Annotated in this window: 55 protein-coding genes, 3 tRNA genes and 1 pseudogene (1 of these 59 cut by a window edge); 28 read left to right on the top strand and 31 right to left on the bottom strand. The window is 70.4% G+C overall.

Features of this window, described 5'->3' with window-relative positions; genetic code table 11:
* A protein-coding gene (locus JAV51_RS04765; RefSeq protein ID WP_197319748.1) for a cytidylyltransferase domain-containing protein crosses the window boundary here: on the top strand, window positions 1–719 show its 3' portion. It extends 40 nt beyond the left edge of the window; the window shows 719 of its 759 coding nt (coding positions 41–759); the start codon falls outside the window, past its left edge; its stop codon occupies window positions 717–719.
* Window positions 716–1,735: a glycosyltransferase gene (locus JAV51_RS04760; protein ID WP_197319402.1), complete on the top strand. Its 1,020-nt coding sequence runs from the start codon at window positions 716–718 to the stop codon at window positions 1,733–1,735. Before JAV51_RS04765 ends, JAV51_RS04760 begins: the two co-directional genes overlap by 4 nt.
* Before the next feature lie 57 nt (window positions 1,736–1,792).
* Here JAV51_RS04760 and JAV51_RS04755 read toward each other — a convergent pair whose 3' ends face one another.
* Window positions 1,793–2,347: a bacterial proteasome activator family protein gene (locus JAV51_RS04755; RefSeq protein ID WP_197319401.1), complete on the bottom strand. Its 555-nt coding sequence runs from the start codon at window positions 2,345–2,347 to the stop codon at window positions 1,793–1,795.
* Between the two features lie 130 nt (window positions 2,348–2,477).
* Between JAV51_RS04755 and JAV51_RS04750 the strand changes: the two genes are divergently transcribed.
* Entirely contained in the window at window positions 2,478–3,680 is a 1,203-nt protein-coding gene (locus JAV51_RS04750) for a cysteine desulfurase-like protein (RefSeq protein WP_197319400.1), read from the top strand.
* Between the two features lie 12 nt (window positions 3,681–3,692).
* Here JAV51_RS04750 and JAV51_RS04745 read toward each other — a convergent pair whose 3' ends face one another.
* Complete coding sequence (locus JAV51_RS04745; RefSeq protein ID WP_197319399.1) at window positions 3,693–4,667, bottom strand: NAD(P)H-quinone oxidoreductase; 975 nt, start codon at window positions 4,665–4,667, stop codon at window positions 3,693–3,695.
* Between the two features lie 117 nt (window positions 4,668–4,784).
* On the opposite strand from JAV51_RS04745, the gene JAV51_RS04740 reads away from it, so the two are divergent.
* From JAV51_RS04740 to JAV51_RS04730, 3 genes are all read left to right on the top strand, one after another.
* Window positions 4,785–6,323, top strand: a complete 1,539-nt coding sequence (locus tag JAV51_RS04740; RefSeq protein WP_197319398.1) for a M28 family metallopeptidase — start codon at window positions 4,785–4,787, stop codon at window positions 6,321–6,323.
* Between the two features lie 509 nt (window positions 6,324–6,832).
* Window positions 6,833–7,309, top strand: coding sequence for a MarR family winged helix-turn-helix transcriptional regulator (locus JAV51_RS04735; RefSeq protein WP_197319397.1), 477 nt, complete (start codon window positions 6,833–6,835; stop codon window positions 7,307–7,309).
* A gap of 22 nt (window positions 7,310–7,331) precedes the next feature.
* Window positions 7,332–7,416: transfer RNA gene (locus JAV51_RS04730), tRNA-Ser, on the top strand.
* A 220-nt stretch (window positions 7,417–7,636) separates the two neighbouring features.
* On the opposite strand, the gene JAV51_RS04725 is transcribed toward JAV51_RS04730, so the two are convergent.
* The gene (locus JAV51_RS04725; protein ID WP_307845734.1) at window positions 7,637–10,387 is read right to left on the bottom strand and encodes a LuxR C-terminal-related transcriptional regulator; all 2,751 of its coding nucleotides are present in this window, start codon (window positions 10,385–10,387) and stop codon (window positions 7,637–7,639) included.
* A 135-nt stretch (window positions 10,388–10,522) separates the two neighbouring features.
* Here JAV51_RS04725 and JAV51_RS04720 point away from each other — a divergent pair, with 135 nt between their 5' ends.
* On the top strand, window positions 10,523–11,050 hold the full coding sequence (locus tag JAV51_RS04720) for a hypothetical protein (protein WP_197319395.1): 528 nt from the start codon (window positions 10,523–10,525) through the stop codon (window positions 11,048–11,050).
* A gap of 67 nt (window positions 11,051–11,117) precedes the next feature.
* Here JAV51_RS04720 and JAV51_RS04715 read toward each other — a convergent pair whose 3' ends face one another.
* Window positions 11,118–11,708, bottom strand: a complete 591-nt coding sequence (locus JAV51_RS04715; protein WP_197319394.1) for an ImmA/IrrE family metallo-endopeptidase — start codon at window positions 11,706–11,708, stop codon at window positions 11,118–11,120.
* 1 nt (window position 11,709) lies between these two features.
* Window positions 11,710–12,081, bottom strand: coding sequence for a helix-turn-helix domain-containing protein (locus JAV51_RS04710; protein ID WP_197319747.1), 372 nt, complete (start codon window positions 12,079–12,081; stop codon window positions 11,710–11,712).
* A gap of 134 nt (window positions 12,082–12,215) precedes the next feature.
* On the opposite strand from JAV51_RS04710, the gene JAV51_RS04705 reads away from it, so the two are divergent.
* Both JAV51_RS04705 and JAV51_RS04700 read left to right on the top strand, forming a co-directional pair.
* Window positions 12,216–12,482: a DUF2188 domain-containing protein gene (locus JAV51_RS04705; protein ID WP_197319393.1), complete on the top strand. Its 267-nt coding sequence runs from the start codon at window positions 12,216–12,218 to the stop codon at window positions 12,480–12,482.
* A complete protein-coding gene (locus JAV51_RS04700) occupies window positions 12,482–13,636 on the top strand; it encodes a glycoside hydrolase family 3 protein (RefSeq protein WP_197319746.1) in 1,155 nt (384 codons plus the stop codon). The genes JAV51_RS04705 and JAV51_RS04700 overlap by 1 nt, the downstream gene beginning before the upstream one ends.
* Before the next feature lie 10 nt (window positions 13,637–13,646).
* Here the strand turns inward: JAV51_RS04700 and JAV51_RS04695 are convergent, their stop codons facing one another.
* On the bottom strand, window positions 13,647–14,060 hold the full coding sequence (locus tag JAV51_RS04695) for an SsgA family sporulation/cell division regulator (protein WP_197319392.1): 414 nt from the start codon (window positions 14,058–14,060) through the stop codon (window positions 13,647–13,649).
* A 337-nt stretch (window positions 14,061–14,397) separates the two neighbouring features.
* On the opposite strand from JAV51_RS04695, the gene JAV51_RS04690 reads away from it, so the two are divergent.
* Both JAV51_RS04690 and JAV51_RS04685 read left to right on the top strand, forming a co-directional pair.
* Window positions 14,398–15,018 (top strand): hypothetical protein, encoded by a 621-nt coding sequence (locus JAV51_RS04690; RefSeq protein WP_197319391.1) that lies wholly within the window; start codon window positions 14,398–14,400, stop codon window positions 15,016–15,018.
* Between the two features lie 264 nt (window positions 15,019–15,282).
* The gene (locus tag JAV51_RS04685) at window positions 15,283–16,311 is read left to right on the top strand and encodes a beta-ketoacyl-ACP synthase III (protein ID WP_197319390.1); all 1,029 of its coding nucleotides are present in this window, start codon (window positions 15,283–15,285) and stop codon (window positions 16,309–16,311) included.
* A gap of 3 nt (window positions 16,312–16,314) precedes the next feature.
* On the opposite strand, the gene JAV51_RS04680 is transcribed toward JAV51_RS04685, so the two are convergent.
* The 6 genes from JAV51_RS04680 to JAV51_RS04655 form a co-directional block, all read right to left on the bottom strand.
* Window positions 16,315–17,796 (bottom strand): adenylate/guanylate cyclase domain-containing protein, encoded by a 1,482-nt coding sequence (locus tag JAV51_RS04680; RefSeq protein WP_197319389.1) that lies wholly within the window; start codon window positions 17,794–17,796, stop codon window positions 16,315–16,317.
* Window positions 17,797–17,869: 73 nt separating this feature from the next.
* A complete protein-coding gene (locus tag JAV51_RS04675; RefSeq protein ID WP_197319388.1) occupies window positions 17,870–18,907 on the bottom strand; it encodes a Ku protein in 1,038 nt (345 codons plus the stop codon).
* Between the two features lie 96 nt (window positions 18,908–19,003).
* Entirely contained in the window at window positions 19,004–19,486 is a 483-nt protein-coding gene (locus JAV51_RS04670) for a DNA polymerase ligase N-terminal domain-containing protein (protein WP_231641343.1), read from the bottom strand.
* A 224-nt stretch (window positions 19,487–19,710) separates the two neighbouring features.
* Complete coding sequence (locus JAV51_RS04665; protein ID WP_197319386.1) at window positions 19,711–20,514, bottom strand: SigB/SigF/SigG family RNA polymerase sigma factor; 804 nt, start codon at window positions 20,512–20,514, stop codon at window positions 19,711–19,713.
* Window positions 20,511–20,942, bottom strand: a complete 432-nt coding sequence (locus JAV51_RS04660; RefSeq protein WP_197319385.1) for an ATP-binding protein — start codon at window positions 20,940–20,942, stop codon at window positions 20,511–20,513. Before JAV51_RS04660 ends, JAV51_RS04665 begins: the two co-directional genes overlap by 4 nt.
* Before the next feature lie 79 nt (window positions 20,943–21,021).
* The gene (locus JAV51_RS04655) at window positions 21,022–22,110 is read right to left on the bottom strand and encodes a Vms1/Ankzf1 family peptidyl-tRNA hydrolase (RefSeq protein WP_197319384.1); all 1,089 of its coding nucleotides are present in this window, start codon (window positions 22,108–22,110) and stop codon (window positions 21,022–21,024) included.
* A 208-nt stretch (window positions 22,111–22,318) separates the two neighbouring features.
* Here JAV51_RS04655 and JAV51_RS04650 point away from each other — a divergent pair, with 208 nt between their 5' ends.
* Window positions 22,319–23,104, top strand: coding sequence for a sulfite exporter TauE/SafE family protein (locus tag JAV51_RS04650; RefSeq protein WP_197319383.1), 786 nt, complete (start codon window positions 22,319–22,321; stop codon window positions 23,102–23,104).
* A gap of 48 nt (window positions 23,105–23,152) precedes the next feature.
* Here JAV51_RS04650 and hisC read toward each other — a convergent pair whose 3' ends face one another.
* Together hisC and JAV51_RS04640 are read right to left on the bottom strand one after the other, a co-directional pair.
* Window positions 23,153–24,208, bottom strand: coding sequence for a histidinol-phosphate transaminase (gene hisC, locus JAV51_RS04645; protein ID WP_197319382.1), 1,056 nt, complete (start codon window positions 24,206–24,208; stop codon window positions 23,153–23,155).
* A 101-nt stretch (window positions 24,209–24,309) separates the two neighbouring features.
* On the bottom strand, window positions 24,310–25,059 hold the full coding sequence (locus tag JAV51_RS04640) for a hypothetical protein (RefSeq protein ID WP_197319381.1): 750 nt from the start codon (window positions 25,057–25,059) through the stop codon (window positions 24,310–24,312).
* A 136-nt stretch (window positions 25,060–25,195) separates the two neighbouring features.
* Between JAV51_RS04640 and JAV51_RS04635 the strand changes: the two genes are divergently transcribed.
* From JAV51_RS04635 to JAV51_RS04620, 4 genes are all read left to right on the top strand, one after another.
* Entirely contained in the window at window positions 25,196–25,849 is a 654-nt protein-coding gene (locus JAV51_RS04635; RefSeq protein WP_197319380.1) for a dienelactone hydrolase family protein, read from the top strand.
* Window positions 25,850–25,954: 105 nt separating this feature from the next.
* A complete protein-coding gene (locus JAV51_RS04630; protein ID WP_197319379.1) occupies window positions 25,955–27,952 on the top strand; it encodes an acetoacetate--CoA ligase in 1,998 nt (665 codons plus the stop codon).
* Between the two features lie 81 nt (window positions 27,953–28,033).
* Window positions 28,034–28,123 (top strand) — tRNA-Ser (locus tag JAV51_RS04625).
* Between the two features lie 59 nt (window positions 28,124–28,182).
* Window positions 28,183–28,258: transfer RNA gene (locus tag JAV51_RS04620), tRNA-Arg, on the top strand.
* A gap of 125 nt (window positions 28,259–28,383) precedes the next feature.
* Here the strand turns inward: JAV51_RS04620 and JAV51_RS04615 are convergent.
* On the bottom strand, window positions 28,384–29,109 hold the full coding sequence (locus JAV51_RS04615; protein ID WP_197319378.1) for a 5-formyltetrahydrofolate cyclo-ligase: 726 nt from the start codon (window positions 29,107–29,109) through the stop codon (window positions 28,384–28,386).
* Window positions 29,110–29,311: 202 nt separating this feature from the next.
* Between JAV51_RS04615 and JAV51_RS04610 the strand changes: the two genes are divergently transcribed.
* Window positions 29,312–30,310 (top strand): helix-turn-helix transcriptional regulator, encoded by a 999-nt coding sequence (locus tag JAV51_RS04610; RefSeq protein WP_197319377.1) that lies wholly within the window; start codon window positions 29,312–29,314, stop codon window positions 30,308–30,310.
* 11 nt (window positions 30,311–30,321) lie between these two features.
* Here the strand turns inward: JAV51_RS04610 and JAV51_RS04605 are convergent, their stop codons facing one another.
* Entirely contained in the window at window positions 30,322–30,747 is a 426-nt protein-coding gene (locus tag JAV51_RS04605) for a hypothetical protein (protein WP_197319376.1), read from the bottom strand.
* A 272-nt stretch (window positions 30,748–31,019) separates the two neighbouring features.
* Here JAV51_RS04605 and JAV51_RS04600 point away from each other — a divergent pair, with 272 nt between their 5' ends.
* Window positions 31,020–31,436, top strand: coding sequence for a hypothetical protein (locus tag JAV51_RS04600; protein ID WP_197319375.1), 417 nt, complete (start codon window positions 31,020–31,022; stop codon window positions 31,434–31,436).
* Window positions 31,437–31,442: 6 nt separating this feature from the next.
* On the opposite strand, the gene asnB is transcribed toward JAV51_RS04600, so the two are convergent.
* Together asnB and JAV51_RS04590 are read right to left on the bottom strand one after the other, a co-directional pair.
* The gene (gene asnB, locus JAV51_RS04595) at window positions 31,443–32,975 is read right to left on the bottom strand and encodes an asparagine synthase (glutamine-hydrolyzing) (protein WP_197319374.1); all 1,533 of its coding nucleotides are present in this window, start codon (window positions 32,973–32,975) and stop codon (window positions 31,443–31,445) included.
* Between the two features lie 65 nt (window positions 32,976–33,040).
* On the bottom strand, window positions 33,041–33,625 hold the full coding sequence (locus JAV51_RS04590) for a TetR/AcrR family transcriptional regulator (RefSeq protein ID WP_197319373.1): 585 nt from the start codon (window positions 33,623–33,625) through the stop codon (window positions 33,041–33,043).
* Window positions 33,626–33,721: 96 nt separating this feature from the next.
* Between JAV51_RS04590 and JAV51_RS04585 the strand changes: the two genes are divergently transcribed.
* Together JAV51_RS04585 and JAV51_RS04580 are read left to right on the top strand one after the other, a co-directional pair.
* The gene (locus tag JAV51_RS04585) at window positions 33,722–34,708 is read left to right on the top strand and encodes an LLM class flavin-dependent oxidoreductase (protein WP_197319372.1); all 987 of its coding nucleotides are present in this window, start codon (window positions 33,722–33,724) and stop codon (window positions 34,706–34,708) included.
* Between the two features lie 96 nt (window positions 34,709–34,804).
* Window positions 34,805–35,071 (top strand): hypothetical protein, encoded by a 267-nt coding sequence (locus JAV51_RS04580; protein WP_197319371.1) that lies wholly within the window; start codon window positions 34,805–34,807, stop codon window positions 35,069–35,071.
* A 55-nt stretch (window positions 35,072–35,126) separates the two neighbouring features.
* Here JAV51_RS04580 and JAV51_RS04575 read toward each other — a convergent pair whose 3' ends face one another.
* Both JAV51_RS04575 and JAV51_RS04570 read right to left on the bottom strand, forming a co-directional pair.
* Complete coding sequence (locus tag JAV51_RS04575) at window positions 35,127–35,795, bottom strand: YdcF family protein (RefSeq protein WP_197319370.1); 669 nt, start codon at window positions 35,793–35,795, stop codon at window positions 35,127–35,129.
* Between the two features lie 22 nt (window positions 35,796–35,817).
* A complete protein-coding gene (locus JAV51_RS04570) occupies window positions 35,818–36,192 on the bottom strand; it encodes a hypothetical protein (protein WP_197319369.1) in 375 nt (124 codons plus the stop codon).
* 152 nt (window positions 36,193–36,344) lie between these two features.
* Here JAV51_RS04570 and JAV51_RS04565 point away from each other — a divergent pair, with 152 nt between their 5' ends.
* Window positions 36,345–36,749: a MerR family transcriptional regulator gene (locus tag JAV51_RS04565; RefSeq protein WP_197319368.1), complete on the top strand. Its 405-nt coding sequence runs from the start codon at window positions 36,345–36,347 to the stop codon at window positions 36,747–36,749.
* A gap of 291 nt (window positions 36,750–37,040) precedes the next feature.
* Here the strand turns inward: JAV51_RS04565 and JAV51_RS04560 are convergent, their stop codons facing one another.
* Window positions 37,041–37,979, bottom strand: coding sequence for an ADP-ribosylglycohydrolase family protein (locus tag JAV51_RS04560; RefSeq protein WP_197319367.1), 939 nt, complete (start codon window positions 37,977–37,979; stop codon window positions 37,041–37,043).
* 91 nt (window positions 37,980–38,070) lie between these two features.
* Between JAV51_RS04560 and JAV51_RS04555 the strand changes: the two genes are divergently transcribed.
* Entirely contained in the window at window positions 38,071–39,687 is a 1,617-nt protein-coding gene (locus JAV51_RS04555) for a peptide chain release factor 3 (protein ID WP_197319366.1), read from the top strand.
* Between the two features lie 37 nt (window positions 39,688–39,724).
* Here the strand turns inward: JAV51_RS04555 and JAV51_RS04550 are convergent, their stop codons facing one another.
* A complete protein-coding gene (locus JAV51_RS04550) occupies window positions 39,725–39,916 on the bottom strand; it encodes a hypothetical protein (RefSeq protein ID WP_197319365.1) in 192 nt (63 codons plus the stop codon).
* A gap of 635 nt (window positions 39,917–40,551) precedes the next feature.
* On the opposite strand from JAV51_RS04550, the gene JAV51_RS04545 reads away from it, so the two are divergent.
* From JAV51_RS04545 to JAV51_RS04530, 4 genes are read left to right on the top strand one after another with little or no spacing between them, the layout of a single operon-like run.
* On the top strand, window positions 40,552–43,347 hold the full coding sequence (locus JAV51_RS04545) for a sensor histidine kinase (RefSeq protein WP_197319364.1): 2,796 nt from the start codon (window positions 40,552–40,554) through the stop codon (window positions 43,345–43,347).
* A 5-nt stretch (window positions 43,348–43,352) separates the two neighbouring features.
* Window positions 43,353–43,763, top strand: coding sequence for a roadblock/LC7 domain-containing protein (locus JAV51_RS04540; protein ID WP_197319363.1), 411 nt, complete (start codon window positions 43,353–43,355; stop codon window positions 43,761–43,763).
* Window positions 43,760–44,128: a DUF742 domain-containing protein gene (locus tag JAV51_RS04535; RefSeq protein WP_197319362.1), complete on the top strand. Its 369-nt coding sequence runs from the start codon at window positions 43,760–43,762 to the stop codon at window positions 44,126–44,128. The genes JAV51_RS04540 and JAV51_RS04535 overlap by 4 nt, the downstream gene beginning before the upstream one ends.
* A complete protein-coding gene (locus tag JAV51_RS04530; RefSeq protein ID WP_197319361.1) occupies window positions 44,109–44,702 on the top strand; it encodes an ATP/GTP-binding protein in 594 nt (197 codons plus the stop codon). Before JAV51_RS04535 ends, JAV51_RS04530 begins: the two co-directional genes overlap by 20 nt.
* A 150-nt stretch (window positions 44,703–44,852) precedes the next feature.
* On the opposite strand, the gene JAV51_RS04525 is transcribed toward JAV51_RS04530, so the two are convergent.
* From JAV51_RS04525 to JAV51_RS04510, 4 genes are all read right to left on the bottom strand, one after another.
* Complete coding sequence (locus JAV51_RS04525) at window positions 44,853–45,473, bottom strand: class I SAM-dependent methyltransferase (protein WP_197319360.1); 621 nt, start codon at window positions 45,471–45,473, stop codon at window positions 44,853–44,855.
* A 283-nt stretch (window positions 45,474–45,756) separates the two neighbouring features.
* A complete protein-coding gene (gene glcF, locus JAV51_RS04520; protein WP_197319359.1) occupies window positions 45,757–47,043 on the bottom strand; it encodes a glycolate oxidase subunit GlcF in 1,287 nt (428 codons plus the stop codon).
* The gene (locus JAV51_RS04515; protein WP_197319358.1) at window positions 47,040–48,173 is read right to left on the bottom strand and encodes an FAD-binding oxidoreductase; all 1,134 of its coding nucleotides are present in this window, start codon (window positions 48,171–48,173) and stop codon (window positions 47,040–47,042) included. The genes glcF and JAV51_RS04515 overlap by 4 nt, the downstream gene beginning before the upstream one ends.
* Window positions 48,170–49,621 (bottom strand): FAD-linked oxidase C-terminal domain-containing protein, encoded by a 1,452-nt coding sequence (locus JAV51_RS04510; protein ID WP_197319357.1) that lies wholly within the window; start codon window positions 49,619–49,621, stop codon window positions 48,170–48,172. Before JAV51_RS04510 ends, JAV51_RS04515 begins: the two co-directional genes overlap by 4 nt.
* 172 nt (window positions 49,622–49,793) lie before the next feature.
* Between JAV51_RS04510 and JAV51_RS04505 the strand changes: the two genes are divergently transcribed.
* Window positions 49,794–49,997 (top strand): hypothetical protein, encoded by a 204-nt coding sequence (locus JAV51_RS04505; protein ID WP_197319356.1) that lies wholly within the window; start codon window positions 49,794–49,796, stop codon window positions 49,995–49,997.
* A gap of 155 nt (window positions 49,998–50,152) precedes the next feature.
* Here the strand turns inward: JAV51_RS04505 and JAV51_RS04500 are convergent, their stop codons facing one another.
* Window positions 50,153–50,362 (bottom strand): hypothetical protein, encoded by a 210-nt coding sequence (locus JAV51_RS04500; RefSeq protein ID WP_197319355.1) that lies wholly within the window; start codon window positions 50,360–50,362, stop codon window positions 50,153–50,155.
* Between the two features lie 196 nt (window positions 50,363–50,558).
* Here JAV51_RS04500 and JAV51_RS04495 point away from each other — a divergent pair, with 196 nt between their 5' ends.
* Complete coding sequence (locus tag JAV51_RS04495) at window positions 50,559–51,038, top strand: hypothetical protein (protein WP_197319354.1); 480 nt, start codon at window positions 50,559–50,561, stop codon at window positions 51,036–51,038.
* Window positions 51,039–51,203: 165 nt separating this feature from the next.
* Here JAV51_RS04495 and JAV51_RS04490 read toward each other — a convergent pair whose 3' ends face one another.
* The 4 genes and pseudogenes from JAV51_RS04490 to JAV51_RS04475 form a co-directional block, all read right to left on the bottom strand.
* Window positions 51,204–51,920, bottom strand: a complete 717-nt coding sequence (locus tag JAV51_RS04490; RefSeq protein ID WP_197319353.1) for a DUF998 domain-containing protein — start codon at window positions 51,918–51,920, stop codon at window positions 51,204–51,206.
* A gap of 53 nt (window positions 51,921–51,973) precedes the next feature.
* Window positions 51,974–52,759 (bottom strand): protein phosphatase 2C domain-containing protein, encoded by a 786-nt coding sequence (locus JAV51_RS04485; RefSeq protein ID WP_197319352.1) that lies wholly within the window; start codon window positions 52,757–52,759, stop codon window positions 51,974–51,976.
* Between the two features lie 21 nt (window positions 52,760–52,780).
* Window positions 52,781–53,413 carry a YitT family protein gene (locus JAV51_RS04480; RefSeq protein WP_197319351.1) on the bottom strand — a complete coding sequence of 211 codons (633 nt, stop codon included), beginning with the start codon at window positions 53,411–53,413 and terminating at the stop codon, window positions 52,781–52,783.
* 507 nt (window positions 53,414–53,920) lie between these two features.
* Window positions 53,921–54,721, bottom strand: a pseudogene (locus JAV51_RS04475) (hypothetical protein); the annotation flags it as partial.

The raw sequence follows: 54,721 nt of genomic DNA, 5'->3' as shown, positions 1-54,721 counted from the left end.
TCCAGGCGCGGGCCTCGTCGAGCCGTCTGCCGGGCAAGGTGCTCCGCACGCTGGGCGAACTTTCCGTGCTGGGGTGGGTGATCCGCGCCGCTCGCGCGACGCGCGGGGTGGACGGTGTGGTGGTCGCCACCTCCGAGCAGGCCGACGACGACGCCGTCGACGAGGAGGCCCGTCGTCACGGGGTGGACGTGGTGCGCGGTCCGCTCGACGACGTGCTCGCGCGGTTCCTGGTGGCGTGCGAGCGACACCCGGCCGACGCGGTGGTGCGGCTGACCGCCGACTGCCCCCTGCACGATCCCGCGGTGTTGGCGCAGGTCGTCGGGATGTGGCGGGCGCAGCCGGAACTCGACTACGTGAGCACGACGCTGCTGCGCACGTTGCCACGCGGTTTCGACGCCGAACTCGTGCGCACGCCGGTGCTCGTGGACCAGGCGCGGCAGCCGGAGGGCCCGCACCGCGAGCACGTCACCTACGGCGTGGCACACGACGTCGAGACCTACGCCTGTGCCGGTGTGGTGGTGGCCCCGAGGGCCGACGACCTGCGCGTCACCCTCGACACCGAGGACGACTGGGCGTTGCTCGACGCGCTCGTGCGCGAGCTGTCCCGACGACACGGCGACGGTCCGTTCGCGTGGCGGGACGTGGTGGCGCTGCTGCGTGCCCGCCCGGATCTCGTGGCGTTGAACGCGCACGTCGAGCAGAAGGAGGTCGTGGCATGACACATCTGCTGTTGCGGGCCGACGCCTCGCCGACGATCGGCGTCGGGCACGTGTCGCGGATGGTGGCCTTCGCCGAGGAGGCGAGCGCCCGAGGCTGGCGCGTGACGTTCTCGGGCAGTCTGACGGGGGCCGACTGGTTTGCCGAACAGTTCGCCGCGCTCGGGGTCGTGGTGGTGCCTCCCACCGACCCGGGTGACGACGGCGCGCTCCCGGCGCTCGCGCGGACCGTCGGGGCCGACGTCGTGCTGGTGGACCACTACGGGATCGCTGAGCAGCGGGCCGCACTCGCCGCCGACGGCGTGGTGCTGGTGTCGCTGGAGAGCCGCACGTTCGGTCGCAGGCAGGCCGACGTCGTCGTGGAGTCGGAGCTCCACGACCTGCCCCGCCCGGACGACGGGTCCCCCGTGGTGCTGCGCGGCGCGCGCCACGCCCCGTTGCGCGAGCAGGTACGGCAGGCCAGGCGGCGTCGGGCCGAGTCGCACGAGGACGCCGACGTGCCTCGTGTCGTGGTGGTGCTCGGTGGCGCGGCGGTGTGGCGGGAGGAGGTCACGCGAGTGCTGCGGGTGTTGCGGGACACCGGTCGGCCGTTCGAGGCCGAGGTCGTGGCGCACGGTGACCCCGAGGTTCCCGAACCCGGCGAGGGACAGCGCTTCTCGGTGTCCACACCGGACACCCGGCTTCCGGAGCGGCTGGCTGGGGCAGACCTCGTGGTGAGCGCGGCGGGAGTCACGCTGTTGGAGGCGTGTTGCATCGGGGTTCCGACGGCGCTCGTGTTGCTCGTGGACAACCAGGAGGCCGGCTACCACGCCGCCGTGGAACAGGGGCTCGCCGTGGGACTCGGCCGGGCGCAGGAGCTCGACGCCTCCGACACGGCGTCGGCCGTGCTGGCGGACCTGCTCAGCGACGCTCGACGGCGTCGGGCGATGGCTTCGGCCGCCGCCGCAGCCGTGGACGGCCTCGGCGCGGCGCGCGTGCTCGACGAGGCCGCGAGGCTGGTGAGCAGCAGGGCCGGGTGACGTCGGCGCACACGAGAAGAGGGCCGCCCCTTCGGGACGACCCTCGTGTTCTCGGCGTCAGAGGTACTGGCCGGTGCTGCCCAGGCTCGGACTGTGGGAGTCGCCGTGGCTGTGGCCGTGACCGCCCTGCGGCAGACCCCGCCGCATCTGCTCCAACTGCACCCGGGCCGCCATCTGCTGCGCGAACAGGGCGGTCTGGATGCCGTGGAACAGGCCTTCGAGCCAGCCGACCAACTGTGCCTGCGCGATGCGCAACTCGGCGTCGGACGGCGTGCTGTCGTCGGTGAAGGGCGCGACGAGGCGTTCCAGCTCCTCCTGCAACTCGGGCGCCAGTGCCTGCTCCAGCTCCTTGATCGAGGTCGCGTGGATCTCGCGGAGCCGGTTGCGGCTGGCGTCGTCGAGCGGTGCGGCGCGCACCTCCTCCAGCAACTGCTTGATCATGGTGCCGATCCGCATGACCTTGGCGGGTTCCTCCACCATGTCGCCGACCGACTCGGTCCGCTCCTGATCGGCGTCGATCCGGGCCGCACCCACCGGCGATCCGTCGGGTCCGACCACCACGACGTGCTGCGCGTTGTCCGGCTGGCTGTTGTGTGCGTTCGGCTCCGTCATGGGCTCCATCCTGAGGTTGTTCGCGACGCCCTCGCTGCCCCTCCCAGGATAGTGGCGTCGCCAGGGGGCCCGACCTGCTCGACGCCAACCCCGAACGCGCTGCGAAATTACTGGTCCGTACGGTGTCGGCATGGCGTTCGACGTCGCTCGGATACGTGGGTTGTTTCCCGCTTTGGGTGACGGCTGGATTCATTTCGACGGTTCGGCCGGAATGTTGGTGCCCGAACAGGTCGCGTCGGCGGTGTCGACGGCGATGCGGGCACCCGTCTCCGGGCCCGGTGGCGTCTTCCCGGCCTCCGAGCGCGCGGAGAGCATCGTGGCGGCTGCGCGACGCGCGATCGCCGACCTCGTCGGGGCGGACCCCGACACCGTGGTGCTCGGCTCCAGCGCCACCGTGCTGCTCGACCGGCTGGTGGACGCATTGTCGGACACCTGGACGCTCGGCGACGAGGTGGTGCTGTCGCGACTCGACGAGCAGGCCAACATCGCGCCGTGGGAACGGGCGATGAAGCGGGTCGGCGGCAAGGTGCAGTGGGGCGAGATCGACATCGAGACCTGCGAGCTTCCCGCCTGGCAGTACGAGGACCTCGTGGGGCCGCGCACGAAGGCGGTGTCGCTGACGTGCGCCTCCGGGTCCGTCGGCACCCGCCCGGACGTGGCGACGGTCGTGGAGATCGCGAAGAAGGCGGGCGCGATCGTGGTCGTGGACGCGACCTACGCGGCTCCGTTCGTGCCGCTCGATCTCGACGCGCTCGGTGCGGACGTCGTGGTGTTGTCCGCGCAGGCGTGGGGTGGCCCGGCCGTGGGAGCCCTCGTCTTCCGTGACCGCGATCTGCTGGAGCAGATCCCGCGCCGCGCGCTCGACCCGCTGGCCACGGGTGCCGAACGACTGGAACTCGGGCCGCACGCGTACCCGCTGCTGGCGGGCGTCGTGGCGTCGGTGGACTATCTCGCCGGGCTCGACGACGCCGCCTCGGGTGCCCGCCGGGAACGCCTGCTCACGTCGTTGGGCTCCGCGAAGTCGTACCACGCGGGACTGCTCGCGCAGCTCTCGACGGAACTCCACGGCCTGCCGCACGTGATGGTCATCGGCAGCGCCACGCGCCGCATTCCTTCGCTCGCGTTCACGGTCGCCGAACGCAAGGCTGCCGACGTGGTGCGACATCTGGCGTCGCGCAACGTGTGCGCGTTCGCCGACGAGGGCACCACCGGGGTCTTCGCCGCGCTCGGAGTGGGCGAGGTCGGTGGTGCCGTACGCATCGGGCTCGCGCACTACTCGAACGTCTTCGAGGTCAATCAGCTCGTGCGTGCGTTGGAGGAGCTGCGCGACTGACCGGGGAACGGCTCAGCGCACGGTCAGCAGGATCTTGCCGAGGACGCCACCCGCTTCGAGCGCCCGGTGCGCGTCGTTCGCGCGGGACAGCGGGAAGACCTCGCCGATCACCGGCTGCACGACACCGGACTCGACCAGCGGCCACAGGTGCTCCCGCACGTCGGCGACGATCTCCGCCTTCTGCTCCCGCGACCGGGAGCGCAGGGCGGTGGCGGTGACGCTGGCACGCTTGCCGAGCAGCTTGGCGAGGTTCAGCTCGCCCTTGCGGCCGCCCTGCATGCCGATGACGACGAGCCTGCCGCCCTCGGTCAGCGTGTCGACGTTGCGGTCCAGGTAGGCGGCACCCATGTTGTCGAGGATGACGTCGGCGCCGCCGAACTCGGCCTTCACGACCTCCACGAAGTCCTGCTCGCGGTAGTTGACGGCGAGATCGGCACCGAGCTGACGGCATCGTTCGGCGCGGTCGTCGGAGCCCACGGTGACGGCCACCGTCGCGCCGAGGGCCTTGCCGACCTGGATGGCGTGAGTGCCGATACCCCCGGCACCGCCGTGCACGAGCAGCGTCTCGCCCTCGGCCAGCCGGGCCGTCATGACGAGGTTCGACCACACCGTGCACGCCACCTCGGGCAGCGCCGCGGCGGCCACGAGCTCCACCTCACCGGGAACGGGCAGCAACTGGCCCGCGGGGACGGCCACCTTCTCCGCGTAGCCACCTCCGGCCAGCAACGCGCACACGTGGTCGCCGACCTGCCAGTCGGTGACGCCTTCGCCGACCTCGGCGATCGTGCCCGAGCACTCCAGACCGAGGATGTCGCTCGCGCCGGGAGGCGGCGGATAGTGGCCCTGCCGCTGCAGAATGTCGGCCCGATTCAATGCGGTCGCCGCGACATCGATCACGACCTCGCCCGGGCCCGCGCTCGGATCGTCGACCTCGGCCAAGGAAAGAACGTCAGGGTCACCCGATTCGTGGATCATGATCGCGCGCATGGGTCGACTCTATGTCACCGTACGGACGCTGGCCGACCACGTTCCTACCAACGGTCCTTGATTTTCCGCCCGGAAGGAATAAAAGTGACCATTCTCTGTGACGAAGGGGAATTGCATATGTCATCTGTGCGTGCGAGGTTGAGACCCGCCGTCGCCATGGCCGCGTGCGTCAGCCTGGCGCTGGTCGGTGCCGCCGGCACGGCCGCCGCTGCGCCGAAGGCCGACACCAAGCTTCCCGAACGGCTGACCAAGCAGGTCAGCCTCGAGAAGATGAACCGGCACCTCATCGCCTTGCAGCGGATCGCCGACGCCAACGACGGCACCCGCGCGGCGAGCACCCCGGGCTACGACGCCTCGGCCGAGTACGTCGCCACGAAGCTGGAGCAGGCCGGGTTCGAGGTGACGCGCCAGGAGTTCCCGTTCTACTACTCCGAGACCCTGGCTGAGAAGCTCGTCGCCGACGGTGCCGAGATTCCCGTGACGATCATGAGCTACAGCCCGTCCACCGAGGAGGGTGGGCTCACCGCGCCGATCGCCGCGATCGAGCCGGACGACACCCCGGGCTGCGAGGTCTCCGACTACGGCGACGTGACCGGTGCGATCGCGCTCGTGCAGCGTGGCTCGTGCACCTTCGCCGAGAAGAACCTGGCCGCCGCCGAGGCGGGAGCCGCGGCTGTGCTCGTCTACAACAACGAGGACGGCCCGGTCAACGGCACCCTCGGCGAGGTCGACGACAACTACGTGCCCGCCGGCGGCATCACGCAGGCCGATGGTGAGGCGCTGGCCGCGCTCGACGGTCAGGAGATCACCCTGGAGCTGCGCGCCCTCATGGAGGAGCGCACCACCTACAACGTGATCGCCGAGACCCAGACCGGCCGCAAGGACAACGTCGTCATGGCGGGCGCGCACCTCGACAGCGACCCGGCGGGCCCCGGCATCAACGACAACGGCACCGGTTCGGTGGCGCTGTTGGAGACCGCGCTCTCGATGGGGTCGAAGCCGAAGGTCAACAACGCGGTGCGGTTCGCGTGGTGGAGCGCCGAGGAGTTCGGTCTCGTCGGCTCGACCTACTACGTCAACTCGCTGACCTTCGAGCAGCAGCTCGACATCGCGCTGTACCTGAACTTCGACATGATCGGCTCGCCGAACGCGGGCTACTTCGTGTACGACGGTGACGACTCCGCGCAGGAGGGTTCGGGCCCCGGCCCGTACGGCTCGGCCCAGATCGAGCAGGCGTTCGTCGACTACCTCGAGAACGAGGTCGGCGTCGCGACCGGCGAGAAGGACTTCGACGGCCGTTCCGACTACGGCGAGTTCATCGCCGTGGGCATCCCGGCCGGTGGTCTGTTCACGGGTGCCGAGGGCATCAAGACCGAGGAGGAGGCCGAGCTGTGGGGCGGCACCGCCGGTGAAGCCTACGACTCGTGCTACCACCAGGCGTGCGACGACCTCGGCAACGTCGACCGGGTCGCGCTCGACCGCAACGCCGACGCCATGGCGTACGTGATCGGCACGTACGCGCTCAGCACCGAGGACGTCAACGGCATCGCGCCGGAGACGACCAAGAACCGCGCCAAGATCGCCCAGCAGCGGTCGGCCCAGAGCGTCATGGCCACCACTGCCGCGGACGACCACCACGCGGTGGTGACCGCCTGATCAGCTGATCGAGGCACACAGCACGAAGCCCGGGTGCGGGGAGGCAGGGAGCTGCCACCCGCACCCGGGTTGCTTACCGAGGTTTTCGTGCGAAATGCGGTTGCACCGGAGGGATCGGTGTTCGTCCGGACGCCAGCGGCGCATCCGGAATTCCCACCGTTCGCGCCGACGAGAACGTCGCACGCATCCCGGACTGCCCTTCTTCACGGTCGGCCGGATCGAGCCACCTCGACCGTGGGGCTACAGCTCCCGCTGTCCGTGCAACGGGACGGTCAACCGCGTGGAATCGTTCGTCACCACACCACCTGACCTTTCCCGGTGACCGATCTCGCCGGGGGCCTCGGGTGAGGTCCCTCGCCCGATTCGGCCAATCCGTTGCCATTCGGCTGCCCACTCAGGAGTACTTTCACACCCACTCGGGCCAACGTTTCGGCCACGATTTTCCGTGGTTTCCTGCATCCCGGACGCCGTGCCGACGCGGTGGGGCCGACTGTCTACTCTGCGTGGTCATGAGTGAGGAGACGTGCGGGACGCAGTGGTTGAGCGATACCGAGATGACGGTCTGGCGCTCCTACATCGTCTCGACGCTGATGCTCCGGCAACGACTGCACCGCGAGCTCGCCGACCGGCAGGACGTCTCCCTCATCGACTACGAGGTCCTCGTGTGTCTGTCCGGTGCCGAGGACGGCGCGATGCGCATGACGGAGCTGGCCACGATGCTCGGCTCCACGAAGAGCCGCCTGTCCCACCAGATCGGACGCATGGAGGCGGCAGGTCTGGTGCGACGGGTGCGCCAGGTCGGTGATCGTCGCGGGGTCGCGGCGCAACTCACCGAGGAGGGCACGCAACTGCTGCAGCGCGCGGCCCCGACCCACGTGCAGGGCGTCCGGGCGCATTTCGTGGATCTGCTGACCGACGAGGAGCAAAAGGTGATGGGCAGTGCCTTCTCCCGGGTCCTCACACACCTGTCGGAGCTGGCGGACTGAGACGTTAGGCTAGGGCGCGCAGGGAAGCGTGGCAGAGCGGCCGAATGCACTCGCCTTGAAAGCGAGCGACGGGCAACCGTCCGGGGGTTCAAATCCCTCCGCTTCCGCGCTGCTGACCAGTGACGACGCCGGGTGACCCGAGACGGGCGCCCGGCGTCGTCGTTCGGTGCCGCTCCCGTGTCGACACCGACTCGCCGAACAGGGTGACGAAAGCGTTTTCGTCCGCCGACTCGTACGGTTCGAGGACGAGCCGTCCGGTCCGCAGCACAGGACTCACGGGCGGCGACGCTGGCCAGGGCCGGGTTCGGCCGTCGACTCGTTTGCCGCTCACTCGTCGAGCAGACCGAGTTCCCTGGCCCGACGCACGGCGGCGTAGCGGCGGTTGACGCCGAGTTTGCGCAGGATGCCTCGCACGTGCGTGCGGACGGTGTTGACGGACACCACCATCAGCTCGGCGATCTCCTCGGTGGTGAGCAGGTCGGCGAGGTGGCGCAGCACCTCACGTTCGCGGGCGGTGAGCGGCTCGACGGGCGGCGCGGCGGGGGATTCGGAGAGGCCACGCAACCAGTGCTGGGCGCCGCGCGGGTCACTGGCCAGCAGGTGTCGTACCTCCGGTCCCGCCTGGCGGAACGGCAGCCGGAGCCGTTCGGGAGCGGCGAGGCGCAGAGCCGTGTCGAGCACGGGCGCTCCCCGCAGCGCGGAGCCGTGGCGAAGGCGGCGTTCGGCCTCCACCACCAGGGCCTCCACGCGCGGGCGCAGGGCGGGGAAGCCGCCGGTCGCCGCCGTGAGGACCTGGTGTGCGCGACCGTCCTCGTCACGTCGTAGGTGCGCCGCTGCGCGCACGACGGCCGCGGCGGGGTGTGTGGTCGACCGCGCACCCGACGTCGTGGTGTCACCTGCCCGGCCGAGCGAGCCCAGCTCGTGCAGCGCCAGGTCGGGATGTCCCTCCAGGAGGGCGAGCCGGGCCGACTCGACCCGCAGGAGCGCTGTGGTCCACGGGTCGGTGGGTGCGGCCTCGGCGATCGTGGCGTGCAGGCGGCTCGCGGCTGCCGCCGGGTGTCCTTCGGCTGCTTCCACACCGGCGACGACGCGGTGCGCGAGATGCCGGGTGAGCGATTCCGGCACCGGACCGGCTGCCATGGCGTGCCGCCAGGCGAGGTCCGGGTCGCAGCGGTCGAGTGCCACGAGCCCGAGGGCGACGTGGGCTGCCGCGTGACCCGGGAACGGCGACGTGTCCGGTGGGATCACGGAGGACCGGGATTCCCTCGACACCGATGACACCGACGACACGGACGACACGGCCGAGCGCGCCGCCGTCTCGTCGGTGTCGAGGGCGTCCAACGCGTCGACGGCCGTGCGTTCGGCTCGCGTCAGGTGGCCCTCCACGGCGTCGGCGAGGGCGAGGTGGGCCAGACAGTCGGCGTACGTCTCGGGTAGTTCCCGACCGGGGCGGCTTGCGGCCGTGTCCCCGAGTTCCGCGCGGGCGAGGTCGACGTCGCCGTGTCGGAGCAGTGCGACCCCGCGGGCCACCCGCACCGAGGCGGACAAGGCACCCGCGGGCGGGACGGTCCCGGGGTCCCCGAGCTCGTGTTGCGCGGTGTCGGTCGCGGCGAGCGCGGCGTCGGCGTCGTCTTCCAGGCGCGCTCGGAGAGCGTCGAGCGCGGCCACGCACGCCGCAGTGTCGGCCCCGCGCGCCGACGCAAGCGCTTGCGCACACCCGACCGTGTCACCGTCGGAGAGGGCGAGGGCCGCCCGCACCAGCGGTGCGGCCCGCGTGTCGGTCTCGGCGAGCGGTCGACAGGCCCGGTGCAGCGGGCCGTCCGGCCGTTCGGTCACGAGCCTGCCCACGAGTTGTTCCTCGATCAGAAGGTCGCTCACCGTGTCCCACGCGCGTGCGGCGGCGTACTGGCGGACGGCGTCGGTGATGGCACCGCGTCGGCGCAACCACTCCGCGCACGTCGTGTGGACGACGGCGGCCTGTTGCGGGTCGGTGCGGGCGAGTGCACGACGCAGCGCGTCTCGCACCACACCGGGATAGCAGCGATCACCGTCAGGTGTGGTCGTGGCGAACGCGCACGTCTCGGCGAGCCGGAGCAGGCGGTCGGTCGCCGGGCCCGCGACGTCGCGAGCCAGATCGTCGTCGAACACGTCCACCGCGCACGTCGTCAGCAGCAAGCGGCGCAGTTCCGTGGGAAGCGGCTCGAACACCTCGTGACGGAAGTACTCGTCCACCGCAGGGGTCGTTCGGCTGTCGTCCCGGGAGTGGCGACTCAACGCGAGGCCCGCGACCCACCCGCCGTGGTAGGCGTTCCAGTCGCGCACCGACGTCCTCGACGGTGGTGGTTCGCCCGACGGCGCCGCCAGCGCCGCGGCCTCGTCGTCGTCGAAGGCCAACTCGTCCGGCCCGATCTCCACGACCGACCCGGCCAGCCGGTACCGGTGCAGCGGCAGACGGGGAGCGCGGCGGCCCGCGAAGACGAGCCGGAGCCGACCGGAGGTGAGGCGCAGCAGCAGATCCACGTCGTCGGCCACGTCGGCCGTGACGCGGTGGTGGTCGTCGAGCACCACGGACATCCGGCGTCCTGCCGCGACGACCGCCGAGGCCACCGAGGGGACCCAGCTCGCCGACGGTCCGTCGTGGACGGCCGAGGTGTCCACCCCCAGCCCGGTCAGGCTGCGCACCACGGCGGACGTGAACACGCGCGGGTCGGCGAGGTCGGTGGGCGGGCCGTCGAAGGTGACCCATGCCGTGTCGCCCGACCGTCCTTCCGACTTCACCCACTCCGTGAGCAGCGCGGTCTTGCCGGTGCCCGCGGGTGCCGTGACCACCACCAGGGCGGCCTCGTCTGCCTGCGACAACGTCTCCAGCGGCTGTCGCCGGTGCACGTGTCGGCGAGGCAGCTCGGGGACGTCGAACCGGCAGGCCCAGGCCGCCGGGTGGGACGTCGGGCGCGGGGCTGCGGTCGGCGCCGTCGGCGGTGTCGCTGTGGAGTCGAGCCGTCGTGTCGTGGCCTTCAACGCGGGAATGCCTCCCGAGGCGGGGTTCTCGGCTGGTCTCGGCCCGACCGTAATCACCACCCGATCGGGGCACCACGGACCAAAGACCCCGTCGGTGGAGGTTCTCGGCCGGAAGTTCATCCGCTGTGCATGATGTGCGTTCGCCGCGCCCGTTCCACGGTGGGAGTACATCCGTGGTCGTAGGCGGGAGGAAGCATGAGCGAGACGTCACAGGCCCGGTCCCGGGCCCAGGATGCGACCGGCACGGAACACGTACCGCCGCAGACGCGCGGTCGGATGGAGGAGGACTACCGGCCATCCGCGCGGGAGGAGTCCCTGAGCCCGTACGCACGGGAGGACCGAGGCGGCGGCATGGGTGGCATCGCCTTCGCCTCCACGCTGTTGTTCCTGGCCGGGGCGTACCAGGTGATCGTGGGCCTCACCGCACTGCTGAACAACGACTTCTACGTCGTCACGTCGAGCGGACTCGTGGTCGACGTCAACTACACGGCGTGGGGCTGGGTGCACCTCGCCCTCGGTGTCGTCGCGGTGGCCGCGGCACTCGGCCTGATGACCGGACAGACCTGGGCCCGTGTCACGGGTATCGCGATGGCGGCGGTCAGCGCGATCATCAACCTGGCGTTCATCCCGGCCTACCCGCTGTGGGCGCTGGTGGTGATCGCACTGGACATCGTGGTGATCTACGCGATCGCAGTGCACGGCAGCAGCCGCGCGGCGACCTGACAACCGCACGCCAGGGCCGCCCTGGCCCACGCCCAGGGCGGCCCTGGCGTGCGTCGGCTCGGTGCCGTCACGGCCGGGTGGCCGGCTCCGGCAGTCGTTTCCGGGTCCGCCGGGCGATCCGGCGGGCACCGGTCACGTTCATGCGCCACCGGGCCAGGCGTCGGCTGACGCGGAAGTAGCGGGCCACGCTCGCGTCGGTCCACCCTCGGAACGCGGCCGTCCTGGCCGCGGCGCAGGGCAGCAGGAGTTCCCCTGCGAGTTCCGTGGCCTCCTGCTCCTGGACTGTTCGCGTCGGGTCGGAGCGACACGACCCGCCCACGGTGAGCAGCACGCCGAAGTCGTGTTCGAGCAGCACGTGGGCCATCTCGTGCGCCACCGTGGAGCGGCGGCGGGTGCGGTCGTGCGTGTGGTTCTCGACGATGACGCATCCGGTGTCGACCGGCACCAGCGCGCCGGAGAACGCGTCGACGGCGGGTCCGGTGAAGTGTGCGACGGCCGATGAGGGCAACCACGGCTCGTCGAGGGTGAACACCTCGATGCCGTAGAGCGCGGCGAGTGCGTACGGGTCGAGCGGTGCGAACGTGTCGACCCCCAGCTCCGAGCGCACGTCGACGGCGAGCCGCCGGGCCGTGGCCTTGAAGCCGCGCCGCAGCGCCATGTCAGCGCTCCCGTCTGTCCGCCTTGATGCGTCGCATCGTGGCGCCGACGATGTCGAGCAGGTACTCGCGATCGGCGTCGGTCAGGTCGTTCCTGGCGCGCAGGAGCAGGGCGAGCTGGGTCTCCAGCGCGGGCTGTTCCGCGGTGTCGGGGGCGGCCCCGGGACGCACCATGAACTCCTCGGCGGGGGCGCCGAGCCACTGCACCAGTGCGATGAACCCGTCGAGGTCGGGGCGCTGGCCGTTGCCCATCCGGCTGAGCAGGGACGGGCTGACCCCGGCCTGCTCGGCGAGCTGTCTCCACGAGAGTCCGCGTGCCTTGCGTCCGGCGTCGAGCGCGTCGTAGAGCCGCCGCGCGTCCATGCGGCCTTCCATGTCGTCGTCCTCACTCACCGATGCCGTGTGCCCGTCCTTTTTCACTATCACAGGGGTGTGTCACCCGCGCCACACGTGTTGCTTCCCCACTAACGTGTTTCACCAACGCAACAGCTCGCCCGAGGGGGTCGTGGATGCGCACGCCGTACACCGTCGTCTTCCGGTTCTCGCCCGACTCGCTGACCTGGCTCGTGAGCAGGCGCAGGACCGTCCTGTCCCGCCACTGCCGCAAGCGGGACGCCGTCCGGGAGGCCGCTCGCCTCGCCCGCGCCTGCGGGCACGCGGAACTCACCGTCGAACGCATGGATGGCACGGTTGAGTGGATTCGTCGTTACGGCCCGCAGGAACCGCCGAAGGGCGATGGGCGAGCCCCTGGAGACGGCGATAGCGTGACGTTGTGATGAAGCGAACGGTGCTTGCGGCGGCGTGTGTCGCTGCACTAGCGACGACGGCATGCGGTGGCGACGACGGGTCCGGTGAGGACACTGCCGCGCCGAGTCCCCAGCCGTCGGGAACGCAGCAGAACTCGTCGCAACCCTCTCCGGATGGTCAAGAGGGACGATGCGCGAGTGTCATCGACAGTCTGTCACCGCGTGAGCGGGCGGCGCAGTTGCTGGTCGTCGGGGTCGACGAGAACGATCCGGACGCCGCGGTCGCCCTCGTCCGCGACAACAAGGTCGGCGGAATCTTCATCGGGGGCAACGCCACGACGCTGTTCACAGGCGACGCCCTGGAGCGGGTGCAGCAGGCCGCTGGTGACATCCCGGTGTCGGTCGCGGTCGACGACGAGGGTGGACGCGTCCAGCGCATCGACGAACTCGTCGGCCCGATGCCCAGCGCGCGGGAGATGGCGGCCACGATGACTCCCGAGGAGGTGCGGGAACTCGCGGCGGAGCGCGGACGCCAGATGCGGCAGTACGGGATCACCGTGGACTACGCGCCCGTGGTCGACCTGACCGACGGACCCGCCAACGGCGTGATCGGCGACCGCTCGTTCAGCGCCGACCCGCAGACGGCCACCGAGTACGCCGCGGCGTTCGCGCAGGGACTGGCCGATGCGGACGTTCGCCCGGTCATCAAGCACTTCCCAGGTCACGGCCGGGCGAGTGGTGACTCCCACCAGGGCCTGGTCACCACGCCCCCGCTCGATGAACTTCGGCAGTCCGACCTGGTGCCGTACGACGACCTCGGCGTCTATCCGGAAGGGACTGAGGTCATGGTCGGTCACCTGAACGTGCCGGGACTCACCGACGGCAAGCCCACGTCGCTCTCGCCGGAGGCGTACCGGCTGTTGCGTGAGGACTACGGCTACGACGGTCCGGTGCTCACCGACGACCTGGGTGCGATGAGGGCGATCTCCGACACCTACACGCTCGACGAGGCCGTGTTGCTCGCGCTGCAGGCGGGCGCCGACCAGCCGTTGTGGTCGGACGGAGGCGACGTCGGCCCGGTGCTCGACCGGATCGAAGCCGCCATGTCGAGCGGTGACCTGCCGGAGGGGCGCGTCAACGAGGCGCTCACGCGGGTGCTGGACGCCAAGGGTGTGTGCGGCTGAGCCGCGACGTTCAGGGCCTCGCGGTGGTCAGGTTCGCGATCACCGCGTCGAGGTCGAGCCGGTCGGACTCGTAGCCCAGAGGCACTCGCGCCAGCGTGGCGTCCACGAACGCCTGGATGCCACTCCGATCGGCTTCCACGGCCGCGTAGCCGTCCGGCGACTCCAGCTCGATCACGAGCAGGTCGTCGTCGGACGGCGACAGGTCCGGCCGAATGCGAACGTCACCGATGCCGGCGGGCGCGTGCAGTCCGGTGATGAGCAGGTCACGGGCGAACTCCCACTCCACCCACTCGTCCGGCTCCACTTGGAAGGCGAGGGAGACCGTGAACGGTGCGGTCGGGGTGTAGGTCAGCCTGGACAACACGGGTGTCTCGCATCCGCTGAGGTACACGAACTGGTCCTGGTGCACGACGTTGTCGTCCACGGCACGCTCCCGTCCATCCGTGGCGCCGAAAGTGGCGCGCGTGCGGCCTTCCCTTGATGAAGACGTCCATCTGCCATCAAAGTGATGCGCCGTTCGGGCGAAAGTTGATGATCGAGACGGACAGTAGAGCAAACACCGGTTCGGCCGAAGGGTCGGGTCCCTTTGTGGACCGTTCGGCCGCTGCCGCGCTCCTGAGTGTCACACGATCGAGTCTTCTTGGGTGTGAAACGGTCTCCAACGGGTGACAAGTGGTCCTGCTCCGGGTAGACAGCACGTGACGTGATCTTCGCCGTGAGTGACACGTGCCCGAGGGGCGGCTGATGAAGGGACGACGCTGATGGCCCCCGACGTCTGGCGCCGGACGCCGCACGACGGCGGGGTTCTCGACCGCACGGGCATTGTCGCCGCGAGCGCACCGTCCGACGAGGACGAGAAGGAACTCCCGTCCGACGGCTATCGCCCCCGTTCGCATCGCTTCCAGTTCACCGCGCTCGCCACCGTGATCCTGATGTTCGCGGTGGTGATCACGGGCGTGCGGCAGGGGACCGGTGGGCCGTCGGGTGTCGCTCCGACCACGGCGGGCGGTCCGGCGATCACCGAAGCCGTACCGGTGGTCTCGACTCCACGGCCGTCCCGGCCGACTCGTGGTGACGAACCGGAGTCGTCCGTGCGTGAGGTGCCGTTGCCGCCGTCGAGCACGTCGCCCGAGTCGTCGACCGAGCCGATTCCCGAGCCCTCGATCGTGCTCCCCACGCAGCGTCCTGGTGAGCCTGACGTGCTCGACGTCGACGACGAGAGGCCGGTGTCGGTGCAGATCCCGAGCGCCGAGGTCGTTCCGGACCTGGGCGAGCTGCCGTGGGCGGTGGTGCTCGACCCGAACGGCGCGGATCGGGATCGCCTGCGGGCGCGGGAGGACAGCCCGTCCGAGACGCCCGAAGCCGTCCCGGTACCGGAGTGATGCGGCGCGGGACGCGGTGACGTCCCGGCCTTCCCTGTGCAGCCTTGTCGAGTGAGCTGTGCGCGTCCGGCTTGTGTCGAGCTGTCGGAATGATCCTGCGGCAACACGCTGGGCGTTAGGTAAAACCCTTTCGTTTTGCAATCACCCAGGCGTAGACAGTTACTGAGACAAGCGTCACATGGCCGACTCTTACCAACTGGTAGGCCATAGAAGTTGAGCGGGCCGTTTTCGCCAGCGTTGTTTCCGTCGTCGGCCCGTGGAGGAATGCAGGTGCCCACGCAGCAGTCGCGTGGTGGGGCAGTGTTGGCCGGTCTCGGCGGCTGGCTGCCGCCTCGCGTGGTCGACAACGACGAACTCAGTCGGCGCATCGACACGTCGGACGAGTGGATCCGCACCAGAACGGGGATCGCCCGCCGCCACGTCGTCGACAACGGACTGTCCACTGTTGACATGGCGGTGCAGGCGGGGCGGCGGGCGCTGCGCTCGGCCGGGTCGTACGGCGAGGGCATCGATGCCGTCGTGCTCGCCACCAGCACGCCCGATCACCTGTGTCCCGCCAGCGCCCCGCAGGTCGCCGCCGAACTCGGGTTGAGCGGCGCCGCGGCGTTCGATGTCAACGCGGTGTGCAGCGGGTTCGTGTACGCACTTGCGACGGCGGCAGGACTCATCGCCGCGGAGATAGCGACGCGGGTGTTGCTCGTGGGCGCGGACGCCTTCACCACACTGCTCGACCCGGACGACCGCACGACCGTGCCGATCTTCGGTGACGGCGCCGGTGCCGTGGTGCTGCGGCAGGGCTCGCCCGACGAGCCGGGCGCCGTCGGACCCTTCGATCTGGGCAGCGAGGGCGAGCTCACCGACCTGCTGTACGTGCCCGCCGGAGGTGCGCGGCTGAAGCGCTCCGACGATCCGAGCGACCACTACCTTCGGATGCAGGGGCAGGCCGTCTTCCGGCACGCGACGGCCCGCATGGCGTCGTCGTCGCGGGCGGTGCTGGAGAAGGCGGGCTGGCACACGTCCGACGTGGACCGGTTCGTGGGCCACCAGGCGAACGTCCGCATCCTCACGGCCACGGCCAAGAACCTCGGCCTGCCCGCCGACAGCCTCGTGGTCAACATCGGACACACCGGCAACACGAGCGCGGCCTCCATCCCGCTCGCGATGCTCGACGGCGTCGTGGACGGCACGCTGCGCGCCGGTGACCGGGTGCTCGTCTCCGCCTTCGGCGCGGGGCTCACCTGGGGCTCGACGGTGCTGCGCTGGCCCGGGCTGGAGTGCGAACCGCCGGCCTGACCGTCACCGCGGCACAGTGAAGGTGGTGGTCGGCGTCCGGCGGCCACGAAGCTGGATCTCGTCGTGACTCACCCACAGGTCGCGCTCCGACCGCCCCGCCGCCGACAGCGTCGGCCCGCTCGCCAGCACCCGGCCGGGAACCTGCTTCGCGTGCTCGGTCAGTCGCGCCGCCTCGTTCACTGCGTCGCCGATGACGGTGTACTCCAACCTGCGCCGCGATCCGAGCTGACCGGCGAACACCTGGCCCGTGGCGACGCCGATGCCGAGGTCCAGCTCGCCCCGTTCGAGCACGGCGTCGCGGATCGCGCGCGCGGTGCGCAACGCCGAGGTGGCCGGGTCCGCGTGCTTGGCGGGCGCGCCGAAGACACACAGCGCGGCGTCGCCCTGGAACTTGTTGACGAGCCCGCCGTGGTTGCTGGTGGCCGCGACCACGACCTCGAACAAGCGGTTGAGGCGGCGGACGACCTCGTCGGGCGGAAGCTCGGTGGCGAGCGTGGTCGAGTCGGCGACGTCCACGAACAACGCGCACACCTCCCGCACGTCGCCCGAGAGGGAGATGCCGTGTTCGAGAGCGTGCTGGACGACGTCGTCGCCGACATGGCGGCCGAACAGGTCCCGGAGGCGCTCCTGCTCGCGCAGGCCGACGGCGAGGTCGCGCACCGACGCCTGGAGCATGCCGATCTCACCCGCGTCGTCGACCCGGACGGCGATGTCCCGCCGTCCCGCACGGATGTCGTCCAGCACACCGCGAAGGTGGTGCAACGGAGCCGCCACGGCCCGCGCGAACAACGCCGTCGCCAGCGCACCGAGCACCAGGCCGGTGGCCGACAGCAACACCAGGCTCGCCGTCGGGTCCTCGTCACCGATGCGGGGAGGCAGCAGGAGGAACAGCGCGCCGACGAGGGGCACTCCGCTGGACAGTCCCCAGAGGACGACCAGTCGCGTGAGCACGGACGTCGGTCCGCGCGGTCCCACCACGTCGAGCGAGATCAACAGCAGCGGACGGGCCACGCGCTCGGCGGCCAGATAGGTCAGACCGGCAGTGCAGAGACCACCCAGCACGATCGTCAACACCACGCCGACCGCGTTGTACCAGGTGCCGAACACCGCGGCCAGCACGCCGAACCCGATGGCACCCCCGCCCCAGAGGGTGCCGACGACCACGGCGAGTTCCACGGGGATGCGCAGTGCTCGCGTGGCCTCCTGGAGCGTGGGGCTGCGGTCGGCGAGGAACCACAGCACCGTCCGACGTTGCAGATAACCCGCCCACAGGGTGCCGACCGCGAACGCGAACAGCACGTAGGCCAACGCGCAGATCAGGATGACGTCGCGACCGGAACCGAACTCGTCGGGCAGGCCTTGCAGCCACAGCAGGAGCAGCACGAGCCCCGCACCGCAGAGACTGGTGCCGAAGCCGATGGTCGCGAAACCCACGCTGGTGCGAAGGACGGTACCGATCCGCTGGGGAAGCTGCCCGCTGGCCACCCCAGGATCGTAGGGGCCCGAGCGCCTGTTGGGTACGTATGGACGCCGTCGTCGCCGATCGATGGGCTCGACGTCACGACGCGCGACGCCGCTCCTGCCGCCGGTTCGCGTCCCGGACCGCCTTCTCCAGCTCGGCGCGGTTCATCTTCGACCGCCCCTTCACCCCGAGGTCGCGGGCCATCTTGTCGAGGTCGCTCTTGGTGAGGGTGGACAGGTCGGGCTGCTTCTCGCGCGACTTCGTCGTCCGGCCCTTGCTGTCCTTGCCTCGCGTCCGGGACTTCTCGCCGGCCCGTGATGGCTTCTCTCGCTCGTCGGACTTGCGGTCGTCGCCGCGTTTGCGCCCCTCGATGCTGCGTGACAACGCCTCGAACAGGTCGACGACCTTGGTGGCCTCGCGCGGCTCCTCGGCCGGGGTGATGGTGCGGCCCGCCCGCTTGTCCTCGACGAGCTGCATGACGCGCTCGGTGTAGGTGTCGTGGTACTCCTCGGGGTTCCACTCCTCCGCCATCGACTCGATCAGGCTCACGGCCATGTCGACTTCCTTGTCGCGGACCTGCCCGACCTCGGGGAGCTTGCTGATCTCCTTGCGTGGCTCGCGGATGTCCTCGGGAAAGAGCAGCGTGTTGAGCACCAGGACTCCGTCGCCCGCACGCACGGCGGCGATGTACTCCTTGCCGCGCATCACGAACCGCGCGAGCCCGGCCCGGTTGGTCCTGGCCATGGCCTCGATGAGCAGGGAGTAGGCGCGCCCGAACTCCTCCTTGGCCGGGGCGAGCCAGTAGGTCTTCTGGAAGTAGATCGGGTCGATCTCCTCCAGGTCCACGAAGGCGTCGATGTCGATGGTGCGTGACCGTCCCGGAGCGATCTCGTCGAGCTCGTGCGGCTCGATGATCACGTACTCGTCGCCGCCCAGGTCGTAGCCCTTGACGATCTCGTCGTACGGCACTTCCTCGCCCGTGCGCTCGTTCACCCGCCGGTACCGGATGCGGTCGGACGTGCCGCGCTGGAACTGTCGGAAGTGGATGGTGTGGTCCTGGGTGGCGCTGTAGAGCTCGACGGGCACCGTCACCAGGCCGAAGTTCAGAGCTCCGTTCCAGATCGCTCGTGCCACGGCTCCTCCTGGACTGACGTCCCTGTCATCCGAGCATGACGCAGGCCGACGGGGCCGGCCACTCGGACGAGCGACACCGCCACGACGGGCGGTCGGTCACCACGGCTCCTCGCCCGGAGCGCCGACGGCGGCCACGTGGTCCGTGGAGTCGGTCTCCTTCGTGATCAGCAGCCACTGCTCCTGCTCCGAACTGCGGTAGGCGCGGACCAGTACGAACGCGCCGTGGAGTCGGTCGCCGTCGAGGCGGAATGTCAGTCGGCCCTCGTCGAGCGCGCGCGTCGGGCTCAGGGTGCCGAGTCCTGCCACGACACCGGTGTCCCACACGGCGCCGAGCGTGGACTCGGTGGTGCGGATCGCGAGCAGCTTGTCGCCCGGGGTGTGGGACGGACGCTGGGGAATGGCCCAGCACACCGACAGTTCGCCGAAGTCGAGGCGCAAGTCGTAGTGGAGGCCGTGCTCGGGGCGAGTGATCACGTACAGTGACGGATTTCGGGGCGCGACGGGACGCCCGCCGTGGTCCTCCGCTCGGCGCGGGTAAGGAGTGGGCGGCGTGGTGCCGCGCGTGTCCCGGTCCGCCATGCCAGCGAACATACCCGGTTCTGAGCTGCGGAAACAGACCGAATCGCCGAGTGGTGGTCATCCGGGGCCGACAACCCCCGACCGGGGTACGCGGTACCGCCCGTCGAGGGACACCGGCCGGTCGGGGACGCCCGCCGTTCAGTGCATCAAGGTCGCTCGGTGATGACCATGAGTGACACGATCGCGAGGTCGCCGACCGGCCGGTCGCCCGAACTCCGGGCCGCTCACCCGAACGGGTCCTCCTCGACGAGACCGTCGCGGAGTTTCTTCAACGTGCGGGCGAGCAGGCGCGAGACGTGCATCTGCGAGATGCCGACCCGTTCGGCGATCTGCGTCTGCGTCATGTTGTGGACGAAGCGCAGCGCCAGGATCGTGCGTTCCCGCTCGGGCAGTTGCCGCACCAGCGGCTGGAGCGTCTCGTGGTTCTCCACTCCCGCGAGGGCGGCGTCCTCCTCGCCGAGGGTGTCGCCGAGCGCGAGGTTCTCGGTGTCCGCCGAGAGCACCTCGTCCAGCGACATGGAGTGGTACGCGTTGCCCGCCTCCAGACCTTCGTAGACCTCCTCGGGGGTGAGCCCGAGGTGCTCCGCGATCTCACTGGGGGTCGGGGCCCTGCCGAGCCGCTGGGAGAGCTGTGTGCTCGCGTTGTTGATGGAGAGATGCAGCTCCTTGAGCCGCCGGGGCACGCGGATGACCCAGCCGGTGTCGCGGAAGTGCCTGCGCACCTCGCCCATCACCGTGGGCACGGCGAACGAGAGGAAGTCCGACCCGCGTGCCGGGTCGAAACGGTCCACCGCGTTGATCAGGCCCACGCGTGCCACCTGCACGAGGTCTTCCTTGGCGACGCCCCGGCCCGAGAACCGTTGCGCGATGTGCTCCGCCAGCGGCAGGTGGCCCGTGACGAGCCGGTCCCGCAGTTCGCTTCGGCGGGGATCGTCCTCGTCGAGCGAGGCGAACTCCTGAAAGAGCGGCGTCAGGTGCTGGTAGTCGTCCGACGCCGTGCGTGATCCCTGTGTGGTCGATTCGGTCACGTAAAAGCCGGCTTCCGTTTCGCGAGCTCGATGTGGACCCAGGTGCCCTGCCCGTCCTCGGCGTTCTCCTCTGCCCAGGCCGTCGCCGAGTCCGCGAGCGTGGTGAGCACCTTCCAGCCGAAGGACGTCGTGCTGGGCGCCTCGGCGTCGGTGGAGGAGACGGCGCCGTGGAACAGCAACTGGTCCTCGTCGCGGGTGAAACGGCAGACCATCGTGCTGCCCGGCACGGCTCGGGTGATGAGCGTCGAGCACGCCTCGTCGACCGCGAGCCGGAGATCGGCGATGGAGTCGAGGTCGAAGTCCACTCGCATCGCGATGCTCGCCGCGACCGATCGGATGATGGGTAGGTGCACCAGGCTCGCGCCGAGCCGGAGTTCGATGTCGTCCTGCGCGCCGATGCTGTTCGTCGGCGGCTTGGTCTCGGTCACTGTTACCTCGGTGTTCTGCCGACCGTTCAAAGTTCCCCGCTCACAGTAGCGATCGTTCTGGCCAACCTTCTCCTCTTTCTCAATCGTGGCGCAACACGGCGCCGAAACCCTCGCTGAGCTGCGCTTGATCACCCACACCGACCACGTCGGCGTTCACCGCGGCGGCGGCCATCGGCAGCGCCTCGTCGGCCCGGACGCGGGTGGCCTCGCCGTCGCCGAGCAACTCCTTCTGCAACGCCACCAGCGAGGGGTCGCTCCCCACGAGAACCTCCGCGTCGCCGGGCTCCCCCACGAGCAGGGTCGACACGTTGCCTTCGCGCAGCGCCGTCGTCACGGCCTCCAAACCCTGGACGGCGAGCCCGGTCGGCTGGGCGAACGCGGCCGAGAAGCGCCGCACGACGTCCTCGGTGCGCCGTCGGACGGCCTCGGCGAGCAGGTCGTCCACGAGCGCGTCCAGCTCGTCGTTGCCCGAGCCCTGTTTCCGGCCGCCGGGTTCGACCTCCTCGACGGTCTCGCGTACCTGCTGCGGCAGCGCCTCGATCAACGTCCTGCGCGCCTGCGCGTCACCGGCGACGACCACCAGCGCGGCGCCCACCCGGCGAGCGATCGACGCCACGTGCTCGGCGGCCTGCTCGATGTTCTGCCTGGCGAGTTCCTCGGCGCGAGCCTGGAGGTTGCGATGCGACCACGCCCCTCCGCGCACCTTGTGGACCTGGCTGTTCGGGCCTTCGACCGTGCGGGAGTCGACCACGGTGCCGTGTTCGTCGACGGCCGTGACGTCCGCTCCCACGCGATCCACGACGGCGACGACGTGGGCGGGTGGGAGTTCGCCGTGTTGCACGAGCGGGACCACGTAGGGCAATCGGGACACCCGCGCCACCGGTCGCGGTGGCGGTTCGGTCAGGCGCTGGTCCAGCAGGACCTGTTCGGCGGCGGCCACGACGGCGCGGCCCGCGCGGCCGACGGGAGGCTCGCGGTCGAGCACGACCTCGTCCAGCGCGGTCAGCGTGCCTTCGTCGGCACCCTGGTCGGCGAGCTCCTCGCGCAACTCACGCCAGGTGAGTTCGCGCTGCTTGGCGGCGTCCTCGGTGTTGTGGGTGTCGTCGAAGTACACCGACGCGAAGGGCCCGTGCGTTCTCGCCAGATCGCGCAACGTCGTCGTGTCCAATCCGCCTCCTCGTCCGTGTCACCGTCGGTCGCCGCTGGAGCTGTTCTCGGTCCGGTCCACCTGTGCTTGGACTACCCGATAGGGGGTGAGTGGAAACGCGAACGAAGATCGAGAAGTCCGGTTCCGGTGGTGACTCCGCCCACGGTTTTCGGGCTCGGGAGGGTCGATCCGCCGAAGTGTGCCTAATGTCAGCCCGCGTGAGTGCAGCATGATCTGGTGGCATGCGGTCCTGATCGCCGTGGCGGGCGTCTGGGCCGGGATGATCAACACGGTCGTCGGGTCGGGGACGCTCGTGACGTTCCCCGTGCTCGTGGCGCTCGGCTACCCGCCGGTGACGGCGACGACGTCGAACGCGATCGGGCTCGCCCCCGGCAGTATCAGCGGCGCGATCGGCTACCGGGAGGAGCTGCGGGGCCAACGTGCCCGGCTGCTGCGGTTCACGCCCGCCTCGCTGCTGGGAGCCATCTGCGGCGCGGTGTTGCTGCTGTCGTTGCCGCCCGACGCCTTCGAGACCGTGGTTCCCGTGCTCGTCGGTCTCGCCGTCGTGCTCGTCATCGTGCAACCGAAGGTGTCGAGCTGGGTGCTGCGACGCCGGGAGGAGCGCGCGGCGGCGGCCACGCAGTCCTCCGAGCTCGGCGGCGCGGTTCTCGTGGTCGGGCTCATCTTCCTGATCGGCATCTACGGCGGGTACTTCACGGCGGCCCAGGGCGTGATGCTCATGGCCGTCATGGGAATGCTGATCAACGAGAGCCTGCAACGCCTCAACGCCGTGAAGAACGTGCTGTCGGCGGTGGTCAACGTCGTGGCAGGCACGGTCTACGCGTTCGTGGCACCCGTGCACTGGGGTGTGGTGGCTCTGCTCGCCGTGGGATCGGTGGTGGGCGGCCAGCTCGGCGCCAAGGTCGGGCGCAAGCTCTCACCCACCGCTCTGCGGGCCACGATCGTGATCGTCGGCGTGGCGGCGATGGTGCAGCTCGTGCTGCGGCAGTTCTGACGTCGCAGGCCGGGGCGTCGGAAGTCGCCCGCCCCGGCCCGACGCGCCTCAGCGCGGGAAGGTGCGTGCCGCTTCGAGGAAGACGTCGTTCTCCTCGGGGGTGCCGATGGTCACGCGCACGCCGTCGCCCGCGAAGGGGCGCACCACGACCTTGTGCTCCAGTGCGTGCTCGGCGAAGGCGACCGTGCGGTCACCGAGAGGCAGCCACACGAAGTTCGCCGACGTCTCCGGTACCTCGTAGCCCGCGTCGAGCAGCGCGTCGCGCACCCGGGTGCGTTCGCGCACGATCCCGGTGCAGCGCGCCAGCAACTCGTCCTTCGCGTCGAGCGACGCCAACGCCGCCGTCTGGGCGAGCGCGTTCACGCTGAACGCCACGTACACCTTGCGCAGGGCCTCGATGACCTCCTCCGCGGCGATCGCGTACCCGACCCGCAGCCCGGCGAGCCCGTACGCCTTCGAGAAGGTGCGCAGCACGGCGACGTTGCGTCGGGTGCGCGCGAACTCCAGGCCGTCCGGGACGTCGGGGTCGGTGACGAATTCGCGGTAGGCCTCGTCGAGCACCACCACGACGTCCGAGGGCACGCTGTCGAGGAACCGCGTCAGCTCCTCGCGCCGCACGGCCGTTCCCGTCGGGTTGTTCGGGTTGCACACGAAGATCAGCCGCGTCTTCGGCGTGATCGCCGCCAGCATCGCGTCCAGGTCGTGTGTGTGCGAGGGCGTCAGCGGCACGCGCACGGGCGTGGCGTTGGCGACCTGCGTGACGATCGGGTACGCCTCGAAGGAACGCCACGCGAAGAGCACCTCCTCGCCCGGGGCGCACAGCGCCTGCACGAACTGCTGGCAGAGCGACACCGAGCCGCACCCGACGGCCACCTGGGACGTCGAGACGTCGTACTCCTTGGCCAGCCGGTCGACGAGTGTCCACGCACCGAGATCGGGATAGCGGTTGATCTCGTGGCTCGCGCGCGCGATGGCGTCGGCGACACTCGGCAACGGTCCCTCGGGAACCTCGTTGCTGGCGAGTTTGACGGCCCCCGGGACGGTCCGTCCCGGAACGTAGGCGGGCAGGGCGGCGAGGTCGGCACGTGTCGGGATCTCGGACATGGCGGCTCCTCGTCGTTGAGAACGGGTCGCGACCCAACCTATCTCGCTCGTTCGGCCGCCAGAAGTGATGTTCGCCGGGGAGCGAGGTGATCGCGTCGCCGTCAGGCGGGCTCGTGCGAGACCCACACGTTCGGCTCGACGTACACGGCGAGGTTGTGCGCGGTCGAGGTCAGCGCGGGTGCCAGGCCACCTTCGACGACGACGGGACCGTCCGAGTCGAACGGCAGCCCGGTCCACCGGCGCCACCGGTCGAGCGGCGCCTGGATGGTCATCGAGCAGTCGGCGACGTGCTCGATCCGGCCACCCGCGCGCACGTGGGTGCGCAGCCAGCGGTCCTCGGGCAGTCCGTCCGGGCGCCTGCGCTCGACGTACTCGCGCATCGGCATCGTCGGGACGGCCGCCTTGTCGGGTGGGCGCACCGGGCACACGAGCGCGTCGAGGCGGGCCGCGCCCACCGCCTCCCGCATCGCCTCCAGCACCCGACGGGAGTCGCCTCGGCCCTGGCGGTCCGGATGCACGGCGATCTCCAACGCACACGCCGTGTCGGGGGTGAGGCCGTCCAGCGCGTCCTCCGCCGCCCACGCGGCCACCTGGTCCCAGCCGAGGTCGGGGAACGCGGGCCGGTCGTCGCGGTCGGCGAGGTAGGCGACCATCACGCCGCGTGCCACCGGACGACCGTCGTCGTCGAGCAGCGCGACCACGAGGTGGGGCCAGAGCCGGAACACGCGTCGACACCGCACGAGCAGGCCCGCGAGGTTGCCCGCCATGAACCGAGGGGTGTTCGCGGGGTAGGGAATCGCGAAGGTCGCCTCCGCGAGTTCGGGTCGCTTCGCCAACGTCACGATCTCCACGTCGCCGAGTCCACCACAGCGATGATCATGGTGGGGTGTGATCCGCCGGAGTCGCCCGAACGTGGGGGGCCAGGACCTGCGGGTATCTGCGATCTCACGTTGACCAGGGGTACACCGCCGGTGGTTGAGTAGACACATGACGCAGACGCACACGCAGGACTACGAGCGAGCAGACGGCCGTCGACTCGGGCTGACGTACGCCGAACCGGACGGTGCGGTGCGTGGCGGACTCGTGGTTCTTCACGAGGTGGGCGCCGTGACCGACGCCGCGCGGCTGCTGGTGGCGTCGCTCGCCGCCGAGGGATGGTTCGCGGTCGCGCCGGAGATCGACGGCGCCGAGGGCGGTGACGGCGTCGGAGGCGCGGTGCTCGCCGCCCTCGACACGACGCTCGCGTGGCTCGTCGACCAGGGCGTACGCGGCGACCAGCTCGGTGTCGTGGGCTTCGACCTCGGTGGCACCGCGGCGTTGGTCGTGGCCGCGAACCGGAAACTCGGGGCTGCCGTGAGCGTCGGAGGGCGGGGCATCGAGGCGCCCGCCGCGGCCGGACTGCCCGCACTGATCGACATCGCCAGCGACCTCGCGAGCCCGTGGCTCGGGCTGTACGGCGACAACGGCGACGAGGCGGGGCAGGCCGAGATCGACAAGCTCAAGGAGGCGGCGGGCCGGTCGAAGGTCGCCACCAACGTCGTGCGGTACGCGGGGGCGAGCCACCGCTTCGACGCCGATCCCGACGCCGCGGCCGAGGCGTGGCAGCGCACCCTGTCCTGGTTCGACGCCCACCTGCGCTGACGTCCACGCGGCGCGCGGTCACGGGGTTCGAGCACACCTCCGGCGTGCCGATTGTGTGCCGATTCACCGGCGCGGGGGACGCCTTTCGTGCCTTACGCTCCGACCATGAGTGCTGACAGTGCTGACAGTGCTGACGTCGGTCAGGTCGTTCCCGAGGTCCTGTGGCGGCCCGACCCGGATCGTGTCGAGGCAAGCCGTATCGCCGACTTCCGCCGGTGGCTGCGCGCCGAGCGTGGCGTGAACCTCGCGGACTACGACGAGCTGTGGGCGTACTCGGTGCAGCAGCTTCCGGAGTTCTGGGCGGCGTTGACCGACTACTTCGGCGTCCGCTGGCACGAGCGACCCACCGAGCCGCTCGCCGAGGCCCGCATGCCGGGTGCCCGGTGGTTCCCCGGCGGCACGTTGAACTACGCCGAGCACGCGCTGCGGCCGATCGCGGGAGCCGAGAAGGCCGATGACGAGCTCGCGGTCGTCTTCCAGCGGGAGGACGGCGTCGAACGACGTCTCACCTACGGCACGCTCCGCGCGGAGGTGGCGGCGGCGCGCGCCGCGCTGCGGGAGCTGGGCGTCGGCAAGGGCGACCGGGTCGTCGCGCTCGCCCCGAACTGCCCGCAGACGTTGGTGGCGTTCCTCGCCGCGGCGTCCCTCGGGGCGACGTGGTCGTCGTGCTCGCCGGACTTCGGTGTGCGCGCCGTGTCCGACCGCTTCGCCCAGATCGAGCCCAAGGTGCTGATCGCCGTCAACGGCTACGTCTACAACGGGCGGTCGTTCGACGTGCGGCCCACGATCGAACAGCTCCGCGGCGAACTCCCCGGGCTGAAGGCGACGATCGTCGTCGACTACGAGGGCGGTCGGGTGCCCGATTCGCTCGACTGGGACACCCTGCTCGCCCGGTACGCGGGGGCGGAGCTGGCGTTCGAGCCAGTGGACTTCGACCACCCGCTGTGGGTCCTGTACTCGTCGGGCACCACGGGGCTGCCGAAGGGCATCGTGCAGGGCCACGGCGGCATCACCGTCGAGCATCTGAAGGCACTCACGCTGCAATGCGACCTCGGCCCGGGGGAGCGGTTCTTCTGGTTCACCACGACGGGGTGGATGATGTGGAACTTCCTCATCTCCGGCCTGCTCGTGGGCACCACCCTCGTGCTGTACGACGGCAGCCCCGGCCACCCGGACCTGCGGACGCTGTGGCGGCTGGCGGAGCAGCACCGCGTGACCTACTTCGGCACGTCCGCGCCGTTCGTGCAGAGCTGCCTCAAGCAGAAGTTGCGCCCGGCGGCGGAGTTCGACCTGTCGTCGCTGCGGGCACTCGGGTCGACCGGCGCGCCGCTGACGGTGGAAGGCTTCCGCTGGATCGCCGACGAGATCGGCTCGCGGGTGCAGATCTGCTCTGTGTCGGGCGGCACCGACCTGTGCACGGCGTTCGTCGGCTCCGCCCCCGACGTGCCGGTGTGGCTGGGCGAGCTGTCGTGCCGGGCGCTGGGCGCGGCGGTGGAGGCGTTCGACGACGAGGGCCGTCCCGTGACCGACCAGGTGGGCGAGCTGGTGGTCACCAAGCCCATGCCGTCGATGCCGGTGTTCTTCTGGAACGACCCCGACGGCAGCAGGCTGCGGGAGGCGTACTTCGAGGACTTCCCGGGCCTGTGGCGACACGGCGACTGGATCAAGATCACCGACCGGGGTTCGGCGGTGATCTACGGACGCAGCGACTCCACGTTGAACCGGGGCGGCGTTCGCATGGGAACGTCCGAGTTCTACCGCGTCGTCGAGGGCTTCGACGAGGTGCTCGACTCACTCGTCATCGACACCTCCGCGAACGAGGAGGGCGAGCTGCTGTGCTTCGTGGTGCTCGCCGAGGGCACCACGCTCGACGACGTGGAGCCACGCCTCCGCACGGAACTGCGCAAGGCCCTGTCGCCGAGGCACGTGCCCGACCGGTTCATTCCCGTGGCCGCGGTGCCGAGGACGCTCAACGGCAAGAAGTGCGAGGTGCCGGTGAAGAAGATCCTCAAGGGCGTCGACCCGGACCGCGCGGTGAGCCGAGACGCGTTGGCCAACCCGGAGGCCCTGCAACCCTTCCTGGCCTACGCGAGCGGCAAATGACCTGGTCACCCCTTTAGAGGGGGGTGGGTGAAACGGTCGCGGCGCACGTGTGTAACCTATGTACGCAGTGGTCGCGACCTGGGAGGCTTCGCCTAGTCTGGTCTATGGCGCCGCACTGCTAATGCGGTTGGGGGTAACCCCCCCTCCCGGGTTCAAATCCCGGAGCCTCCGCGGAGCTCGGAACCCCCCGAGCACCACCCCGATCTCGATCGGGTACAATTGAACATGATGCGCCCGTAGCTCAACGGATAGAGCATCTGACTACGGATCAGAAGGTTTGGGGTTCGAATCCCTACGGGCGCGCCACCAACCCCAGGTCGAAGGACCTGGGGTTTTTGGTTGTGTGGGCAGGCTTTTGCTCCCTCTGGTGTGGACGGTCGTCGGAATCGGTCGGGTGGGAATGCCGTCCCGTGAGCGGGATCGTGATGTGCTCAGGCGTCGCTTCGGTGTCGCAGGCGTGCCGCGAGTGCGGGAATCGCGGCGATCTTCTCCGCCGGGAGGTCGTCCCAGAGCAGCCCGCTCGGCCGCCGTGGTTCATCGCACCTGATCACGGTGGTGGGGGTCACGATGATGTCCACGCTGAAGTCGTGCCGGGTCTCGGGTAGGTCATCGTCGATGACTTGCAGGTCGTGCACGGTGGTCGCGATCGTCGTTTCGGGGCCGATCAGCCCGGCTTCCTGGAGGAATGCGACCTCGATGTCGGAGTATCCGGCTCCTTTGCCGAGGCGCACGCCGTGGCGGTTCACGGCGACGCTTCCGCACACGATGAGGTCAGGCGGCCGCATGCTGTCCACGTCGACGGCCTGACCGACTTTGGCTGCGGCTCCCTTGTCGGCGGCCTCGGCGGGAGTCACAGGCAAGGTGTCCGGATCGAGCAGGTAGAAGGGCTTTGTCTTGGCGAGCTTCGGCACCGCCATGTAGACCAGCTTGCCTTCGCCGAGAGCGCGGGCGCGCACCGGCTGTTGAGCTGTGTCAGGCACCGCTTTGACGATCGTGGCGGACTGCCATTCCGGCAGCTCCGCGAGCCTGTCGGCGGCTTCGTCCGCGCCGAAGAAGGCGGGAATCCGGCCGTGCACACCAGCCGGTGCGGCATGGTGTTCCTCCAGCAGCGCCCACACGTGCTCGCGGACAGCTCGTTTCCTCTCATCCACGGTCATCGCCGCTGCTCCTCACGCCGTCAGCAGGGTCATCACCCGGTCGTACACGTCCTGGTCCACGTTCCGCCATGGTCGGAGTTCTCGGCAAGCACCGAAAGACCATGTCCAGCCCACTTCCGCCGCGCGATTTCCTCGATACGCTTCGTGTCTGATCGTGTGCACATGGTGCGGGCACGCCTGGCCACGGGAACGGGGTGGGTGCATGGACACGTTCGGTCGACGGTTGCGCGAGCTGCGCGAACAGGCTGGGCTTTCTCAGCCTGCGCTCGCCCGGATGGTGCCGATCTCGCAGTCGAGCCTGTCCCGCTACGAGAGCGGCCGTCAGGCGGTCGCCCGTGACATCGCCGAACGGCTCGACGAGCTGCTCGGCGCCGGAGGCAGCTTGACCGCGACGCTGGCGCCGACCGCGCTGCACGGGGCGGACGTCGACCGTGAGCGACTGGCCCACCTTGCCGCCAGACCACGGTCGATCGACACCGCCGCTCTCGATGCCCTTGCCGACGTTCTCGCCGCGACCCGTCGACTCGAGGACGCGGTCGGCGCCGCCTCCGTGCTCCTGCCCGAACGGGCTCACGTCGACTTCCTGACCGAACTCGCCGTCGACGCCCACGGACCGCTTCGTCGGCGTGTGGTCAACCTCGCCGGGCAGTGGGCACAGCACCACGGCTGGCTCCACACCGCTCTCGAACGTTACGACGAGGCCGACGTATGGTTCGGGCGCGCGTTGTTATGGGCGATCGAGTCCGAGGACGACGACCTCGCCGCGACCGTGTGGAGTTTCAAGGGGCACGTCGCGTGGCTGCGGGGCAACCTCGGCGCCACGCTCGGGTTCACCGAGGTGGCCCGTCGATACCGCGACGTCTACGCCGGACAGGCCGCCTACGACGCGTTGCAGGCTGCGCGCGCGTACGCCGCTACCGGCGACGCCTACGCGGTCGATCGGCTCACCGACGAAGCGGTCGAGCTGTCCGCGCGTGCACTCGACGAGCTACCCGGCGCACCTCCCTGGCACTACTACCGTTCACCGGCCTTCTGGGATCTCGAGCGCGGCCGCGCCCTCCACCTGTTGCCAGGTCGCGCCCAGCGGGCGGCCGACCTGCTCGCCGCCGGCCTCGATGCCCTACCGGCCGACCAGCGGGCCGCGGACTGGGCCGAGGCCTACCGGCGCGACCTCCTCGCCGCGCAGGCGCGATGCGGGTAGCCGGATCGCCGTCACGACATCAGCAGCAGCACGCCCGTGGTGATCAGGCCGAGCGTCTTGATCGCTTCCAGTCCGATGTAGACGTAGTGGCTGCGCGACCGGGGCACGTCCTCGCCGGCGAGGACTCGGTTCGAACGGCGGGTCAGGCGAGGGCGGACCAGCGTGAGCTGGACGGCCAGGGTCAGCAGCACGGCGCCGCCGGACACCAGCACCGCGCCGCCGGGCGGGTCGACGGCCAGGGCGATCGCCGCGGTGATCGCCAGCACCACCTCGGCCGTGTTGAGCGCGCGGAAGACGAGTCGGCCGATGCCCAGGCCGATCGGGATAGTCACCGACGGTGCGCGGAACTTGAGCGGTGCTTCCAGGAACGAGATCGCCAGCACCATGCCCAACCACACGAACACCGTGGCAGTGGCCACCGCAAGTCCCGGAGTCATGGGTCTCCCTTCGCTGGAGGGTCCGGGCGAATGCTACCGAGATGTCGGGATGTGGGGCTCGGACGAGACTGTCGACCTTCTGAATGTCGGGGTGGCCCACTCGGGCGGTGTTGGGGGACTCCGTCGCCCCGGGCCACGCTGCCGCGACGGCCGATGTGGGCGACTCCGCGGGGGTGACGCCGGATCCGGTAACCGATCGGCGCTCGGCGGCACGCCTCGCTAGCTTCCGAAATCGCAGGTCAAGAACGTTTTACCGCGATCAAGGAGGAATCATGACCCGTACCCGGCGTGTGGTGGCGAGTGCCGTTCTCACCGCGGCGGCGTTGACGATGGGCGCGGGCGCGGCGTTGGCAGCGCCCCCGGAGACCGAGGCGACGCCGAGCGAGGCGACGCAGACCGAGCAGGCTCCCCAGCAGACCGAGACCACTGAGGACACCGAGGGCACCGGCGCTCAGGACGAGGCGACCGACGCCGAGGACGGGACTGACGAGACCGCCACCGACGTCACCGAGCAGAAGCCGGCCGAGGAGGCCGAGCAGAAGCCCGCCGAGGACGCCGAGAACAAGCCCGGCACCACGCAGTTCACCTTCTCGTCCGACCTGACGCCGGCGGAGTTCTTCAGCCTGCTCCTCGGCTCGGGCTTCGAAGGCACCGTGACGTTCGACGGCACCGCGGACACGGAGGCCTGACGGCCGTCACCACCCGGCGAACCGTCCGATGAGGTGTTCGGGGTCGACGCCGGTGAGCTCGCGCTGGAACAGCCGGTAGTAGGCGACTTCCTCGCGCGTGCGCAGCGGGGGGTCGAGCGCCCCCCGTTCGGCCTCGAACTCCTCCTCGGACACGGTGGACGCGTAGTAGCTGCCGAGGACATCGCCCGCGCCCGTGCCCTGGCCGAACTGCTCCTTCGGCCGCCACAACAGCCGGTCCGGTAGCCAGCCCTCGAACGCCTTGCGGAGCAACCACTTCTCCGGCCGATCCCCGCTGAGTTTCCACTGGGCGGGCAGGCTCAGCCCGAGTTCCACGACGTCGAGGTCGAGGAACGGGGTGCGTGCTTCCAACCCGGTGGCGCCCGCGACGCGGTCGACGCGTTGCAGGCCGCCGATGTGCAGGCCCTCGATGGTCGACAGCAGCTCCTGGTGCAGCTCGGCACCGCTGTCGATCTCGCCGTAGTAGCCGTAGCCCGCGAACAATTCGTCGGCGCCCTCACCGATGAGCACGACCTTGACCGAGCGGGCCGCCAGTTTCGAGACCAGCAGGTTCGGCACGGAGCTGTGCACCAGCGACGGGTCGAACGACTCGATCACCCTGATCACCTCGGGCACCCAGTCGATGAGCTCGTCGTCGGTGTAGACGCGCTCGTGGTGGTCGGTGCCGAGGGCTTCGGCCACCTGTCGGGCGGCGACCAGGTCGGCGCTGTCCTGCCGTCCCACCGCGAACGTCGGGAAGCGCTTGCCCGCGCGGTGGGCGTGTCGGGCGGCGATGGCGGTGACGAGGCTGGAGTCCAGCCCGCCCGAGAGCAGCGCTCCCACGGGGACGTCGGCCTCCAGCAGCCGCTCCACGGCGCCGATCAGCGACTCCCGGATGGCGGAGAGGACGGCCTCGGTCGGCTCCTCGTCCGACGGCGTGTCCGGCAGGGTCGCGGGGGTCGTGTCGGCGAGGACCCGGAACGGGGCGAGTCCACCCTCCGGGGTCCAGACGTGTCCCGGCGGGAACGGCTCGACGTCGGCGCGGCGCTGCGGGTCGAACGCCTTCAGTTCGCTCGCGAACACCGTGGTGTCGTCGTGGCGCACCCAGTAGAGCGGTGCGATGCCCATCGTGTCGCGCGCCGCGAAGAAGTGGCCATCGGTGTCGGCACCGGCGAAGGCGAACATGCCCCACAGCCGGGAGAGCGCGGCGAGGCCGTCGGCCTCGATCAGGTGCAGGGCACTCTCCTGGTCGGCGCGCGACCGGAAGACGTGGCCGCGTTGTTCGAGCTGCCGGCGCAGCCGTGCGTGGTTGTAGATCTCGCCGTCCCCGACCAGCCAGTACGTGCCCGTCGAGTCGCGCAGCGGCTGGGCGCCGCCCGCAAGGTCCACGACGGCGAGTCTGGTGTGGCCGAGCCAGGCGTGGTCGAGCGCGTGGCTGCCCTGCCCGTCGGGGCCGCGATGGGCCAGCCGGTCGAGCATGCGCTCGCCCTCGCGTGGATCGAAGGGGCCGTGTGCGGCGACGATGCCGGACATGGTCCTCACCTGCCCTCGCTGCTGGTGGTGCAGTCGAGTCTAGGAGCAGCCGTGGCGGTGTGCCGGATGTCTGATCACGGGTCCAGGGGCGGGCCGTGGCGCAGCCCGGCGAGGGTGATGTCGAGACACCGTGACACCGCGTCGGCGGGCAAGTCGAGTTCCACCAGCTTGCCGAGCGCGGCGAGCAGCCCGAGGACGTCCTCGGCGGTGACCCCGGGGCGCAGCGTGCCTTCGGCGTGGGCGGCGGACACCAGTTCCGTGACCAGCGGGCCGAGTGACCGTCGACAGACCGACAGCCCGCCCGGGTCGGTGGTGGCGGAGGCGAGGTTCTCCAGCAGGGCCCGGTCCTGGCGTTGGTGGGTGAGCGCCTCGGTGATGAAGGTCGCCAGCGCGTCCCACGCCGTGGGGCGGGAGCGGGCCGACGTCCTCGCGGAGGCGACCCACTGCGCGTAGCTCTCGGCGAGCAGGGTCTCGACCAGGGCGTCCTTGGACGGGAAGTGCCGGTAGAGGGTGCCCATGCCCACCCCGGCGCAGCGGGCGATCTCGCGGACGTCGACGGCTCGGCCGCGTTCGGAGAACGCCGTCGCGGCGGCTCGGAGGATCGCCGCGCGGTTGCTGAGCGCGTCGCGGCGCCGAGGCGTGCCGAGCTGTTGAGTCATGGCTCTCATCGTAGGTCGGGAAGAGGAGCAGGTGCTCCGGTGTCGTTACAGTGGAGCGGAGCAAGCGCTCCGCCTCGTTGTGTCGAAGGGAATCCCGTGACCGTCAACTACTCGATCCTCGACCTGGCCACGTTCGGCAAGGACGAGACGCCGAGGCAGGCACTGGAGGCGAGCGTGGCGCTCGCGCGGCGCGCAGAGGAGACCGGGTACCGCCGGGTCTGGTACGCCGAGCACCACAACTTCCCCTCGATCGCGTCCTCCGCGACGAGCGTGGTGATCGCCCACGTCGCCAACCACACGAACAGCATCCGACTCGGCGCGGGCGGCGTCATGCTGCCCAACCACTCGCCGCTCACGATCGCCGAGCAGTTCGGGACGTTGGAGACGTTGCACCCGGGCCGTATCGACCTGGGCCTCGGCCGCGCGCCGGGGACCGACCAGAAGACGCTGCGGGCGTTGCGCCGCGACCCCACGTCGGCCGACTCGTTCCCCCAGGACGTGCAGGAACTCGCGGGCTACCTGCGTGGTGAGTCGCGCATCCCCGGCGTCGACGCCATCCCGGGCAAGGGCACGAACGTGCCGCTCTACATCCTCGGCTCGTCGCTGTTCGGTGCGCAGCTCGCCGCGGCGCTCGGCCTGCCCTACGCGTTCGCCTCGCACTTCGCGCCCGACGCGTTGCGGCAGGCCGTCGCCGTCTACCGGGAGCAGTTCCAGCCGTCCGAGCAGCTCGCCGAGCCCTACGTCATCGCGGGCGTCAACGTGATCGCCGCCGACGACGAGGAGTCGGCGCAGCGGCAGTACCTCACCATGAAGCGGCAGCGCGTGAGCCTGCTGCTCGGGCGCGGGCGCACGTTCACCGACGAGGAGGCCGACATGGTGCTCGCCTCGCCGCACGGCGCGCAGCTCCTCAACATGGTCAAGTACACCGCCGTGGGCACGCCCGACCAGGTCAAGAAGTTCGTCGAGGACTTCGCCGTCCACGCCGACGCCGACGAGTTGATCACCGCTCACCAGTCGACCTCTGTGACGGAGCGCATCCGCTCGGTGGAACTTTTGGCGCAAGCCGTGGGTCTGACGTCGTGATCCGATAACGGTGCGCGCTCATCCCGCCGTCTCCGGCTCCTCGATGTGCTGGAGTGCGGACGGATGAGCGAAGAACGCGACGAACAGGATGACGACATGACGACGCACGAGGAGACGTTGGCGCAGCTCTACCTGGGGGTGGAGAACTGCACGAACATCCACAACGCCATCCAGCACGCGATGTCGATGGCGTCGGGCCTGACGGAGTTGCTGCAGAACAGCCTCGGCGGTACGGGCGCGTACGACGAGGTGGGCGGCTACAGCGAGAGCGTGCAGGCCCAACTGGAGTTGTCGGCGCAGACCGTGGAGCAGACGAAGCACGCCATCGAGAGCCTGATGGTGCGCTTCGACGTCGTGTACTGACGTCGGCCCTGCGGCGACCGCATGTCTCGTTCGTCGGGGCGGCCGGGCGGGACGGTCAGTCTTGCCGGGCGAGGCGCGCGGTGTAGCCCGCGTCGATCAGTCGTCGGCAGGCGAGGTCGACCTCTTGCGGCATGTCCTGGGCGATGCTGAAACCCCGGCCGGGGTAGAGGGCGACGCGTTGGGTCTCGCCGACGAGCATGTGCACCACCCGCTCGGGGTCGTCGATCGTGGCGAGGTAGTCGGTCAGCGACGTGTGCGATCCCGAGCAGCGGACGTCGAGCTCAGGCCACAGCTTCCGGCACGTGGCGTAGGCCCGACGCTGCTGGTAGGGCTTGCACACGAGCGTTGCCGTGTGTACAGCGATCCCTCGCTGGGCGAGCAGGTCGCGGGTCAGTGTGATGTTCTCCCCGGTGTTGCGGGCGTGCGGCTCCACCAGCATCACGTCGTCCGGCACGCCCAGCTCCAGGGCGCGTTCGCGGTAGTGCACGGCCTCGCCGCGCGGGAAGCGGCGCACCGTCGTCGGGGCTGTGGCCCCGGTGAAGACGACGAGCGGGAAGCGGCCCGCGTGGTAGAGCGTCGCGGTGTGCTCGGCCACGCCCAGGTCGTGGCTGCCCAGACCGATCCCGACGTCGCTGCGGCGTGGAGCGTGGTCCAGCACGAGGTAGCGCCACAGCACCTCGGCGTCGGCCCGCACCGGGTCGGGCAGCGTGGAGTGTGGGGGCATGTCGGGTGTACCGCGTGTCGGCTCAGGCGGTGACGCGGTCGACCGACTGGAGTGCCGCACGCACCTCCGACAGGTGGGTCGGCCAGGCGTCGAGCACCGCCTGCCACGCGGCGCGCAGCGAGACGCCGTCGGCGAGCACGTACACCGGCCCCTCGCCCCAGCGGCTGGCGACGACCGCGCCCACGCGGTCGGCCTCGTCGGGCCAGGGTGCGCCGCCGGGGAGGAAGTCCACCGTGAGGGAGGCCGTCGAGTCGCTTCCGGTCACGTCGTCGGTGACACCCTGCATGGCGGCGCGGTAACCGCGCAACACGTTCCGCGCCCGAGGGTCGGCGGGGAACGGGCTGGTGGGGTGGGCCGCGTTGTAGGCCTCCACGGAGTCGAACATTTCTGGTGTCACAGCAGCGAATCCTACCCTGACGTTAGGGCAGGTTTATGTGCACTCCTCGGCTTTTCTGATCCTTTGTGGACGATCTGCGTTCAAGATCGAAAAGGAGTACGGTGAAATGGTCGGTCACCGAGGAAGTGAGGGTTCGCCCCGTGGATGAGCACATGCGCATCGGTGAAGTGTCCGCCCGGACGGGCCTCTCCCTGCGCACCATCCGCTACTACGAGGAAGTCGGCCTGGTGACCCCGAGCGCGCGCAGTCAGGGCGGCTTCCGCCTCTACACCGAACCGGACGTCGCACGCCTCAACCTCGTGCGTCGGATGAAGCCGCTGGGCTTCCAGCTCGACGAGATGAGGGAGCTGATCGGCCTGCTGTTCCCGGGTGGTGATGCCGACAACGACGGGTCCGTGACCCTCGACGCGCAGGAGTTGTCGAGGCTGCGCGAGTTCACCGAGCGCGCGGAACGCCGTTGTGCCGAGCTGCGAGCCACCCTCGACGTCGCCGAGGACTTCGCGGCGATGCTGCGCGCCAGCCTGGCGCGCCACACGGAACGAGCGCGCCAACCCTGACGCGCGTGTCCTCGGTCCCCGTCGTCGTGTCCCCGGGCTGCGTCGTCGTGTCCTCGAGTTGCGCGCGCATGTCTGCGGTTCGGCGACAGGTGTCCGTACTTCGTTGACGGGTGTCTGCACTTCCCGTACGTGGGGGACAACAAGCCGGACTCCGTACGGGAACCGCCCACACCCGTACGCAGGCTTCAGACACGCGTGCGCAGCCTGAGGACACGAGTGCGCAGCTCGCGGACACGCGTGCGGGAACTGCGGACACGCGTGCGCAGGTCGAGGACACGACGGCTTCGGGCGTCAGGCCAGGTGTTCGGCGTAGAGGTGGAGTTGGGCCGCGGCTTCCAGGCGGGAGACGGCGTTGCGAGGCCACGCCGCGTACCCGCTGTGCGCGCCGGCGAGCGCGCCGGCCATCGAGGCGACCGTGTCGGTGTCCCCGCCCGCGCGGATGGCGAAGCGCACGGCGTCGCTGGGGCTGCCCGCGTTGCGCAGGAACGACAGCAGCGCCAGCGGCACCGACCCAGGCGCCGACACGTCGTTGCCCAGCACCTCCGCCGCCTCGGCGGGACCGGCCTGCCGCTCGACCAGGCCGATCACGTGGTCGAGCTTGTCCTGCCACAGCGGTGAGGGCACGGCGCGCCGGACGGTGTCGACGAAGTCCCCTGCCCGCACCGGCTCGTCGGGCGCGAGAGCCAGCGCGGCGTGCACGGCCACGGCCTGACACACCGCACCGTGCAGCGCGTCCTCGTGCGCATGGGTCACCTCGGCGCTACGGCGGGCGAGTTCGGCGACCTGCGCGACGTCGGCGCCGACGAGAGCGACGGGCGCGACCCGCATCGCGCCGCCGTTGCCGAACGAGCCCTCCGGGTAGACCGCGCGAATCGCCTGCCGCCATGGGGTGCCTTCCACGATGAGGCGGAACGACTTGGTCACGCCGCCGCCGTAGCCGCGCCACGGTTCGGCGTGCCAGGCCGCGGCGAACTCGGTCGCGAGCTGGTCGAGGTCCACGAGGTCGCTCGGTTCCCGCGCGTCCCCACGTCGGTGCGCCAGGTGCCGGGAGAGCACGAGGGCCAGCGCGGTGTCGTCGGTGTGGGTCAGTGGGTCGCCTGCGTTCTCCTGCGCGACGATGTGGGCGTCGGTGACCCCGACCTTGTCCTCGAAGGGGGCGCCGAGGCAGTCGCCGAGGGCGAGCCCGAACAACACACCACGTGCCTTGTCGATGCGGGACGTGTCATCCATCGCAGGTTCCTCTCCCCGTCTCGCGACGCAGCCGGACACCTCGCCGGTACCCTTGACCGGATATGTGCACCTCAGACCTGGACAGCTTCGCATGAGCGCGCGTGCGGGCGCAGCCACTTCGTCCGACACCTCGGCCTCGGCGCAAGCGAGTCGACGGCGTTCGTTCGCCGTCATCAGCCACCCGGACGCGGGCAAGTCGACGCTGACGGAGGCGTTGGCGTTGCACGCGCGGGTCATCTCCGAGGCGGGCGCCGTGCACGGCAAGGCGGGTCGCCAGGGCGTGGTCTCCGACTGGATGGAGATGGAACGCGCCCGAGGCATCTCGATCACGTCGGCGGCCTTGCAGTTCGCCTACGGCGACGCCGTGGTGAACCTGCTGGACACGCCTGGTCACGCGGACTTCTCCGAGGACACCTACCGCGTGCTGTCGGCCGTCGACTCGGCGGTGATGCTGCTGGACGCCGCGAAGGGGCTGGAGCCGCAGACGCTGAAGTTGTTCGACGTCTGCCGTCACCGGGGCATCCCGGTGATCACCTTCATCAACAAGTGGGACCGTCCCGGCCGGGAGGCGTTGGAGCTCTGCGACGAGCTGACCGAACGCATCGGGTTGACGCCCATGCCGCTGACGTGGCCGGTGGGTGAGGCGGGCCGCTTCCGTGGCGTGCTGGACGTCTCCGACGGCGCGTTCGTCGCCTTCGAGCGGACCGCGGGCGGGGCCACGGTGGCGGGGGAGAGCCGGGTGCCCGCCGAGCAGGCCGCGGCGGAGCTGGGGGAGGACTTCACGCGGGCCACCGAAGAACTCGAACTCGTGGCGGCCTCGGGCGGGGAGTTCGACGTCGACGCGTATCTCGACGGCAGCGCCACGCCCGTGCTGTTCGGCGCCGCGGTGTTGAACTTCGGGGTCCGTCACCTGCTCGACCTGCTGGTGGAGCTGGCCCCGAGGCCGGAGCCGAGGGTGGACGTCGAGGGCAAGCCGCGTCCGCTGGACGCCGAGTTCTCCGCGTTCGTGTTCAAGGTGCAGACCGGCATGGATCCGGCGCACCGCGACCAGATCGCGTTCGCGCGCGTCTGCTCGGGGGTGTTCGAGCGCGGCATGGTGGTCACGAACGCCACGACGAAACGCCCGTTCGCCACGAAGTACGCCCACCAGGTCTTCGGGCAACAGCGTTCCACTGTGGACACTGCGTATCCCGGTGACGTGATCGGGCTCGTGAACGCCTCGGCGCTGCGAGTCGGTGACACGCTCTACGCCGGCAAGCCCGCGGTGCGCTTCCCGGGTCTGCCGAGCTTCGCGCCCGCGCACTTCGCGGTCGCGCGGCCCTCGGACCTCAGCAAGGCCAAGCAGTTCCGCAAGGGTGTCGAGCAACTGTCGTCGGAGGGCGTGGTGCAGTTGCTGACGTCGGATCTGCGGGGTGACGCGGCGCCTGTGTTCGCCGCGGTGGGGCCGATGCAGTTCGAGGTCGCCGCCCATCGCATGGAGCACGAGTTCAACTCGCCCGTGAAACTCGACCGCCTGCCGTACTCGACGGTGCGCAGGCTCGTCGACCCGGCGCAACGCGCGCTCGTGGACGCCGGGCGCAACAGCGAGGTGCTGACCCGCAGCGATGGCACCGACCTCGCGCTCTTCGCCGACGACATGAGCATGCGCCTGCTGCTGCGCCGGCATCCCGAACTGAAGCTGGAGGGCCTCGTCGCGACGGGCGACTGAGGCCACGAGCAACGCCGTCGGGCCGTGTGGTGGTGGCTCAGCCGTTCAGCGCTTCGACCACGCACCACACGGCGGCGGCGGTCAGGGCTGCGGCCACCACTCCCGGCCACCATTCCGTGGTGGTGGCGGCGAGACACGCCTGGACCACCGCCGTCGCTGTGAACGTCAGTGCCAGGACGAGCAACGCCAGACGCGTGGTGAGCCACGGTTTCAGGACACGTCGCGGCATCGACACCGGCCTCCTCGGTGCTTGACACGGGCGGTATCGCCGGTCGTTCGCGGGAAGTTACGGTCACGCGGCTCAGGTCACATGCCACGCGCCCGAACGCGGGTCTCACCGGTCGGAACCTTTGTGACGTCGTCGCAGTGGTATGGGCCACTATTGATTGCCGGGCGGTGAAAAAGTGTATCCATATCCCCACCGTGCCGGTAATTACGACATGCGTGCTGCAATTGATCGGTGACGGTACGTTGTCGATGCGCTTTTGTGACGGGGAGTCGGTGAGAGGCGCCACAGGATTGCTCGGCGGAGAGTTCTACTCACGGTAGAGCGCCGTGAATCGGGGTTCGACGTGGCGAGCGTGCTGGTTGAGGTTCAGGCCACGTCAGGACGCGCATCACACCGGCCTTTGCCTATTTCGGCGGGCCAAATAGAGTTCGGTTGACAATTTTCGCCTACGAGGCGGGTCTCGTGACTCCGTGATCGTCGCTTCTCTCGCGACGGCGGCGGGCCATGTCATATTGACTCTCATGTCGCCTTTTGCTTAATCTCGCGCTAAGCGCTGGCTTAGCGCGAGATGGAGGCTGCGTGAAGTCCGCTGCACGGGTTGGGGGCCCCATGAAACACCTGTCGCTGGAAGGGCCTTGAGCGCGTTGTTGAACAAGAGTGCCGCCTCACGCCGTGGGCGTTCGACCATCCGCACCCGAGTGCTCGCCATCGCCTTCATCCCGAGCCTCGTCTTCCTGCTCACCGGCGTCACGGTGGCGACCCTGCTCGTGGTCGACGCCGTGCAGGACCGGTCCTTCAGCACCAAGGTCCACGACGCGGCCAAGCCCGCCGGTGTGCTGTTCGCGAACGTGCGCGAGGAGCGCAGGCTCACCCTGCAGGAGATCGCCATGACGCGATCGCTGCGAGCGGAGTTGTCGCAGCAGCGGCAGCGAACCGACGGGGCGGCCGAGGACATGGCCGACGACCTCGACGCCATTGCGGCGGACGCACCGGACAACGTGCTGGCCGCCACGAAGGTCGCCGGGGAGCGCACCGCACAGCTCGGCGAGTTCCGGCAGCGTGTCGACCGCGGCGACGTCTCGCTGCAGGAGGCCTACGACTTCTACAACGGGATCATCGACGCCTACGTGGTGGGTCTCAACGGTGTCGCGCAGGAGACGCCGAGCGCCGAGAGCGCGTACAAGCGCATGGTCGCCATGCCGCTGTTCGTCGCGGCCGACGGCATGTCCCGTGGTGACGCGCTCGCCGCCGCCGGTATCGCGAGCGGCGGCCTGACGGAGCAGGAGTTCCGCACCTACATCGGCCAGATCGGTGCGTACCACGCCACGTTGCAGCAGGCCGTGCCGGACATGATCCCGTCGGTCCGCGCCAAGTACGAGGAGCTGATCTCCGGCGACGCGTGGAAGACCCTGACCAGCGTCGAGAACACCTTCCTGCGGGGCAACACCGACGACCTCCCGGTGCCCGAACCCGCGTGGCGTGCTGCGGCGGCCGAGGTGAGCGGCGCGCTGTGGGACCTCTACGTCGAGCAGAGCACCGTGGCCACCGAGCTGGCGCTCGACGAGGCCGATCAGACGCTGTACACGACGCTCCTCGGTGCCGCCGCGGTGATCGCCGCCGCGCTGGCCGTGTTCCTGTTGGCGTGGCGGATGTCCGACCGGCTGGTCAAGCGCCTCGTCGCGTTGCGTGAGGCCACGCTGGAGCTGGCGAACGAGCGGATGCCCCGCATCGTCGAACGGCTGCGTACGGGCGAGCAGGTGGACCTCGCCACGGAGGTCTCCTACCTCGACCACGGAACCGACGAGATCGGCCAGGTCGCCGAGGCGTTCAACGAGGCCCAGCGCACCGCCATCGCCGCAGCCGTGGACGAGGCCAAGACCCGGGAAGGCACGCAGCGGGTCTTCCTCAACATCGCCCACCGCAGCCAGGTGATCGTGCACCGGCAGCTCTCGGCACTCGACGCCGCCGAGCGCAAGCAGGAGGACCCCGACCAGCTCGACCTGCTGTTCCAGCTCGACCACCTGTCCACCCGGGCGCGTCGCAATGCCGAGAACTTGATCATCCTCGGCGGCGAGCAGCCCGGGCGGCAATTCCGCAATCCCGTGCCCGTGGGCGACATCGTCAAGGGCGCCGTCGCCGAGACCGAGGACTACAAGCGCGTCACCATGGGCAAGCTGCCCGCCGCCGCCGTCGCCGGCCCGGTGGTCAGCGACCTGGTGCACCTGCTCGCCGAGCTGATCGACAACGCGACGTCGTTCTCCCCGCCGCAGTCGCGGGTGGAGGTGCGTGGCGAACTCGTCGGCCGAGGCGTGGTCATCGAGATCGAGGACCAGGGCATCGGCATGGAGGACGACGAGCTCGAACGGCTCAACGAGATGCTGCGCAACCCTCCGGACTTCAGCTTCATGGCGCTGTCCGAGGAGCCGAGGCTCGGGCTGTTCGTGGTGGCGAGGCTCGCGGCCAAGCACGGCTTCACCGTGACGTTGCGCGACTCCGCGTACGGCGGCACCCGCGCCATCGTGCTCGTGCGCACCGAGCTGCTGAGCGACCTCCCCGACGACGGCGAGTCGAAGCCCAGTGCGCAGGAGCAGCCGGAGGCGGAGTCCGGCGGTGCCGCGCCGATCACTCGTCGCCCGAGGGCGCTGCCCGCCCGCAACGGGGAGAAGGTCAACGGTTCGCCCGCCGTCGGAGCCGAGTCGAGCTCGGCGACCACCACGGTGCGACGGGTGCCGGTCGCGCCACCGACGCCGTCCGTGGCGGACGACGACCGCCCGATGCTGCCCCGGCGTGGACAGCGCGACGGCGACGTCACTGCCGAGCCGGACGCACACGACGCAGCGGACGCACCGGACACGCAGAACACCCAGAACAGCGCGGACACCGTCGAAGGCGTCCACGGAGAACTGCCGGGAGAGGACGTGCTGACGTGGTCGTCCGACGACATGCCGGGTGAACCGGGCAGGCACGCCCAGGTCGAGGGCGACGACGCCACCCCGACGCGATACGTGCCCAAGCTGCAGCGGGAAGCACCCCGAGCGGCTCGCCCCGCAGACCCGGGACCCCGACACCAGGCCCGACCGGCGCCCGAACGTCCGGTCCAGTCGAGCGGCCCGGTCCAGTCGAGCGGTCCGGTCCAGTCCGGCGGACTGGTTCGGCCCGGCCAGGACACGCGGCCGCCCGCCGCGCAAGCGGGTGCCCTGGACGACGCCGGCAGGCCACCACTGCCCCGCCGTCGGCGGCAGCAGAACCTGGCACCCCAGCTTCGGGACGACACGACCACCCTCGGTGCCGTCGGCGACGACCGTGGCACGGGCGGCGGAGACGACTACGAACCCGCTCCCGAACAGGCCCGAAGCAGGCTCTCGGCGTTCCAACAAGGAACCCGCCGAGCACGACAGCACCAACCCGGCCCCGACGAGTCTGGAGACTGAGGAACATGGCCAACTCGGTAGTCAACGAACTCGACTGGCTGCTCGACGACCTCATCAGGAAGGTCGCGGGGGCCGACCGGGCCGTCGTCCTGTCGTCCGACGGCCTGCTCATCGGTCGGTCCAGCAACCTGAGCGAGGACGACGGTGAGCACCTCTCGGCCGTCGCGTCGGCCTTCCAGAGCCTCGCGCGTGGCACGGGCAGGCACTTCGGCGGAGGGCAGGTGAGGCAGACGGTGGTCGAGATGGACCACGCGTTCCTCTTCGTCACCGCTGCGGGCCAAGGCGCGTGCCTCGCCCTGCTGACGTCCGAGGACGCCGACATGGGCATGGTCGCGTACTCGATGAACATGCTGGTCAAGCGCGTCGGTGCCCTGCTGAGCGCCGCGCCCCGGGTGGAGTCGCACACGACGACATGAGCGACAGTGAGGAGATGTGGGACGACGAGCGCGCGGGACTCGTGCGCTCCTACGTCGTGACCGGGGGCCGGACCCGTTCCGACCAGTACGGCCTCGACATGATGACGCTGGTGGTGGCGCTGTGCACTCCGGCCGAAGCCGCGCATCTCCCGGAGGAGTACGAGAGGATCGTACGGCTCTGCCAGCACCCGATGTCGGTGGCGGAGGTCGGAGGTCACATCGACCTCCCCCTGCCCGTCGTGAAGGTGCTCCTCAGTGATTTGATCGAGCAGAACTATGTGATCTTCCGTAAGGCCGCGCCTCCGAGCGAAGCACCCAACAAGCACGTACTGCAGGCGGTTCTCGATGGCATCCGCAAACTCTGACGACCGACGTCTCCGTGCGACGGCGGTGAAACTTCTGATCGCCGGTGGGTTCGGGGTCGGCAAGACGACGATGGTGGGCTCGGTGAGCGAGGTCCCGCCGCTGCGTACCGAGGAGATGCTGACCTCGGCGTCGGAAGGCGTCGACGACCTCTCCGGCGTGGAGTCGAAGAGCACCACCACCGTGGCGCTCGACTTCGGTCGGATTACGATCAGCCCGGATCTGATCCTGTACCTGTTCGGCACGCCCGGGCAGGACCGGTTCTGGTTCATGTGGGACGAGCTGGCGCAGGGCGCGCTCGGCGCGGTGGTGCTGGCCGACACGCGCAGGCTGGAGACGTGTTTCCCGGCCGTGGACTTCTTCGAGCGGCGGGGCCTGCCGTTCGTGGTCGGGGTGAACTGCTTCGACAGCGCGTACCGCTACGGCACCGAGGAGGTGCGGGCGGCGCTGGATGTCGGGCCGCACGTGCCTGTGCTGCTCTGCGACGCGCGCGACCGCGAGTCGACGAAGCAGGTCCTCGTGACGCTGATCCAGCACGTCATGGCCTCGGCGAACATGGTCCCGGCCCAGTACTGACCGAGCCCTGCCAGGGGACTGCCCCGGGACTGCCCCGGGCGTGTCCGCGAGCTGCGCACGCGTGTCCGCCCGTTGCGCGCGGGTGTCGGCAGTTCCTGCACTCGTGTCCGCGAGCTGCGTACGGGTGTCGGCTCTTCCCGTGCGTCGGGTTCAGCGGGTCGGGCGTGCCGTGAGCTGGAGCATGGGACTGGCCGGGAACCAGCGCGGGAGCTCGCGGAACTCATCCACGTCGTGGATCGCGAAGTCGCCCAGTCCGCGCAAGGTGGTGAGGGTGTCGCGATTCGGGTGACAGCCCGCGCCGACGACCTTCCACACGGGAGTGATCGCGTCCTGGAACCGCGCGAGTCGACCGGTGCCACGGACGTGTTCGAGCACGGCCAACGTGCCGTCGTCACGCAGGACGCGCCGGGCCTCCGCGAGGGCCGCGTTCGGGTCGCCGACCGTGCAGAGCACCAGCGTGAACACCACCGCGTCGACCGAGGCGTCGTCGAAGGGCAGCGCGTCGGCGGACGCGGCGGACACCTCGACGCTGATCGTGGATTCGGCGGCGCGACGCTCCAGCCGCTGCCGCATGGCGGGGTCCGGTTCGACGGCGACGACGCGCTCGGCCGACCGGAGGTGGGGCAGGTTCGCCCCGGTGCCCGCACCGACGTCGAGCACGGTGCCGGTGAGTCCGCCGAGGAGCGCTGCCCGGCGTCGACCGAGGAACGTCCGCTCGGCGGCGGCGTTCATCCGGTCGTAGCAGGTGGCGAAGACCCGATGGGAGCGCACGCTCCCCACGCTAGTGGCGAACGGCGCCGTTGCCACCCCGGGCGTGTCCTCGCTCTGTGCACGCATGTCGGCGCCGTACGCACGCATGTCCTCGCTCTACGCACGCATGTCGGCATCGCAGGTACGCATCTCGGTGTCGCACGGCGCGGGCACGCGTACGCAAGCTGCAGGATCGGCGCCGCAGGGCGCAGGCTCGGCGTCGCACGGCGCAGACACGCGTGCGCAGGCTGCGGACACGCGCGCGCCGAGCGCGGACACGCGTGCGCCGAGCCAGGACACGCCGTCAGGAGGACCCGCCGTTGATGGCTTCGTCGAGCAGTTGCACCGGGTGCTTCAGGGGGACGTCGTCGCCCAGGTAGCGCCGGATCTGCAACAGACAACCCGGGTTGGCCGTCACCAACAGGTCGGGTGCCACGCTCCGGACGTTGTCCGCCTTGCGCTGCCCGAGCTCGGCTGCCGGTTCGGGTTGCACGAGGTTGTAGATGCCCGCCGACCCGCAGCAGATCTCCGCCTCCGGCAGGTCGACCACGTCGAGCCCGGGAATGGTGCGCAGCACGGCCCTCGGCTGCTCCCGCACTCCCTGGGCGTGTCCGAGGTGGCACGCATCGTGATAGGCCACCTTCGCCTCGATCCGCCGTCGCGGCGCGCGGGGCTCCAGCTCGGCCAGCAGCTCGGTCACGTCACGCACCTTCGCGCTGAACGCCCGGGCGCGCTCGGCCCATTCCTCGTCGTCCGCGAGCAGGTGCCCGTACTCCTTGAGCGACGAGCCGCAGCCTGCGACGTTGACGACGATCGCGTCCACGGGAAGCTTCTCGAAGGTCTCGATGGTGCGCTTGGCGCGGGCGAGGGCCTGGTCCTCCCGGCCCGCGTGGAGTTCGAGCGCCCCGCAGCAGCCTTGTTGCCGGGGAGTCAACACCTCGCAGCCTTCTGCCGCGAGCACCCGCTGGGTCGCGGCGTTGACCTCGTGGAAGAAGACGTCCTGCACGCAGCCCGAGAGCAGGGCGACCCGCCGCCGCACGTCTCCCGTCGGCCGCACACGCCGGGGGAGGGAGGCGAACGCCTCGCGCAGCCGTACGGGCGGGAGCAGTGCCTGCGTGGCCCGGAGTCGGGGCGGCAGCACGCGCTCCATCAGCTTCGGCAACCCCGACTTCTGGTAGACCTGGCCCAGCACGGCGGCGGCGCGGAGCCTGCGCCGGTACGGGAACAACGCGAAGATCGCGTCGCGGAACAGCCGATCGGACGGGCGGCGCGTCACGTTGCGTTCGATCTGCGGCCTCGTGGCTTCGAGGAGCCGGTCGTACTGCACGCCGGACGGGCACGCGGTCACACACGCCATGCAGCCGAGGCATGCGTCGATGTGCTGGGTGAACGCGCCCTCAAGCTCGATCTCACCTCGTTCGGCGAGGTCCATGAGGTAGATGCGGCCCCGCGGCGAGTCCATCTCCTCGCCCCAGAGCTGGTAGGTGGGACACGTCGGGAGGCAGAACCCGCAGTGCACGCAGTCTTCCAGCAGCTCGCGCTGCGGCGGGTGGTGGGAGTCGAAACTCGACTGTCCGGATAGCTCCGTCACTGGGTGGCCTCCCGTCCGTCCAACCACGACCCGAGACGTCCGGGGCACAGGCGCCCGGTCGGGTCGAGTTCGTTCTTCAGCGCCCGCAGCAGTCGAACCGCCGACGGCACCTGGCCCCACGGACGGGCGTTCGGCACGGCACGGCGGAGCACGGAGGTGCCGCCGCGCGCGGTCACGGCGTCATGGAGGGCGTCGACGTCGGTGTCGGGCACGGACACCGTCGCCACGCCCGAGCCGAGTCCGACGGTGGCACCGGTGAGCCGGACGCTGGCGAGCACGGCGGGCAGTCTGCTGGGCCGGACGCCGATCCGCAGCGTCGCCGCGGCCACGAGGTCGGCGTGCCGGGCCCACACTTCGTCGGCGGTGTCGGCGTCGAGCACGGAGCCGCCGAGGTCGGTCGCGAGTCGCCGGGCTCGGGCGTCGGTGCCGTCCGGGGTGCCTTCGAGGCGGAGCACGAGCCGGTCGTCGAACCACTCGACGGCCACGGGCTCGCTCTGTCCGGAGAGGACGGACGTGGCGAGCTTCGCCGCTTCGGCGAGCGGGGCGTCGACGGACACGGTGCGGCTGGCGGAGGGGAGCGGATGCAGGCGCAGCACCACCTCGACGAGCAGGCCGAAGACGCCGTAGGAGCCGTGCAGCAGCTTCGCGAGGTCGTAGCCCGCGACGTTCTTGATGACGTGTCCGCCGGTGCGGGCGACGGTGCCGTCGGCGAGCACGACCGTCGCTCCGATGACGAGGTCGCGCAGTGAGCCGTAGCTCCAGGCCAGCGGTCCGGAGTCGGCCGTCGCGACGAGTCCACCCACCGTGGCGCCGCGGCGCACCCGGGCCGTGTCGAACGCGACCCGTTGGCCGTGCTCGCCGAGTTCGGCCGCGAGTTCACGCAGCGGCGTTCCGGCCCGCACCGAGACGGTCATGTCCGACGGGTTGTAGGTGAGCACGCCGGTCAGGCGCGTCGTGTCGAGGACGGTCGGCGTCGCGTGCGCGGGGTCGGCCCAGTCCGTCGCCGTCGCCGCGCCGCGGATGCCGATCGGCCCGGTGGTGTCGGCGAGCGCCTCGTGTGCCTCGCGCAGGTCGGTGGGCGTGAGCACGACCGGAGTCGTCGAGGCCGCCGGGGTCGTCTTCGGAGTCATAGCCGCTCGATCACTCCAGCCTGCTCCAAGGGGTGCGGGCGATACGGCCCCGGCTTCTCGCCGCACAACCTCGGCGTGGGCAGCAGCTTGCCCGGGTTGCACAGCCGCTCGGGGTCGAACGCGGAGCGCACGCGGTCCATCGTGGTGAGGTCGTCCTCGCCGAACATGCGGGGCATCGAGCACGCCTTGTCGGTGCCGATGCCGTGCTCGCCGGACAGCGAGCCGCCCAACTCGACGCACAGTTCGGCGATGCGGCTCGACAGCTTCTCGGCGCGGTCCTGTTCGCCCGCGGCGGCGTCGTAGAGGACGAGGGGGTGCAGGTTGCCGTCACCGGCGTGGAACACGTTGGCCACGCGCAGCCCTTCCGCTCGGCCCATCTCCTCGATGCGGCCGAGCACCTCGGCGAGCCGGGTGCGAGGCACGACGCCGTCCTGCACGAAGTAGTCGGGGCTGATGCGGCCCACCGCGGCGAAGGCGGCCTTGCGGCCCTTCCAGATGCGGGCACGCTCGGCGTCGTTGCTCGCGATGTGCAGGCGGGTGCACTGGTGGCGTTCGCAGATCTGTCTGACCTGCTCGAACTGGGCGGCGCACTCGCTGGCGGGTCCGTCGAGTTCCACCACGAGCGCGGCGGCGGTGTCGAGCGTGTACCCGGCGTGCACGGCCTGTTCGGCGGCCTGGATGGCCAGGTTGTCCATCATCTCCACGGCGGCGGGGACGATGCCCGCGGCCACGATGTCGCTGACCACCTCGCCCGCCTGGCGCACCGAGTCGAAGTCGGCGAGCAGGGTGCGCACGGTCTCGGGGACGGGCAGCAGGCGCACGGTGATCTCGCAGGCGATGCCGACCGTGCCCTCGGAGCCGATGAACACGCCCCGAAGATCAGGGCCGAGCTGCTCGTTCGTGTCGCCGCCGAGGGTGACCACCTCGCCGTCGGGCAGGACGACGGTCATCGACAGCACGTGGTTGGTGGTGAAGCCGTACTTCAGGCAGTGCGCGCCCCCGGAGTTCTCGGCGACGTTGCCGCCGATCGTGCACACCTGCTGGCTGGAGGGGTCGGGCGCGTAGTAGAGCCCGTAGGGGGCCGCAGCGCGGGTGATGTCGAGGTTCGTCACGCCGGGTTGCAGCGTGGCCCGCCGGTCGACGGGGTCGACCTCCAGTACCGAACGGAGCCGTTGCAGGCCGATCACCACACCGTCGGCGACGGGGAGCGCCCCTCCGGAGAGTCCGGTGCCCGCGCCCCGCGCCACGTAGGGCACGTCGTGGTCGTGACAGACGCGAACCGCGGCGGCGACGCTCGCGGTGTCGGTGGGCAGGACCACCAGGTCGGGCACCACACGGAACCCGGTGAGGCCGTCGCACTCGTAGCTGCGCAGACCCACCGGGTCGGAAATGACGTTGTCCTCGCCGACCGCGGCGGCCAGGGCCGATCGCACCGTTGCGTCGAGCATCAGCACCCACCTACTTTCCGCTTTGCGGAACGCCATTGTCGCTCTAAGGAAACGTTACCGCCCTCGTGCGTGTGGTCAAGGGAGGCTGCGGCAGGGGCGAGCTCGTGGCGAGCGCCTCGTTGTGGGCGTGTCGGCCGCGGGGGTGTCGCCCACGGGTGGTACCAAGACGGGCATGACGTGTGTGAGCTGCCGTACCGGTCTCGACCACTGCCACGGCACCGTGCTGGTGCACGTCGACGGCGGGTTGGAGTGCACCGAGCCCGACTGCGTCGACGCCGTGCTGCTGCGGCACACCCTCGTCATCAGGTGCGCCGAGGTCGAGGGCGAGTGCGACTGCCTCGCGGACGGCTACGGCGAGTTCCGGCTCGCCTCCTGAGCCCAGCGCGTGTTGCCGGTCGCGGCCGGGGGGCGCGGGCAACGGCGGCGCGCCGACCCGCAGCGACCTGCCTTCCCGGGCAGCAGAACGGGCCCGGCATCGTGCCGGGCCCGTAGCTGTGGATGCGCACCGGCCGAGACGGCCGACGCGGCTGGTCACCGGGTGCGCTGCGTGGGCACTGACCGGCCCTCTTCGGGGCGCAGCCCGAGCGCGTCGAGCAGCTCGGCGCAGTCCTCGGCGTCGATGGCGGCCGAGGCGACGGCGCGGACGGCCCGACGACGCTGGTCGGGGTCGGGTTCCTCCGTGTACGGCAGCACCGGGCGAGGGTTCTGGCTCGGCGCCGTCGAGGCGTGGGTCGTGTTCACAAGTGCTCCCGTTCGTTGTCGTCGGCGGGCGCGAGGTCGGTCGGTGTCGGTGTCGTCCAGGCCCGTTGCTGGCGGTTCTCCCCGCCACGCCCGACACGTACCCGCTGGGTGGCTGCGTTACACGTCCGGTTTCCCAAAGCAGGCGACTGGGTACGAGCGGTGACGTGGCTCGCTGGCCGGGAGAAAGGAGGCTGACGTGGGTACCGACGCTTACCTCGCGTTCATCGCCCTGGGATTGGTCATGATCGTCGTCGACGGTCAGATGCTCTACCGCAGCGGAAAGCGTTATCTATCCGAAGTGGACTCAACCGGTGACTCCGTCTACTCGATGGCCAAACTCGTCACGGTCCTGTTCCACCTCGTCATGTTCGGCTTCCTGGCGCTGCTCTCGGTGCTGGACTTCAGCTTCGGCGGACACCCCGCCCGTGCCCTGATCGGCAACCTCGGTGTCCTGCTGTTGCTCCTGGCCCTCGTGCACGCGGTGACGATGGCCGTCATGTCGCAGATGCACGAAGCCCGTGCCACCGAAGAGCTGTACACGCGGCCTCGGCAGAACTCCGGTCCGGTGAGCGGCACCAACATCCAGTTGCAGCGGGGACCCGTCGTCACTCCCGTTCCGGGGCAGCAGGGTCGGGACCCGCGGCTGAGCCCGTCCATCGAGGACCAGCTCAACTGACCGCCGTGCCGCTGCGCGCTCGGGTGCCTGCCCGCCGGGAACGGGCGGCTCCGGGTGCGCGCGGTACGCGGTGCTGGTGAGGCCCACGCGACAATGCTGCACTCCGTGACGGGATGGTCGCGAATCGGATACGAGCGATCGGGTGATGCGAGTCCGTCGATCGAGTCAACGAGAGGCCCGTGACCACGCCGCCCGGTTCGCCACCACCAACAGTGCGGCGAGCAGGACGAAGTCGGCGAGGAACACGGCGCGTTGGATCAGCGCCTCCGGGAGCAGGTCGAACAGAGTCACGAACGCCGACAGAGGTGGCGGGCCACCCGTGAGTTTGTCGGCGACGTAGCTCGCGCCGAAGGCGACGAGCAGGCCGATCGACGGCCACACCACCCGTTGCAGTCCGCGCCGCGCAGCGCGCAGGCCGGCGTCGGGCGAGTCGCGGAGCTGGTCCAGCAACGACAGCGCGATGCCGGGCACCGACAGGAAGGCGAGCAGGCTGCCGTACTGGTGGATGAGACCGCTCGCCGGGTCGACGTGCGACTCGAACGCCGCGGGGAACAGAGCGGCGGCGACGAGACCCCCGGCCGCGGTCACGACGAGGGCCGTGGTCGTGCGACTGACACGGAGGCCCGCGGCGGCCAGCGTGCCCCGCACGGCGACGACACCGACGGCGAAGGACAGCAGACTGGCTTCGAGCATTCCTTGTCCGGCGTCGGTGAAGGCGTAGCGGCTCACCGGGTCGGTCAGCGGATCGAACGAGCTCACGACGTGCAGGATCGTCAGCGTGAAGAGAGCCCACCCCAGCGCGGCGGTGGCGGCGAAGGTCCAGGCGCGCACCCTGGCCGGGGCGCGCTCCACAGTTGTCGCATTCGTCCCCAGATGCCCCATACTGCCGATCTTGCCGACGGCAAGGACCGTTGTCCTCAGGGTTCGTCCCTGAATTACCCCTGCTCGACGGCGAAGTCGATCACGACGAGGGCTTGGTCGTCGTGCCGCTTCGACCGGGGCCAGCGGCGACAATCGGCGTCGGCGAGTTCGGCGTCCCGCACCGTTTCCAGTACGGCGTCGGCTCCCGAGGTGCGCGCGAGGGACAGCAGGTCGGCCCAGCTCAGGACGCCGTAGGTGTCGATCCCCACGGACACGCCGTCCGTGGCGAGCACGGCCGCGTCGACCTCCTCCCGGGGCCAGCGCCGCCGCAGCGCCCGGGTCGCCGCCTCCGGAACGGCCTCGGCGACCCAGAACCCAGCGTCGTCGTTGCGGAGGGCGTCGACCGCTGCCCGCGTGCGCAGGGCACCCGCGGCGCGAAGCCGGTCCAGCCGGTCGTCCAGGACGATCTCGGGGCCGTCGGCCGTGTAGACCACCACCGGGCTGTCCGCGAGGACCAGTGCCTCCACGTCGTCGGCCGAGAATCGCAGCATCGCGACCGTGCTCGACGGCGACCGGCGGGGCACCAGGTCGTGGTCTCGCGCGACCGCGCCGATGGCGTGGGCGAGCAGTGCACCGAGGTCTTCGGTGGGGTCCGAGCGCAGGCGCGCCTCGATCGCATCTGCGAGCCGTCGCGAGTACCAGCCACCGCTGGGCAGGCCGGGGCGCACTTCGGTGGCGCCGTCGAGTACGACGGCGGTGGACGCGGTGTCGTCGACGTGGAGGACGACCCGATCCTCGGTGGGACGTGGACGTCCGGCGAGGTCCACGCCGGGGCGTTCGGCGATGTCGATGCGCGGCACGGGCCGACGGTAGCGGCTACCTCAGTCGCGGCGCTTCGGCGACCACGTGACGTGCGGCAGGAAGAGCTGCGTGAGCGGTCCGATGGTCAACGCGTACAGCACGGTGCCGACACCGACCGTGCCGCCGAGCAGCCAGCCGGTGGCCAGGACGGTGATCTCGATGGCCGTGCGCACCACTCGCACCGACCACCGCGTGCGCGCCGACAGCCCCGTCATCAACCCGTCGCGCGGGCCGGGGCCGAGGCGGGCCCCGACGTAGGCGGCCGTCGCGAACCCGTTGAGCACGATGCCGCCGAGCAGCAGGGGCACCTGCCACACCAGGTGCTGCGGGTGCGGCAGCACGGCGCGCACCAGGTCGACGACCACCGCGATCACGAGGACGTTGGCCACGGTGCCGATCCCGGGACGTTGGCGCAGCGGAATCCAGAGCGCGAGCACCACGACGCCGGTCAGCGCGGTGACCGTGCCGAAGGTCAGCCCGGTACGGTCGGTCACGCCCTCGTGCAGGACGTCCCACGGGTTCAATCCCAGCCCCGAGCGGGTCATCATCGCCATGCTCGTGCCGTAACAGGCGAGCCCGAACAGCAGTTGGGTCAGCCGCGCGACCGGAGCCGTGGTGACGGGGACGGGGCTGAGTTCGACGGGGGACTTCACCGAGGCCACCCCGCCACTATGACCAGCGACCGTGGGGCCGGGAAGTGCCAATCAACCGGTCCTTTGCCCGGGATGGCGTGGGGTGCGCCACGTGGTTCGGTAGGGGACCGCCGGTGCGCCGGATGCGAGGTAAGGCCGTCACTCCAGGGAAAGGACGGTGTGGCATCCGGCGCACCGACTGGTGACCGTGCCCGGGGGAGGGGCACGGGTGCCGTGGGCCTGCTCCCGGCATCGCCCCTCGCAATGCCGGGAGGACCCTTCGGCTCAGGTGCGCATCGGTGCGGGGTTCCCGCCCGGCGCGGTGGGCGGGAACCGCCGACGTGCACCCGGGGCCTCGAAGCCACGGGGGCAACGTGGGTCGAGACCATGACCCGTCACGGCCGGGCGCGTTCGGCCGCACGGGAAGTGTGGGATACACAGGGCGAAACCGCGGTAAACGACGGTTTCGGAAGTCGACCGTCCTCGGTGGGCGTCACGGACGGACGCGGGCACCGGTCACCGAGCGAGTCAGTCGGGAGACGTCGTGGGTAGCGCGGCCTCTCGCCCGACACCGACGACGTCGTGGTCGCGGCTGGCGCCGAGGAGGCGAAGCTGCGTCACCGTGGGCACGTCGTCGAGAACGGCGTGGTCCCCGCGGTACGAGTGGTGGTTGTGGTCCTGGGGCGACGCCGTCGAGTGCGAGGGCGCCGCTGCGGAAGTCGGTGCGGCGGGCGACGGCGCGACCGGCCCGAGGGGGCGCGAGTCGCCGGAGCGCATCGTCGGACTCTCGGAGTCGGAGTCGGTGGGGGCGTCCGGATCGGGGGTCTCCGCCGGGGCGTGCGGGCGGGCACCATCGCGTTCCGACTGCCGGGCCGCGTCGGGGTCGACGCGGGGCTCGCCGGAGGGACGATCGGGAAGGACGTCGTCGGGGGCCGCGGGAGGTTGCGGTGCGGCGGGCTCGGGCAGCAGGCCGAGCGGCGGTGCGGAGCCGAGCCGGTCGGGGATGTCCTCGACGACGTCCTTGATCGGCTCCGTGATCGGGCGGGTGACCTCGGGCAGCGCGCCGAACAACCAGCCGCCGAGGTGTTCGGTGGTGTGGACGAGCGTCGAGGCCAGTCCGGAGGTCGTGGACACCAGCGTGTCGGTGGTGGCGCGGAGCAGCGTGCGCACCGGGCCGAGCGGGGTGGGGTCCTCGGCGGGGGTCGACGACGCGGGCTCGTCGACGGCGTCCCGGCGGTTCGTGTCCGGCTCGGGGACGTCGGCGAGGGAGTCGCCGCCCTCCCGGGCGTCGTCGGGACGCTGCGGGATGTCCGCCGGGTCGGCGGGGTC

It is taken from the genome of Saccharomonospora sp. NB11, from assembly GCF_015910535.1.
Taxonomy (GTDB): domain Bacteria; phylum Actinomycetota; class Actinomycetes; order Mycobacteriales; family Pseudonocardiaceae; genus Saccharomonospora.
This window is presented reverse-complemented; position numbering and strand designations above follow the sequence as displayed.

Excerpts from the sequence above, each read along its gene's own strand:
- JAV51_RS04670 (WP_231641343.1), bottom strand. The coding sequence starts at position 19,486 with ATGGCGGACCGGGACACGCGCGGCACCACGCCGCCCACTCCTTACCCG.
- JAV51_RS04565 (WP_197319368.1), top strand. The coding sequence starts at position 36,345 with ATGCGCATCGGTGAAGTGTCCGCCCGGACGGGCCTCTCCCTGCGCACC.
- JAV51_RS04555 (WP_197319366.1), top strand. The coding sequence starts at position 38,071 with ATGAGCGCGCGTGCGGGCGCAGCCACTTCGTCCGACACCTCGGCCTCG.
- JAV51_RS04590 (WP_197319373.1), bottom strand. The coding sequence starts at position 33,625 with ATGACTCAACAGCTCGGCACGCCTCGGCGCCGCGACGCGCTCAGCAAC.
- JAV51_RS04720 (WP_197319395.1), top strand. The coding sequence starts at position 10,523 with ATGAGCGAGACGTCACAGGCCCGGTCCCGGGCCCAGGATGCGACCGGC.
- JAV51_RS04560 (WP_197319367.1), bottom strand. The coding sequence starts at position 37,979 with ATGGATGACACGTCCCGCATCGACAAGGCACGTGGTGTGTTGTTCGGG.
- JAV51_RS04600 (WP_197319375.1), top strand. The coding sequence starts at position 31,020 with ATGACCCGTACCCGGCGTGTGGTGGCGAGTGCCGTTCTCACCGCGGCG.
- JAV51_RS04605 (WP_197319376.1), bottom strand. The coding sequence starts at position 30,747 with ATGACTCCGGGACTTGCGGTGGCCACTGCCACGGTGTTCGTGTGGTTG.
- JAV51_RS04710 (WP_197319747.1), bottom strand. The coding sequence starts at position 12,081 with ATGGAAGGCCGCATGGACGCGCGGCGGCTCTACGACGCGCTCGACGCC.
- JAV51_RS04615 (WP_197319378.1), bottom strand. The coding sequence starts at position 29,109 with ATGACCGTGGATGAGAGGAAACGAGCTGTCCGCGAGCACGTGTGGGCG.
- JAV51_RS04580 (WP_197319371.1), top strand. The coding sequence starts at position 34,805 with ATGACGACGCACGAGGAGACGTTGGCGCAGCTCTACCTGGGGGTGGAG.
- JAV51_RS04715 (WP_197319394.1), bottom strand. The coding sequence starts at position 11,708 with ATGGCGCTGCGGCGCGGCTTCAAGGCCACGGCCCGGCGGCTCGCCGTC.
- JAV51_RS04490 (WP_197319353.1), bottom strand. The coding sequence starts at position 51,920 with ATGGGGCATCTGGGGACGAATGCGACAACTGTGGAGCGCGCCCCGGCC.
- JAV51_RS04530 (WP_197319361.1), top strand. The coding sequence starts at position 44,109 with ATGGCATCCGCAAACTCTGACGACCGACGTCTCCGTGCGACGGCGGTG.
- JAV51_RS04740 (WP_197319398.1), top strand. The coding sequence starts at position 4,785 with ATGTCATCTGTGCGTGCGAGGTTGAGACCCGCCGTCGCCATGGCCGCG.
- JAV51_RS04745 (WP_197319399.1), bottom strand. The coding sequence starts at position 4,667 with ATGCGCGCGATCATGATCCACGAATCGGGTGACCCTGACGTTCTTTCC.
- JAV51_RS04755 (WP_197319401.1), bottom strand. The coding sequence starts at position 2,347 with ATGACGGAGCCGAACGCACACAACAGCCAGCCGGACAACGCGCAGCAC.
- JAV51_RS04750 (WP_197319400.1), top strand. The coding sequence starts at position 2,478 with ATGGCGTTCGACGTCGCTCGGATACGTGGGTTGTTTCCCGCTTTGGGT.
- JAV51_RS04515 (WP_197319358.1), bottom strand. The coding sequence starts at position 48,173 with ATGACTCCGAAGACGACCCCGGCGGCCTCGACGACTCCGGTCGTGCTC.
- JAV51_RS04735 (WP_197319397.1), top strand. The coding sequence starts at position 6,833 with ATGAGTGAGGAGACGTGCGGGACGCAGTGGTTGAGCGATACCGAGATG.
- JAV51_RS04705 (WP_197319393.1), top strand. The coding sequence starts at position 12,216 with ATGCGCACGCCGTACACCGTCGTCTTCCGGTTCTCGCCCGACTCGCTG.
- JAV51_RS04550 (WP_197319365.1), bottom strand. The coding sequence starts at position 39,916 with ATGCCGCGACGTGTCCTGAAACCGTGGCTCACCACGCGTCTGGCGTTG.
- JAV51_RS04635 (WP_197319380.1), top strand. The coding sequence starts at position 25,196 with ATGACGCAGACGCACACGCAGGACTACGAGCGAGCAGACGGCCGTCGA.
- JAV51_RS04510 (WP_197319357.1), bottom strand. The coding sequence starts at position 49,621 with ATGCTCGACGCAACGGTGCGATCGGCCCTGGCCGCCGCGGTCGGCGAG.
- JAV51_RS04540 (WP_197319363.1), top strand. The coding sequence starts at position 43,353 with ATGGCCAACTCGGTAGTCAACGAACTCGACTGGCTGCTCGACGACCTC.
- hisC (WP_197319382.1), bottom strand. The coding sequence starts at position 24,208 with ATGTCCGAGATCCCGACACGTGCCGACCTCGCCGCCCTGCCCGCCTAC.
- JAV51_RS04690 (WP_197319391.1), top strand. The coding sequence starts at position 14,398 with ATGGCCCCCGACGTCTGGCGCCGGACGCCGCACGACGGCGGGGTTCTC.
- JAV51_RS04610 (WP_197319377.1), top strand. The coding sequence starts at position 29,312 with ATGGACACGTTCGGTCGACGGTTGCGCGAGCTGCGCGAACAGGCTGGG.
- JAV51_RS04685 (WP_197319390.1), top strand. The coding sequence starts at position 15,283 with ATGCAGGTGCCCACGCAGCAGTCGCGTGGTGGGGCAGTGTTGGCCGGT.
- JAV51_RS04630 (WP_197319379.1), top strand. The coding sequence starts at position 25,955 with ATGAGTGCTGACAGTGCTGACAGTGCTGACGTCGGTCAGGTCGTTCCC.
- JAV51_RS04700 (WP_197319746.1), top strand. The coding sequence starts at position 12,482 with ATGAAGCGAACGGTGCTTGCGGCGGCGTGTGTCGCTGCACTAGCGACG.
- JAV51_RS04505 (WP_197319356.1), top strand. The coding sequence starts at position 49,794 with ATGACGTGTGTGAGCTGCCGTACCGGTCTCGACCACTGCCACGGCACC.
- JAV51_RS04650 (WP_197319383.1), top strand. The coding sequence starts at position 22,319 with ATGATCTGGTGGCATGCGGTCCTGATCGCCGTGGCGGGCGTCTGGGCC.
- JAV51_RS04760 (WP_197319402.1), top strand. The coding sequence starts at position 716 with ATGACACATCTGCTGTTGCGGGCCGACGCCTCGCCGACGATCGGCGTC.
- JAV51_RS04535 (WP_197319362.1), top strand. The coding sequence starts at position 43,760 with ATGAGCGACAGTGAGGAGATGTGGGACGACGAGCGCGCGGGACTCGTG.
- JAV51_RS04575 (WP_197319370.1), bottom strand. The coding sequence starts at position 35,795 with ATGCCCCCACACTCCACGCTGCCCGACCCGGTGCGGGCCGACGCCGAG.